Source organism: Arachnia propionica, from assembly GCF_003932785.1.
Classification (GTDB): Bacteria; Actinomycetota; Actinomycetes; order Propionibacteriales; family Propionibacteriaceae; genus Arachnia; species Arachnia propionica_B.
The window spans coordinates 1-56417 of the sequence record NZ_RQYT01000006.1 but is presented as its reverse complement, the minus strand read 5'-3'; the positions used below and the strand labels follow the sequence as shown (position 1 = coordinate 56417).

Annotated in this window: 53 protein-coding genes (1 of these 53 running past the window's edge); 34 read left to right on the top strand and 19 right to left on the bottom strand. The window is 68.5% G+C overall.

All coding sequences use genetic code 11. The annotated features are described in order from the left end of the window. The 3 genes in view from EII35_RS04595 to EII35_RS04585 are tightly spaced (at most 53 nt apart) and all read right to left on the bottom strand, a layout consistent with a single transcriptional unit that may run on beyond the window. Window positions 1-759: the start of an L-serine ammonia-lyase, iron-sulfur-dependent, subunit alpha gene (locus EII35_RS04595; RefSeq protein ID WP_125227294.1), read on the bottom strand. The gene continues 762 nt to the left of window position 1, outside the view; the window shows 759 of its 1521 coding nt (coding positions 1-759); its start codon is at window positions 757-759; its stop codon lies beyond the left edge, outside the window. 53 nt (window positions 760-812) lie between these two features. Next, window positions 813-2036 (bottom strand): MFS transporter, encoded by a 1224-nt coding sequence (locus EII35_RS04590; RefSeq protein WP_125227293.1) that lies wholly within the window; start codon window positions 2034-2036, stop codon window positions 813-815. Continuing rightward, window positions 2036-2383, bottom strand: coding sequence for an ArsR/SmtB family transcription factor (locus tag EII35_RS04585; protein ID WP_125227292.1), 348 nt, complete (start codon window positions 2381-2383; stop codon window positions 2036-2038). The genes EII35_RS04590 and EII35_RS04585 overlap by 1 nt, the downstream gene beginning before the upstream one ends. Before the next feature lie 74 nt (window positions 2384-2457). Between EII35_RS04585 and EII35_RS04580 the strand changes: the two genes are divergently transcribed. The 6 genes from EII35_RS04580 (at window position 2458) to EII35_RS04555 (ending at window position 9908) form a co-directional block, all read left to right on the top strand. After that, the gene (locus EII35_RS04580) at window positions 2458-3576 is read left to right on the top strand and encodes a metallophosphoesterase family protein (RefSeq protein ID WP_125227291.1); all 1119 of its coding nucleotides are present in this window, start codon (window positions 2458-2460) and stop codon (window positions 3574-3576) included. After that, window positions 3573-6143: an ATP-binding protein gene (locus tag EII35_RS16625; RefSeq protein ID WP_125227290.1), complete on the top strand. Its 2571-nt coding sequence runs from the start codon at window positions 3573-3575 to the stop codon at window positions 6141-6143. The genes EII35_RS04580 and EII35_RS16625 overlap by 4 nt, the downstream gene beginning before the upstream one ends. A 6-nt stretch (window positions 6144-6149) precedes the next feature. Continuing rightward, on the top strand, window positions 6150-6902 hold the full coding sequence (locus EII35_RS04570; protein WP_125227289.1) for an ABC transporter permease: 753 nt from the start codon (window positions 6150-6152) through the stop codon (window positions 6900-6902). 24 nt (window positions 6903-6926) lie between these two features. Continuing rightward, window positions 6927-7631: a M48 family metallopeptidase gene (locus EII35_RS04565; protein ID WP_125227288.1), complete on the top strand. Its 705-nt coding sequence runs from the start codon at window positions 6927-6929 to the stop codon at window positions 7629-7631. A 63-nt stretch (window positions 7632-7694) separates the two neighbouring features. Continuing rightward, window positions 7695-8837 (top strand): L,D-transpeptidase family protein, encoded by a 1143-nt coding sequence (locus EII35_RS04560; RefSeq protein ID WP_125227287.1) that lies wholly within the window; start codon window positions 7695-7697, stop codon window positions 8835-8837. 132 nt (window positions 8838-8969) lie between these two features. After that, complete coding sequence (locus tag EII35_RS04555; protein ID WP_125227286.1) at window positions 8970-9908, top strand: hypothetical protein; 939 nt, start codon at window positions 8970-8972, stop codon at window positions 9906-9908. Here EII35_RS04555 and EII35_RS04550 read toward each other — a convergent pair. Continuing rightward, window positions 9898-10491, bottom strand: coding sequence for a hypothetical protein (locus EII35_RS04550; protein WP_125227285.1), 594 nt, complete (start codon window positions 10489-10491; stop codon window positions 9898-9900). The genes EII35_RS04555 and EII35_RS04550 overlap by 11 nt on opposite strands. 95 nt (window positions 10492-10586) lie before the next feature. On the opposite strand from EII35_RS04550, the gene EII35_RS04545 reads away from it, so the two are divergent. Together EII35_RS04545 and EII35_RS04540 are read left to right on the top strand one after the other, a co-directional pair. Beyond that, complete coding sequence (locus EII35_RS04545) at window positions 10587-11492, top strand: DUF4192 family protein (protein ID WP_125227284.1); 906 nt, start codon at window positions 10587-10589, stop codon at window positions 11490-11492. A 63-nt stretch (window positions 11493-11555) separates the two neighbouring features. Further along, a complete protein-coding gene (locus EII35_RS04540; RefSeq protein WP_125227283.1) occupies window positions 11556-12488 on the top strand; it encodes a carbohydrate kinase family protein in 933 nt (310 codons plus the stop codon). A gap of 36 nt (window positions 12489-12524) precedes the next feature. On the opposite strand, the gene EII35_RS04535 is transcribed toward EII35_RS04540, so the two are convergent. Further along, window positions 12525-14600 (bottom strand): bifunctional metallophosphatase/5'-nucleotidase, encoded by a 2076-nt coding sequence (locus EII35_RS04535; RefSeq protein ID WP_125227282.1) that lies wholly within the window; start codon window positions 14598-14600, stop codon window positions 12525-12527. 187 nt (window positions 14601-14787) lie between these two features. On the opposite strand from EII35_RS04535, the gene EII35_RS04530 reads away from it, so the two are divergent. From EII35_RS04530 to holA, 3 genes are read left to right on the top strand one after another with little or no spacing between them, the layout of a single operon-like run. Beyond that, window positions 14788-15516, top strand: a complete 729-nt coding sequence (locus tag EII35_RS04530) for a ComEA family DNA-binding protein (protein ID WP_185744164.1) — start codon at window positions 14788-14790, stop codon at window positions 15514-15516. Further along, window positions 15513-17816 carry a ComEC/Rec2 family competence protein gene (locus EII35_RS04525; RefSeq protein ID WP_125227280.1) on the top strand — a complete coding sequence of 768 codons (2304 nt, stop codon included), beginning with the start codon at window positions 15513-15515 and terminating at the stop codon, window positions 17814-17816. The genes EII35_RS04530 and EII35_RS04525 overlap by 4 nt, the downstream gene beginning before the upstream one ends. A 17-nt stretch (window positions 17817-17833) precedes the next feature. Continuing rightward, the gene (holA, locus tag EII35_RS04520; RefSeq protein WP_125227279.1) at window positions 17834-18790 is read left to right on the top strand and encodes a DNA polymerase III subunit delta; all 957 of its coding nucleotides are present in this window, start codon (window positions 17834-17836) and stop codon (window positions 18788-18790) included. A gap of 4 nt (window positions 18791-18794) precedes the next feature. Here holA and EII35_RS04515 read toward each other — a convergent pair whose 3' ends face one another. Further along, a complete protein-coding gene (locus tag EII35_RS04515) occupies window positions 18795-20285 on the bottom strand; it encodes a DUF1846 domain-containing protein (RefSeq protein WP_125227278.1) in 1491 nt (496 codons plus the stop codon). A gap of 99 nt (window positions 20286-20384) precedes the next feature. After that, window positions 20385-20648 (bottom strand): 30S ribosomal protein S20, encoded by a 264-nt coding sequence (rpsT, locus tag EII35_RS04510; RefSeq protein ID WP_125227277.1) that lies wholly within the window; start codon window positions 20646-20648, stop codon window positions 20385-20387. A gap of 148 nt (window positions 20649-20796) precedes the next feature. Between rpsT and lepA the strand changes: the two genes are divergently transcribed. Both lepA and EII35_RS16620 read left to right on the top strand, forming a co-directional pair. Beyond that, window positions 20797-22620, top strand: a complete 1824-nt coding sequence (gene lepA / locus EII35_RS04505) for a translation elongation factor 4 (RefSeq protein ID WP_125227276.1) — start codon at window positions 20797-20799, stop codon at window positions 22618-22620. A gap of 14 nt (window positions 22621-22634) precedes the next feature. Next, window positions 22635-23501: a class I SAM-dependent methyltransferase gene (locus tag EII35_RS16620; protein WP_125227275.1), complete on the top strand. Its 867-nt coding sequence runs from the start codon at window positions 22635-22637 to the stop codon at window positions 23499-23501. Here EII35_RS16620 and EII35_RS04495 read toward each other — a convergent pair. From EII35_RS04495 to EII35_RS04485, 3 genes are read right to left on the bottom strand one after another with little or no spacing between them, the layout of a single operon-like run. Then, window positions 23494-24315 (bottom strand): carbohydrate ABC transporter permease, encoded by an 822-nt coding sequence (locus EII35_RS04495; RefSeq protein WP_185744163.1) that lies wholly within the window; start codon window positions 24313-24315, stop codon window positions 23494-23496. The genes EII35_RS16620 and EII35_RS04495 overlap by 8 nt on opposite strands. Continuing rightward, window positions 24315-25205: a carbohydrate ABC transporter permease gene (locus EII35_RS04490; RefSeq protein WP_125227274.1), complete on the bottom strand. Its 891-nt coding sequence runs from the start codon at window positions 25203-25205 to the stop codon at window positions 24315-24317. The genes EII35_RS04495 and EII35_RS04490 overlap by 1 nt, the downstream gene beginning before the upstream one ends. Beyond that, the gene (locus EII35_RS04485; protein ID WP_125227273.1) at window positions 25202-26488 is read right to left on the bottom strand and encodes an ABC transporter substrate-binding protein; all 1287 of its coding nucleotides are present in this window, start codon (window positions 26486-26488) and stop codon (window positions 25202-25204) included. Before EII35_RS04485 ends, EII35_RS04490 begins: the two co-directional genes overlap by 4 nt. A 70-nt stretch (window positions 26489-26558) precedes the next feature. Between EII35_RS04485 and hemW the strand changes: the two genes are divergently transcribed. Continuing rightward, a complete protein-coding gene (hemW, locus tag EII35_RS04480) occupies window positions 26559-27764 on the top strand; it encodes a radical SAM family heme chaperone HemW (protein ID WP_125227272.1) in 1206 nt (401 codons plus the stop codon). Here hemW and EII35_RS04475 read toward each other — a convergent pair. Continuing rightward, on the bottom strand, window positions 27709-28434 hold the full coding sequence (locus tag EII35_RS04475) for an NUDIX hydrolase (protein ID WP_125227271.1): 726 nt from the start codon (window positions 28432-28434) through the stop codon (window positions 27709-27711). The two genes, hemW and EII35_RS04475, sit on opposite strands and share 56 nt — an antisense overlap. A 90-nt stretch (window positions 28435-28524) precedes the next feature. Here EII35_RS04475 and EII35_RS04470 point away from each other — a divergent pair, with 90 nt between their 5' ends. The 8 genes from EII35_RS04470 to EII35_RS04435 all read left to right on the top strand — a co-directional run bounded on the left by EII35_RS04470 (window position 28525) and on the right by EII35_RS04435 (window position 34722). Next, window positions 28525-29463, top strand: coding sequence for an SPFH domain-containing protein (locus EII35_RS04470; protein ID WP_185744162.1), 939 nt, complete (start codon window positions 28525-28527; stop codon window positions 29461-29463). Then, entirely contained in the window at window positions 29460-30332 is an 873-nt protein-coding gene (locus EII35_RS04465; RefSeq protein WP_125227269.1) for an NAD(+)/NADH kinase, read from the top strand. Before EII35_RS04470 ends, EII35_RS04465 begins: the two co-directional genes overlap by 4 nt. A gap of 9 nt (window positions 30333-30341) precedes the next feature. Then, window positions 30342-31022 (top strand): SDR family oxidoreductase, encoded by a 681-nt coding sequence (locus tag EII35_RS04460; protein WP_125227268.1) that lies wholly within the window; start codon window positions 30342-30344, stop codon window positions 31020-31022. A gap of 103 nt (window positions 31023-31125) precedes the next feature. Next, window positions 31126-31485: a GntR family transcriptional regulator gene (locus tag EII35_RS04455; RefSeq protein ID WP_125227267.1), complete on the top strand. Its 360-nt coding sequence runs from the start codon at window positions 31126-31128 to the stop codon at window positions 31483-31485. Beyond that, the gene (locus tag EII35_RS04450) at window positions 31482-32189 is read left to right on the top strand and encodes an ABC transporter ATP-binding protein (protein ID WP_125227266.1); all 708 of its coding nucleotides are present in this window, start codon (window positions 31482-31484) and stop codon (window positions 32187-32189) included. Before EII35_RS04455 ends, EII35_RS04450 begins: the two co-directional genes overlap by 4 nt. After that, window positions 32174-32989 (top strand): hypothetical protein, encoded by an 816-nt coding sequence (locus EII35_RS04445; RefSeq protein WP_125227265.1) that lies wholly within the window; start codon window positions 32174-32176, stop codon window positions 32987-32989. Before EII35_RS04450 ends, EII35_RS04445 begins: the two co-directional genes overlap by 16 nt. A 66-nt stretch (window positions 32990-33055) precedes the next feature. After that, window positions 33056-33901, top strand: a complete 846-nt coding sequence (locus tag EII35_RS04440) for a DUF3097 domain-containing protein (protein ID WP_125227264.1) — start codon at window positions 33056-33058, stop codon at window positions 33899-33901. Window positions 33902-33924: 23 nt separating this feature from the next. Next, window positions 33925-34722 carry an inositol monophosphatase family protein gene (locus EII35_RS04435; RefSeq protein ID WP_125227263.1) on the top strand — a complete coding sequence of 266 codons (798 nt, stop codon included), beginning with the start codon at window positions 33925-33927 and terminating at the stop codon, window positions 34720-34722. On the opposite strand, the gene EII35_RS04430 is transcribed toward EII35_RS04435, so the two are convergent. Then, window positions 34708-35538: an MBL fold metallo-hydrolase gene (locus EII35_RS04430; protein WP_125227262.1), complete on the bottom strand. Its 831-nt coding sequence runs from the start codon at window positions 35536-35538 to the stop codon at window positions 34708-34710. The genes EII35_RS04435 and EII35_RS04430 overlap by 15 nt on opposite strands. A 97-nt stretch (window positions 35539-35635) precedes the next feature. Between EII35_RS04430 and hrcA the strand changes: the two genes are divergently transcribed. From hrcA to EII35_RS04415, 3 genes are read left to right on the top strand one after another with little or no spacing between them, the layout of a single operon-like run. Continuing rightward, window positions 35636-36643: a heat-inducible transcriptional repressor HrcA gene (gene hrcA, locus EII35_RS04425; protein ID WP_125227261.1), complete on the top strand. Its 1008-nt coding sequence runs from the start codon at window positions 35636-35638 to the stop codon at window positions 36641-36643. 1 nt (window position 36644) lies between these two features. Then, the gene (gene dnaJ / locus EII35_RS04420; protein WP_125227260.1) at window positions 36645-37808 is read left to right on the top strand and encodes a molecular chaperone DnaJ; all 1164 of its coding nucleotides are present in this window, start codon (window positions 36645-36647) and stop codon (window positions 37806-37808) included. Next, window positions 37805-38545, top strand: coding sequence for a 16S rRNA (uracil(1498)-N(3))-methyltransferase (locus tag EII35_RS04415; RefSeq protein ID WP_125227259.1), 741 nt, complete (start codon window positions 37805-37807; stop codon window positions 38543-38545). The genes dnaJ and EII35_RS04415 overlap by 4 nt, the downstream gene beginning before the upstream one ends. Here EII35_RS04415 and EII35_RS04410 read toward each other — a convergent pair. After that, complete coding sequence (locus EII35_RS04410) at window positions 38527-39390, bottom strand: diacylglycerol/lipid kinase family protein (protein ID WP_125227258.1); 864 nt, start codon at window positions 39388-39390, stop codon at window positions 38527-38529. The genes EII35_RS04415 and EII35_RS04410 overlap by 19 nt on opposite strands. 22 nt (window positions 39391-39412) lie before the next feature. Here EII35_RS04410 and tgt point away from each other — a divergent pair, with 22 nt between their 5' ends. Continuing rightward, entirely contained in the window at window positions 39413-40642 is a 1230-nt protein-coding gene (tgt, locus tag EII35_RS04405) for a tRNA guanosine(34) transglycosylase Tgt (RefSeq protein WP_221739677.1), read from the top strand. Window positions 40643-40698: 56 nt separating this feature from the next. After that, entirely contained in the window at window positions 40699-42408 is a 1710-nt protein-coding gene (locus EII35_RS04400) for an NAD-dependent malic enzyme (RefSeq protein WP_125227256.1), read from the top strand. Here the strand turns inward: EII35_RS04400 and EII35_RS04395 are convergent. Beyond that, complete coding sequence (locus tag EII35_RS04395) at window positions 42384-43058, bottom strand: queuosine precursor transporter (protein WP_260465010.1); 675 nt, start codon at window positions 43056-43058, stop codon at window positions 42384-42386. The genes EII35_RS04400 and EII35_RS04395 overlap by 25 nt on opposite strands. An 86-nt stretch (window positions 43059-43144) precedes the next feature. Between EII35_RS04395 and EII35_RS04390 the strand changes: the two genes are divergently transcribed. Then, window positions 43145-43576, top strand: coding sequence for a DUF5709 domain-containing protein (locus tag EII35_RS04390; protein ID WP_125227254.1), 432 nt, complete (start codon window positions 43145-43147; stop codon window positions 43574-43576). Window positions 43577-43584: 8 nt separating this feature from the next. On the opposite strand, the gene rpmF is transcribed toward EII35_RS04390, so the two are convergent. Further along, window positions 43585-43764, bottom strand: coding sequence for a 50S ribosomal protein L32 (gene rpmF / locus EII35_RS04385; protein ID WP_124842370.1), 180 nt, complete (start codon window positions 43762-43764; stop codon window positions 43585-43587). 374 nt (window positions 43765-44138) lie between these two features. On the opposite strand from rpmF, the gene EII35_RS04380 reads away from it, so the two are divergent. The 5 genes from EII35_RS04380 to leuA all read left to right on the top strand — a co-directional run bounded on the left by EII35_RS04380 (window position 44139) and on the right by leuA (window position 49752). Next, window positions 44139-45065, top strand: coding sequence for a PhoH family protein (locus EII35_RS04380; protein ID WP_125227326.1), 927 nt, complete (start codon window positions 44139-44141; stop codon window positions 45063-45065). Then, window positions 45062-45529 (top strand): rRNA maturation RNase YbeY, encoded by a 468-nt coding sequence (gene ybeY / locus EII35_RS04375; protein WP_125227253.1) that lies wholly within the window; start codon window positions 45062-45064, stop codon window positions 45527-45529. The genes EII35_RS04380 and ybeY overlap by 4 nt, the downstream gene beginning before the upstream one ends. 7 nt (window positions 45530-45536) lie before the next feature. Beyond that, window positions 45537-46844, top strand: coding sequence for a hemolysin family protein (locus EII35_RS04370; protein ID WP_125227252.1), 1308 nt, complete (start codon window positions 45537-45539; stop codon window positions 46842-46844). Next, the gene (gene era, locus EII35_RS04365; protein ID WP_125227251.1) at window positions 46837-47760 is read left to right on the top strand and encodes a GTPase Era; all 924 of its coding nucleotides are present in this window, start codon (window positions 46837-46839) and stop codon (window positions 47758-47760) included. Before EII35_RS04370 ends, era begins: the two co-directional genes overlap by 8 nt. 261 nt (window positions 47761-48021) lie before the next feature. Beyond that, window positions 48022-49752: a 2-isopropylmalate synthase gene (gene leuA, locus EII35_RS04360; RefSeq protein WP_125227250.1), complete on the top strand. Its 1731-nt coding sequence runs from the start codon at window positions 48022-48024 to the stop codon at window positions 49750-49752. 4 nt (window positions 49753-49756) lie between these two features. Here leuA and EII35_RS04355 read toward each other — a convergent pair whose 3' ends face one another. From EII35_RS04355 to EII35_RS04340, 4 genes are read right to left on the bottom strand one after another with little or no spacing between them, the layout of a single operon-like run. Next, window positions 49757-50512, bottom strand: coding sequence for an iron ABC transporter ATP-binding protein (locus EII35_RS04355; protein WP_125227249.1), 756 nt, complete (start codon window positions 50510-50512; stop codon window positions 49757-49759). Further along, window positions 50509-51534, bottom strand: coding sequence for an iron chelate uptake ABC transporter family permease subunit (locus EII35_RS04350; RefSeq protein ID WP_125227248.1), 1026 nt, complete (start codon window positions 51532-51534; stop codon window positions 50509-50511). The genes EII35_RS04355 and EII35_RS04350 overlap by 4 nt, the downstream gene beginning before the upstream one ends. Continuing rightward, window positions 51527-52525, bottom strand: coding sequence for an ABC transporter permease (locus EII35_RS04345; RefSeq protein WP_125227247.1), 999 nt, complete (start codon window positions 52523-52525; stop codon window positions 51527-51529). Before EII35_RS04345 ends, EII35_RS04350 begins: the two co-directional genes overlap by 8 nt. Continuing rightward, window positions 52525-53547, bottom strand: coding sequence for a siderophore ABC transporter substrate-binding protein (locus EII35_RS04340; RefSeq protein ID WP_125227246.1), 1023 nt, complete (start codon window positions 53545-53547; stop codon window positions 52525-52527). Before EII35_RS04340 ends, EII35_RS04345 begins: the two co-directional genes overlap by 1 nt. Before the next feature lie 563 nt (window positions 53548-54110). Between EII35_RS04340 and EII35_RS04335 the strand changes: the two genes are divergently transcribed. Then, the gene (locus EII35_RS04335) at window positions 54111-56198 is read left to right on the top strand and encodes a cell wall-binding repeat-containing protein (RefSeq protein ID WP_185744161.1); all 2088 of its coding nucleotides are present in this window, start codon (window positions 54111-54113) and stop codon (window positions 56196-56198) included. The last annotated feature ends 219 nt before the right edge of the window (window positions 56199-56417 follow it).

The following is a 56417-nucleotide window of genomic DNA, read 5'->3' as shown; positions in this document are numbered from 1 at the left end:
TCGTCGGGCCAGCTCCTTCGCCCGACGCCGCACCCTGAGTCCACCCGGCAGCTCGCCCTCGGCCACGAGGCCGGCATCGACGCAGTCGAGCATCGTGTTGGCGACCAGGTCGAGATGCTCCTCCAGCCGTTCGGGGCCTAGACGGTGGTGCTCGTTGACCCGGACGAGGTCGGCGACCCCGAGGCCCGTGGCATCGCAGGCGCCGACGAGTTCCGCGGCCGTCGTGTAGGGGTGGAGGGACGACGCGAGGGGCGGCCCTGTCTCCAGCGGGACCACCACGTCGGGTGCGTCGCCTACCTGCATCTCCACGAAACCACCCCCCACCGAGTAGTAGGTGCGGGTCACTGCCGACGTGGCGATCACCAGGGCGTTGGCGTGGTGGGGGAGTCGGGTGGCGGGCTCGAAGCGCAGGTCCCTCGCCGGATCGAAGGGGACCGGCCCGACGCCGGGGATGAGGAGGCGCCCCGTCCCGGCGATCTCCGCCATGATCGTCTCCACGACCTCGATCCCCACGGTCTCGGGATCGTGGCCGCTCAGGCCCAGCAGCACGGCGCGATCCGTCGCGTGGCCGCGCCCCGTCGCCCCCAGGGAGCCGAGCAGCCGCACCGTGAGGTCAAGCCCCCCGGGTTGCACACCCTCCCCGGCCAGCAGCGAGGCGAAGTGGGCCGCCGCGCGCATCGGGCCCACGGTGTGGGAGGAGGAGGGGCCGATGCCGACCTTGAACAACTCGGTCACCGAGAGCGGCTCCACCACGGCCATCAGCTGTCCCTTTCCCGCATCGAGTGGCCGGTCCGGCCACTGCGACCTCCACGTTATCGCTCGTGCGGCGAAGGACGGTGGACCCGCCCCATGAGCGGTGCCGTCGCCAGCAGGGCGATCGTGGACAGCAGGCTCAGGAGAACGGCCGTCAGGGGAAGCCCCACCGCGATGCCGAGCCAGCCCGCGGCGGGATAGGTGAGGAGGTAGCAGGCGTGGCTGAGGGAGAACTGGGCCGCGAAGACGGCCGGATGGTCGCTGGGCTCGCAGGCGCGACGGAGCAGCCGCGAGGAGGGGGTGCCCACCATGGACACGGCCGCCCCGATGAGGGCCCAGGTCAACGCCAGCCACGCCCACTGCGCCATCCCGGGTGGGGTGTGGATGGCCAGGGCCGCCAGTCCCAGTCCTCCTGCCACGACGACCGCGCCGAAGGTCATCACCTCGAGATCGGCGAAGCGACGCAGGAGGCGTGGGATCGTCAGGGCGGCCACCATCGACCCGGCGCCGTGGGCTGCGAGCAGCCAGGCCACCTGGGCCTGCCCCGCCCCGAGCTGCCCCTCCACGAGCACCACGGTGTTGACGAGGACCATGCTCACCCCGCAGGCCACCACGACGTTGAGGGCGAGGAGTCCCCGGAGCTCGCTGGAGGCGAGGAACAGCCGGGTGCCGCGGGTGAGGCGCTCCCTGAACGGCGTGGCGGGCGTGGCGACGGGGGCCGGGGGCCGGGCCGCGAGCACCAGGACGATGGAGGCCACGAAACCCATGGCGGTGCCGATGAAGAGTCTGTGGAAACCCATGACCCCGAGCAGGACGGCGGCGATGACGGGGGAGACGAGTGACTCCAGGTCGTAGGCGAGGCGGGACAGGGTCAGGGCGGCCGTGTACTCCTCCTCGTCGGGGAGCACCTGCGGGATCGTCGCCTGGAAGGTCGGGGTGAAGGTGGCCGAGGCGGCCTGGAGCAGGAAGACGAGAACGTGGACCTGCCAGATCTCGGTGACGAACGGCAGGGCGAGCGCCATGACGGCCCGCACCGCGTCGGCCGTGACGAGCACCGCCGTGCGCGGCAGCCGGGAGGCCACCGCCGTCATGACGGGGGACACCAGGACGTAGGCGAGGATCCGGATGGTGAGCGCCGTCGCGAGGACCCCGCCCGCGTCGGATCCGGCCAGTTCGAAGGCGAGCAGACCCAGGGCGACGGTCAGGAGACCCGTCCCGAGCAGGGCAACCACCTGGGCCGCGAACAGCCGGGCGTAGGTGGCGTTGCGCAGGGCGGTGATCATCAGGGGAGCCGGTGGTGTGACGGCGAGTCGTCGAGGGCGTGCTCGGCCTGCTGGAGGGAGTTGGTCACGAGCTCGATCGCGTGCTCGTTGGTCAGGCTGTAGTAGACCCGTTGCCCGTCCTGCCGGGTCGTCACGATGCGGGCCAGACGCAGCTTCGCCAGGTGCTGGGAGACCGCCGCGGGGGCCTTGCCGACGGCGTCGGCAAGCTGTCCCACCGACAGTTCGCCATGTTGCAGGGCCAGCACGATCCTGATGCGAGTCGGCTCGGCGAGCATCGAGAACACCTCCACGGCGAGATCGATGTACTCCCCGGCGTACCCGGCGCCATTGGACGTATCTGCATTCATACGCAGATATTGACATCCTTTGAATCGCGGCGCAATCCCCTCCAGGCTGTGGGGGACCTGATATACCTCGACCCATGGACGAGACGGTGTTCATCGCCACGGCCGACTGGCAGCTGGGCATGGCGGCACGGTTCCTCAACGACGATGCCCGCATCCGCTACCAGCAGGCGCGCCTCGACGTCGTGGCCCGGATCGGAGAGGTCGCGCGATCGCGGGATGCCGCCTTCGTGGTGGTGGCGGGGGACATCTTCGAGTCCAACCTCCTGGACCGCTCCGTCCTGCTGCGAACCTTCGAGGCCCTGCGTTCCATCCCGGTGCCGGTGGTGCTGGTCCCCGGCAACCACGATCCGCTCGATGCCACCGCCATCCACGACGATCCCGCCTTTCTCAGGGGATGCCCCGACCACGTGACCGTGGCCCGGTCCGAGACCCCGATCGAGGTCGTTCCCGGGGTCGAGGTCGTCGCCGTCCCATGGCGCAGCAAACGCCCCACGACCGATCTCGTCGCAGCCGCGCTCGAGACTCTCACCCCGGTGAGGGAGGGCGTACGACGCGTCCTGGTCGCCCACGGCGCGGTGACGAGTCTGAACCCGGATCGCACCGCCGTGGCGACCATCGACGAGGATGCCGTGGCGACCGCCCTGGCGGACGGGCGGATCCACTTCGCCGTCGTGGGGGACCGGCACTCAACGACCGAGATCCTGCCGCGTTTCTGGTACCCGGGGACGCCGGAGGTGACGGATCGGCACGAGACGGATCCGGGGAACGTCCTCGTCGTCGCCCTCCACGAGGGGACGGTGGAGCGGGTCCGGGTGGGGTCCTGGAGTTTCCGGGTGGTGGAGCAGGAACTGTCCTCGGACGAGGACATCGACACCCTCGTCGCCCAGTTGTCCTCTCTCCCGGCCAAGGACCGCACGGCGGTCTGGTTGGTGCTGCGCGGCACCCTCTCCGTCACCCAGGACGCCAGGCTCCGCAATGAACTCGAGGATCTGGGATCCCTGTTCGCGCGGCTCGGGACCTGGGAACGTCACACGGACCTGGCCGTCGTGGCGGACGACCACGACTTCGCCTCCCTGGAGCTGTCCGGCTTCGCCCAGGACGCCGTCGCCGAACTCGTCGCGGCCGCCCCGACGGATGAGACGGCCCGCGATGCGCTCGGACTTCTCCACCGACTGACGGAGGGCACGCGATGAGACTGCGCCGCATCACTCTCAGGAACTACCGGGGAACCCGGGAGCGAACCGTGGACTTCCCGGACGGCATCACCATCGTCCAGGGGCCCAACGAGGCCGGGAAGTCCTCGCTCATGGAGGGGCTCCGTCTCCTGCGGGCGTACAAGTCCTCCTCCAACGCCGCCCCCATTCGCCGGGTGAAACCGGTCGACAGGGATGAGGGGCCGGAGGTCGAGGTGGAGATGACCTTGGGGCCGCACACGGTGGTCCACACCAAGAGATGGCTGCGGGTCCCTCGGACCACCCTGGAGGTGCGGGGGCCCCACCCGGAATCCCTCACCGGCGACGAGGCCCACGACCGGTTCCTCGAACTGTTCGACGAGCACGTCGACGGGCAACTGTTCTCGGCGCTGGAGATGACCCAGGGGGACTCCCTGACCCAGGGCCGACTGGTCGAGCTGCCCTCGCTTCGGCGCGCCCTGGACGACGCCAGCCTCCCCGTCGCCGATCATGACACCCTCCTCGCCGCGGTGGAACGGGAGTACCAGCGCTACTTCACCGCCACGGGCAGACCCACGGGGGAGTACCAGAAGGGGGCGCAGGAACTGGCCCGGCTGCAGGAGGAGGTCGAGCGGGCCAGGAGCGTCCATGACGAGGTGGAACGGCTGTCCGCGGAGCACGAGCGCAACCGGGGTGAACGCCGGGACGTGGCGACTCGGTTCGACGAGGCGGGGGAGGAGTTGGCCGAAATCGCGAGGAGCGATGAGCGCCTCGCCGGACTGCGGACACGCCTCGCCGAACACGAGGACCTGGCGGCCCGGGCCAGCGCCGACCTCGAGCGGGGCGAGCACGCCGACCAGGAGCGCCGGGAACTCATCTCCACGGTGTCCGGCTGGGAGGACGAGCTGGCGGCAGCCGAGGAGGCCCTCGAGGAACGTCGAGGACGACGGGCCGAGGCGGAGGCCGGGACCGGGGCCGCCCTGGCCGCCAGGGACGCCGCTGAGGGACGGCTCGCCGGGATCACCCAGCGGCTCCGCGACCTCGACGAGGTGGAGCGACGACGCAGCCAGGCGGAGGAACTGACCCACCTGACGGAGCGCCTGGCCCGGATCGAGCAGGCGGAGGAGGCCGTGGCAGCCGCCGCGGCCGCCTTCGAGGCGGGGCGGGTCGACGGCGGTCTCATCCAGCGACTCGAACAGGCCGAGGTGGAGTGTCGCCTCGCCGAGAGCCGCGTCGAGGCGGTCGCCGCCCGGGTCCGGCTCGAGGTGCTCGGCGAGGTCCTCATCGACGACGAAGGCGCACCGCCCGGGGTCCGGGAGGCGAGGATCACCCGGCCGATGCGCATTGAGGTGCCCGGGCAACTCCGGCTGGAGCTCGACCCCGGGATGGACATGGAGGACCTCGAGCGCGCCCACCGTGACGCCCTCGACTCCCGTGACGCCCTCCTCGCCGAGATCGGGGCCAGCACGGTTGACGAGGCCCGTCGACGTGACTCACGCAGCCGCGAACTCGGATCCCAGCGGGATGAGGCGGAGACGGAACTGAGGCTCGCCTTGGGAGGCGACAACGCAGCCGTGCTCCGAGCCAGGGCGGAGACGATCCGGCAGCACCTCGAGGCTCAGGAGACGACCCTCACCCCCGCCGACGACCGGGAGGCCCTGGACCGGGAGCACGAGCAGGCGGCGGCCGATCTCGGGCAGGCCCGGTCGGCACTGGAGGAGGCGCGTCAGCAGGAGCGGGTGGCGCGTGAGCAGTGCATCCGGGACGAGGCCGGGGTGGAGGGGCTCCGCACGCGCATCGCGGAGGCGAGGCAACGCCTCGAGGCGGCGCGGGAGCGGTGCGCCGACCAGGCGATCACCGAACGGATCGACAGGTGTCGGCGGGAGGTCGCCGCCCACACCGAGCAGGTCGAGGCGGTCCAGGAGGAGTTGCGGCGCAGCGATGCCGCAGGAACCCGGCTGCGTCTCGACAACGCGACGGCCCTCGTGGCGCGGCTCGAGAAGGAGATCAACGAGCTCGACGGGGAGGCGGTCCGGATCGAGACCCTCCTCGCCGACCGCATGGCCTCGGGCCCCTACGACGTGCTGGCCCGGGCGCAGCAGGAGCTGGAGGCCCTGTCCGCCCGCCAGGACGGGCGCGAGAGAGCCGCCCGGGCCGTCGCCCGGCTGCGGGAGACGCTGCTCAGACACCGGGACCAGGCGCAGCTGCGTTACGTCGCCCCCTTCAAGGAGCGGATCGAGGTGTTGGGGCGCCCCGTCCTCGGCGAGGACCTCGAGGTCGAGATCAGCCCCGACCTGGCCATGGTGAGCCGAACCCTCGCCGGCGTGACCGTGCCCTTCGAGTCCCTGTCGGTCGGGGCGAGGGAACAGTTCGCGCTGCTCGGCAGGCTCGCGTGCGCTGACCTCGTCGACGCGGAGGAGGGGGCCCCGGTCATGATCGACGACGCACTCGGATACGCCGATCCCGAACGGGTCAGGGCCATCGCGACCGTGCTCAACGACGTGGGGAGCCGGGCCCAGATCATCGTCCTGACCTGCCAGCCGGAGCGTTTCGGTCACATCGGACGGGCGACGGTCGTGAGGATCTGATCCACCATGAACGGCTGGCCGGACGTGTTGCGCTTCACCGCCGCCATGGTGACGCTCGTCGCGCTGACCGTTCTGCTCCTGAGGGCCCACCGGGTGCCGCTCGGCTGGGCACCCGCCGTCGCCGTGGTCCGGGCAGCCGTGCAACTGGCCGCCATCGCGACGTTGCTCAGTGGGGTCACCGAATGGCCCTGGCTGGCCCTGGCCTTCATCGCCCTGATGTTCACCACCGCGTCATGGACAGCGGCAGGTCGGGCCGCGGACCTGCCGAGGGGACGACGCAACGCCACGATCGCCGTCCTCGTCGGTGGAGGGGTGGCCATCGGTGCGGTGATCATGCTGGGGCTCGTGCCCTTCAGGGCACAGCAGACGATCGCGATCGCCGGCATCGTCATCGGGAACGCGATGGCCACGGTGACCCTCACCGCCCGGCACCTCGTCACGGATCTGTTGGCCAATCAGGGGGAGGTCGAGGGCTGGCTGGCGCTCGGGGCCACCCCCTCCCAGGCCACGGCACGGCTTCGGCGTGAGTCGATCGTGGAGGCTCTGCTGCCCAACCTCGACCAGACCAGGAACACCGGATTGGTCACCCTGCCCGGCGCATTCATCGGTGCCCTGTTCGGGGGAGCCAGCCCACTCGAGGCGGGTCTCTTCCAGCTCACGGTGCTCGGCGCGGTCCTCCTCGGGGGCACCACCGCGGCCACCGTCCTCAGCGCTCTCGCCGGCCGGGCGGCCCAGCTGCCGCGACGACGACAGGGATGACATCCGTCGTGCGACAATCCTGGGATGCAGAGCCGAGTGCTGACCGTGGCGGATCTCCGGGTCGAGGTCACCGTGAAACGGATGAAGAACCTGCGGATGCGCGTCCCCGGGTCCGGCCCCGTCGTGGCCGTGTCAGCCCCCGTCGGCACCGCGGATGCACTGATCCGGCGCTTCGTGACGGAGCGACAGCCGTGGATCGAGAGACAGCGGACCCTGCACGTCAGGCGTGAGGCCGGGGCGGATCGCATCGTTGACGACGGGGCCGTCCGGCACTGGGGGAGATGGCTGCGTGTGGTCCGGTCCTCTGGGCTTCCCGCAATGGCCGCACTGCACGAGGACGTACTGCACCTCAGCGGTCCGGACGACGAGACGGTGGAACGCGAACTCGCGAGATTCCGTGCGGCGGAGGTGAACCTTTGGGCCTCCCGGTTCGTCTCCCAGTGTGTACCTCGAATGCAGGTACCCGAACCATCGACAATCAGATATCGCCAGATGAGGACCCGCTGGGGCTCCTGCAACCACCGGACCCGGACCATCACCCTCAACGTGATGCTGGCCCGGTACCCGGTGGAGGCCCTCGAGTACGTGGTCGTCCACGAACTCGCCCACCTCCGGCACCCGAACCATGGCCCCGACTTCTGGGACCTGGTCGCCTCGGTGCTCCCCGACCACCGGAGTCGACGTCGCCTTCTCCGGACCGACGGCGGGTCATCCCGGGACGAGGACTGAACTCCGGTTAGGCTCGCTGCGGCAATCTTCTGGCTTCTCTCCAACCGTGAGGAAGGTCGCGCCATGCGTCGTCTCGTTGTTCTGCCCATGCTGGCCATGCTGGCCGTCGCCGGGTGCGCCCGTGAGTTGCCGGCGACCCCGACCCGGGACGAGGCGGTGGCATCCGTGGCCACCGTGAACCCCGAACCGGGCGAGGGCACGACGGCCCCGGAGGCAGCCGACGAGGCGGGGAGCCCTGCCCCGGAGTTCGAGGCGACCGAGGTGGCCTCCGAGCCCCTGACGGAGACCGTGCCCACTCCCGAACCGGTGTCAGCGCTCCACTCGCCCGGTGACTCGGGTGAGGAGATTCGGGACCTCCAGCACCGACTGCTCCAACTCGACTGGTACGAGGGTCCCATCACGGGGGATTTCGACGCGGCCACGCAGCTGGCGGTCGAGGGCTTCCAGGGCAAGCGGGGCCTGCCGGTCCACGGCTTCGTCGACCGGGGCACGCTCGACGCCCTTGTCGGCATGACGCGGGAACCCACCCATGAGGAGAAGCACAACATTCTCGTCGCCGGACCGGCCCTGCTGAGCAACGGCGCCGAGGGCGACGAGGTTCGCGACCTCCAGGCCCGCCTCAAGCAGATCGGTTGGTACAACAAGCTCATCGACGGCAGGTACGGCGAGGGGACGATCGCTGCGGTGCGCGGCTTCCAGGAGAAGCGGCAGCTGCCCGTCACGGGCGAGGTGGATCAGCGGACCCTGGACCGGCTGCACGGCATGACCCGCAGGCCCACCGAGGACGAGAAGCACAACCGCGAACCGGAGAAGCGATCCCCCGCGGCGATGTCGCTCGACGACCGCTGCCTCACCGGGCGGGTGCTGTGCATCTCCAAGAAGCAGCGCAAACTCGCCTGGGTGATCGACGGTGAGATCAAGACGGTTCTCGACGTCCGATTCGGTTCGGCGGAGACCCCCACCCGGAACGGTTCGTTCTCGGTTGGTTGGAAGTCGCGCAACCATGTCTCCACCGAATACGGCTCGGAGATGCCCTACGCCATGTTCTTCTCCGGTGGGCAGGCCGTGCACTATTCCGCCGACTTCGCCTCCCGCGGTTACCAGGGAGCCTCGCACGGCTGCGTCAACGTCCGCGACAAGGGGGCCATCGCCACGCTGTTCGATGAGGTGAAGGTGGGGGACAAGGTCGTCGTCTACACCGGATGATCCGGGAAAATCGCGACCGTGGTCGTAGTTCGTCTGCCCGCCCGACGCGCTAGGGTGAGGCAGACGAACTGTGTTCGAGCGGGCCCCGCGGGAGCTGAACCCGACCATCCCGCCACATCGAAAGGCATCTGAGTGAACATTCCGTTGGCCATCGGGCTGCAGGTCCTCTCCTCCTTCCTCTTCGCGAGTGGGGCGATATTGCAGTCCCTGGGGGTGAAGTCAACCTTCGAGCCCGGCGCCACCGCGTCGTCGAACAAGCTGACGATGATGGGACTGCTGAAGCTCTTCCTCATCCCGAAGTGGCTGCTCGGGCTCGGATGCGTGCTCCTCGGGGCGCTGCTGCACCTGTGGGCGCTGACGATGGCCCCGGTGGCGGTCGTCCAGCCCGTCGGTATCCTCGCCGTGCCGTGGTCGGTGCTGCTGGCCTCCCGCATCCACGGACACGAGATCCCGATGCGGGTCTGGCGGGCCGTCAGTGTCACCGTGCTCGGGGTGGTCGGTTTCACGATCTTCTCCTCCGTGTTCGCGCGGGGTGAGAAGCAGTTCGGATTCATGCCCGTCACCTGGTCATTCATCGCGGTGTGCGTGATCTGCGCGATCCTGTCCTTCTTCGCCGCGAGGAAGGCCGCCCCGTGGGCGAAGGCCATGCTCTGGTCGTCGGTCGGGGCGATCTTCTACGGTCTGGCCTCCGGCATGATGAAGGCCGCCATGAACATGGTGCAGTCGGGACATTTCGAGCTCTTCCATCCCACCACGCTCATCGTCATCGGCTACATGATCGCCTGCTACGTCCTGGGCGTGTGGATGATCCAACAGGGCTACGCCTCCGGGCCGGCCGAGATCACCGTGGGGACCATGACCACCGTCGACCCTTTCGTCGCGGTGCTGTTCGGGCTGTTCATCCTCGGTGAGGGCAGCGGCATGGGGATCGGCCCGTCCGTGGGCATGATCCTCTCCGGCGCGATCGCCGTCTACGGGGTCGTGCTGCTGTCGAAGGACCATCCCGACGCGGTGGAGGAGCGGGAGAAGGCGGCCGCCGAGAAGACGGCCCAGGCGCCGACTACCCGCTGACCGGCAGGGCCGTGACGGGGGTCCCAGCCGAGGTCGCCAGCACGACCGTGCTGTCGGCCCGGTTGGTGAGGAACCGCCACTTGGCCGTCTTGGTCTCACCCGCGCTGACATGGATCGTCTCCGCGTCGATGACGTCGGAGTTCACCATCGTCTCGTTGTTGAACACGTAGGCGCTGTAGGTTCCCTGCCCCTCCGTGAGGGTGACCCGGACCTCCACGTCCAGGGTTCCCTCACCCCAGGTGTGGCTGACCACCTCGAAGGTTCCCTTGCCGTAGCTGTCGAACGGGATCGAGGACCCCGACCTCCCGAGGGACTCCTCGGCCGCCGAGGGGGCGGGGCGGCTCGGCGTGGCCGCCCCCGACTCCTCGCGAGGCGTGCCGAAGAACTGCAGCCCCAACAGGACGAGGCCGACGAGGGCCAGGCCACCGATGACGAGGAGCAGGGTGCGTCCCAGACTGCTCGGGGGCTCCTGGTAGTCCTCGAGCTGGGGCGGCGGATACTGTTGGGGCTGCTGGGGCGCGCCGAAGGGGACCCGGGGGTCTCGGCCATTGGGTCGGGGCGGCTGCCATTGTGGGGTGCTCATGGTGGCTCCACGATAGCGCGCAGGGTTGTCAACAGGTGGCCCCGAAATGATGATGCCGTGACCACTTCGGGGAATCCCTGCCCAGAGTGGGTTGCATGAGGACACAGCCGAGAATCCGAACCCGCAGCCATCGTGAGCTGCTCAACGTCCCCGGGGTCTGCCTCGGGTTCCACCCCCGGGAGTCATGCGTCGTGCTGGGCGTGGCCGGGAACACCGTGGAGTTCTGCGCCCGCGTCGATCTGACGGGGCTGCGTGCCGACTCCGCAGCCTTCATGGCCCAGATCGGGTGCGCCATCGGCCGGGCCGGGGTGGACTCCTTGGCCCTGCTCGCCTACACGAACATCCCGGAGGCCCACGAGGAACCGCTCCGGGAGCTGTTGGAGGAGTGGCAGCCGTGGTTCGTGGTGGCGTTGGTCGCCGACGAGAACCGGTACTGGGACCTGTTGGGAGGTCCGCTCCGGGATCAGAGCCCACGCCGTTGGGACGCGAGGTCGTCCTCGGTCATGGCCTCAGCGGTGTACCAGGGGGTGTCGGTGGCCGCGGACCGTGACGCCGCCGTCGCGATGGTCCGCAGCACCCTCGACCCGTTGGAGGCGGAGCTCCTCACCGAGCAGGCCCGGGCCCACATCGTGACGCTGGACACGGCGGGACGCATCCAGCTCCTCGACGCCCTCCTCGGCTCGGCCGAGCCGTTGCTGCCCATCGAGGGAGCGGAGTTGGCCCTCCTGCTCCGGGAACCGGCACTGGCCGGGGAGGCTCTTGACCATGTCCTGGTCCGGCGCCCCGGCAGGGTCGTGGATCGGCTGGCCGAGGCGCGTCGGGCCGTTTCGGAGGCCGAGGCGGACGATGTCCTGGCCGTGCTGGGGCTCGCCTGTTGGGCCGATGGCCGGGGACCCCAGCTGGCGGAGTGTCTGAGGCAGCTGGACACCCGGGCACCGCAGCATCCATTGCTGCCATGGCTCGCCGAACTGCACCGGACGGCCGCGCCGCCGCCCGCATGATTTCTGGTCCGTTCGTCGACACTCCCGCCGCGCAACCCCCATGCCAGGTCCTAGAGTTGGCCCATGCGATTCGTGGTCTGCGGTGAAGCACTCATCGATCTCCTTCCCGTCGAAACCGTCTCCTCGGCTGAGACCCGCTGGGCGGCCCTGTGTGGGGGTGGCCCCATGAACACCGCCATCGGTCTGGCGCGGCTGGGGGAGGAGACCCACTTCTTGGGGAGACTGGGCAACGATGCCTTCGGGGAGCAACTGTCGTCATACATCGAGGCCAACGGCGTCGCCACCGATCTGGCGGTGCGCAGTGGGGACGCCACCTCGGTGGCGGTTGTGTCCCTCGACGCCGAGGGCAAGGCCCAGTACACCTTCCACTTCCACGACACGTCGAACTTCGGGTGGCGTCGGGAGGAGTTCCCGCAGCTCACGGAGGACGACTGGGTGCACTTCGGGTCCATCGGGGCCGTGGTGCAGCCGGGGGCGGAGGCCATGGTCGAGTTCGTGCGCTCCACCCCGGCGTCGCTGAGCTATGACATCAACGTCCGGCCCACCGTGCTGCCGGACCGGGCGGAGTACTTCTCGAGGGTGGAGCCCCTCATCGAGGCGGTCGGCTCGGCTGCCGGGATCCTCAAGGCCAGCGACGAGGACATCTGCTGGCTCGTCGATGATGACGACCCTCTGCCGTACGTCCACGCGTGGTGCGCGGAGTACGGCCTCTCGCTCGCCATCGTCACTCTCGGCGCCGAGGGGGTGGTCGCGGTCAAGCCCGATGGACGCGAGTACCGCGTCCCGGGGCACGCCATCGACCTGGTGGACACCGTCGGGGCGGGGGACACCTTCATGGCCGGATTCCTGGCGCGGTTCGCCGAGCGGCCGGACGACGTGGAATCAGCGCTCAGGTGGGGGGCGGCTGCGTCCGCCATCGTGTGCAGTCGGCAGGGTGCCAACCCGCCCACGCGGGCGGAACTCATCGCGTTCCTGGGGAACCGGGCGGAGGGGTGACCCCGCCGCCGCGGCCCTCCCGGTCAGCACATCCGGTCACCTGAGCCCGGCCCCGGTGCGGGGCAGACCCGGCCTGGGGTCACCGGGCCTCGGCGGCACCGGCTTGCCCGGCTTCTCCGGCGTCGTGCAGGCGACCCCGTCGCCCTGAACCCTCACGCTGCGGTGCACGACGGTGCCGGACGGTTCGATGGTGAACGTGAGCACCGCCTCGCGGGTGTCCAGGGTGCACGACGAGGGGACCGACACCTCGACGCTGGCCTTCCCGTCGGCCACGGTGCCGGTGCCCACGACACTGCCGTCCAGCGTCACCGTGACCTTGGTGTTGGGCACGGCGGGGGTCACCTTCGCGGGGTCCTTCGGGTCGCGGCCGGTGGCCTTGCCGAGCATCATGTCCAGGCCCTCGGGGGAGACCGGCTCGGCCGCGGTGACATCGAAGGTGAACGTGGTGGCGGCACCGCCCTCCTTGAGCTCCGTGGCCGCCGCCGTCATGGAGACACCGCGCTTGCTGTGATCCGGGGACAGTGGCTGGTTCGCGGTCACCCACGCGATCCAGGCCTCGAGGTCCACGCGACCGGAGTCCTTGGTCCCGGTGCCCTTGGCGAGCTCGAAGAAGTTGTCGCCACCGGCGATGAGGAAGGAACCCGAACCAACGGTGTACAGCTTCGCGGGATCGATGGGCTTCCCGGCCACGAAGATCGACGTGATCCGGTCCCCCTCGGGACGGGACTCGTCATAGGTGTAGGACACGTTCCTGGACAGCCCCAGCCGCAGGAAGGGGCGGGAGGGAACGGTGCCGTCGGCCTTGCGCTGCCACTGCTGCTCGAGCACCGTCTTGAACTGGGCGCCGGTGATCTGCGTCGTCATGAGGGTGTTGGCGAAGGGCAGCGCGAGGGCGGCCTCACGGTAGGTGATGTCCCCCTGGTCGAACGAGTCCCGGGTGCCACCCGGGTTCTGGATGCCGATGAACTCGGGATTCCCCTTGCTCAGGGTGTCGAAGAACAGCTGGGCCACGGCATTGCTCATCGGCGACTCGACGTTGCGGACATCCGCGTTGCCGGTCGGGGTGGAGATCGCCTGGTTCGCGGTGCCGATGACCTTCTTGCCCACCTCGTTGGCCTTGTCGACGGCCTCCTTCACGATCTTCTGGATCTCCGCGACCCGGGGGTGGGAGGGGTCGACGGCCTTGGGATCGATGACGTGGTTGACGTTGCCCACCTCGCCGCTGAGTTGACCGTCCGCGGTGACGCACGCGGTCAGCTCGTTGAGCTGGGTGGCGTAGGAGGCGGCCTGGGTGAACAGCTGGCCCTTGTCGTTGGTCCACGCGTAGGACTGGTGGGTGTGGCCGTTGAGCACGACCTTCACCCGCGGGTCGATGCCGGTCCACATCGCGTTGAAGTTGGGGGACAGGGCGGCCTGGCTGGCGCCGTCGCTGCTGCCGTTGGGGGCGCCCTCGTGCACGGCTGCCATGACGAGGTCCACGTCGGCGGGCAGCGAGGCGGCGACACGGTTGATCGCCTCGACGGGATCCCCGATGGTCACCTCGGCCAGCCCGGAGGGGCTCACCAGCGACGGAAGGTCGGCCGTGACGGCACCGATGACGGCGACCCTGAGGCCCCCGACCTCGAAGATCTCGTGGGACTTCAGCGGCGGCGCCACGTCGGTGGTGCCCTTGGTGTAGACGTTCGCGCCGAGTTCCTGGAACGGCAGTGCCGCGTGGACACGACCGGCCAGGTCCGACCAGCCCTTGTCGAACTCGTGGTTGCCGACCGCCACGGCGTCGAGATCGGCGGCAGCCATGATCCGCAGCGTGGGGAAGTCGTCGTCGGCCATCGACTCGAATGTCGAGCCGCCGATGTCGTCGCCGGAGCTGACCAGACCGACGTTGGCCTGGCCCCTGGCGTCACGGATCTTCTCGATGGCCGTGAACAGGGCGGGGGCCTGGAGGATGCGACCGTGGAAATCGTTGTAGGAAAGGATGGAGACCTTGGTCGTGCCCGGGGCGCACGTCACCTCGTCGGCGGCGGCGGGCAGTGTCGGAGCCACGATCACTCCGGCGAGACCAAGGGCGGATGCGGCCAGCGCTGAGGTGAGCCGCTTGCTGTACTTCGACATGTGACACTCCACTCGGATACAGGCCGGTGAGGAGCCGACCTTCAGGGCTCAGCCTTGCCAATGCGGACCCCCACGTCAAGTGGGTGGGAGGTCCATTGCGGGGCGCCGTGCGGCGGGAACCCGCCGGGTTGTCCACAGGTGGCCCTCGCGGTGACCGATGGGGCCCGTTCGTGTCCATGGTGAGGATGTGAACACCTCGCAGAAACCGCAGCCGCTGGATCGGCTCGCGTTCCTCACCAAGGAGCGGGTTCCGGGTCCCGAGGAGGGCTACCAGCCGATCGCGGAGCCAGCCCGTGAACCGCCGCTGCGTGCCGTGGTGGCCCTCGGCCGTCAGCACCTCCCGGTGGTGCTGGCGCTCCTCCTCGGCGTGGCGCTGATCGGCTTCCATGCCCTCACGAGGAGCTCCGCGACGGAGGTCCCTGCCGCCCCCGTCCGCGAGTCGTCCCCCGCATCCGCGACGGCCTCCGCCAGCGCATCGGCGACGCCGCAGCCGCGTCAGCTGCGGGTCCACGTGCTGGGGGCCGTCGTCAACCCCGGTGTGGTGCGGCTGCCGGAGGGCAGCATCGTCGAGGACGCCATCGAGGCGGCCGGGGGGCTGCGGCCGGACGCCGCACCGGGTGAGCTCAATCTGGCAGCCGTGATCCAGGATGGTCAGCAGATCATCATCGGGGACGGCTCCGCACCCCGCGGTGAGGTCGTGGCATCGACCACGGCGGCGAGTGGCGGCGTCCTGGACCTCAACTCCGCCACCGCCGAGCAGTTGGAGTCCCTGCCCGGGGTGGGGCCGGTTCTCGCGGCCGACATCGTCGCGTGGCGGGACGAGCACGGTCCCTTCACGGATGTCGCGCAGCTGCAGGAGGTCTCGGGCGTGGGACCGCGCACCTACGAGCGGCTCGCTCCCCTGGTGCGGGTGTGACGGAACAGGACTGGCGGCTCGCCCCGGCCGGCGCGGCCGCCTGGTTGGGGGCGTGGCTGGGCACCTCCGGGTGGCGTCCCGGCCCCGGGACGGCGTTGCTGCTGCTCGGGGTGCTGACGGTGGCGGGGCTGGTGGTGGCTCGACGATGGTGGCGCACGATGCTCGTGGTCCTGGCTGTCACCGCCCTGCTGGCCGGTGCCAGGGAATGGGCGCTGAGGAGCGGACCGGTGGCGGAGCTCGCCGCTACCGGCGCCCACGTCACCTGTCGCGTCGTCGTGGACGGTGACCCGACTCGTCCTCCCGGACGAGGTGACGGGCTCACGTTGCAACGGGCGCGGCTCGTCGTGGTCACGACGGCCACGCAACGGTTCACCGGGGAGATCCCGGCGACCCTCGTCGCGGCGCGGGACCAGGGTGAACGGATGGCGGCCCTGCCTCCCGGTGGTGTCGTGGAGGTCGCCGGTGTGCTGCGCCCGGAGGACCCCGGTTCCCCGATGGCGGTGGTGCTCGCGGTCAGGCGGGTGGGCGATGTCATCCGGGAACCCGGGCCGTGGGATCGGACGGTGACCGCGATCCGGGAGGGGCTCCTCCGGGCCAGCGCCTCGCTACCACCCGACCAGGCGGGTCTGGTGCCCTCCCTCGTGCTGGGGGATCGGAGCGCGGTGACCCCGGAGGTGCAGGCGCAGTTCCAGGCCACCTCGCTGACCCATCTCATGGCGGTCTCCGGGGCGAACCTCACCCTGCTCCTGGGGGTGCTCATGGCGGCGTCCCGATGGCTGGGGGTGCGGAGCTGGGGAATCCGAGTGGTGGCCGCGATCGGGGTTCTCGCCTTCGTGCTGGTGTGTCGCGCCGAACCGTCGGTGCTGCGCGCCGCAGCGATGGGGCTCATCGCCCTGCCAGCCATCGGCATCAGCAGGGGACGGCGGAGCCTGCGCGGCCTGGCCCTGGCGGTGCTGCTGCTCACCGGGATCGACCCGTGGCTGTCCCGGTCCTGGGGGTTCGCCCTGTCGGTGAGCGCCTGCCTCGGCATCGTCTCAGTCGGCGGGACGATCGTCTCCCGGCTGTCGCGGTGGTGTCCGGACTGGGTGGCGGAGGCGGTGGCCATCCCGTTGGCCGCTCAGCTGGCGACCCTACCGTTGACGGCCGAGCTGTCGGGGCGGGTGTCGGTGAGCGGGGTCGTGGCGAACGTCATGGCCGGCCCGTTCGTCGGACCTGCCACGGTCCTGGGGTTGGCGGCCGCCCTGTTGGTGTGGTGGCCCGCAGCCGCTGCCCTCGTCGCCGGGCTGGCCGGGCTCGCCGTGCAGCCCATCCTGGCGGTGGCCGCCATGGTGTCGACATGGCCGAGCGCGTCGTTGCCGTGGCCGCGGGGACCGGCAGGCATCCTGTCGAGCCTCATCCTGCTGCTGCTCTGCCTCTGGCTGGCCCCTCGCGTCGTCGATCATCCGCGGGTGGCGTTGCTTCTGGCCGGGGTGCTGGTGGTGGTGAACTTCATCCCACGGCTCCCACCTGGGCCGTGGACGGTCGTCTTCTGCGATGTCGGCCAGGGCGACGCCACCGTCGTCCGCGCCGGGCCCACCGAGGCGGTCCTCGTGGACACGGGCCCGGAACCTGCCCTGGTGCTGGAGTGTCTGGAGGATCTGGGGGTGCGTGCGATCCCCATGGTGGTGTTCACCCATTTCCATCAGGACCACATCGGCGGGGCGGAGGAGGTGCTGCGGCGTTACCGTCCCGCGGTCGTGGTGGTGAGTCCCCTGCGTTCCCCGGCACGGGCCGCGGCGGAGGTCGTCGCCGCCGCCGAGGCGGCGGGGGCGCAGGTGGTGACGGGCGAGCCGGGGCTTCGGTATCGCATCGGCGCGGTGTCGTGGCTGGCGGTCTCGGCGTGGCTGCCGACGGCCTCCGATGCGGAGGGAGACGGTGAGAGTGTCGTCGAGAACGACTCGTCGGTGGTGTCGATCGTCGAGGTCGGGGGAGTGCGGGTGCTGCTCCCGGGCGACATCGAGCTGGACGGCCAGGCGGTGGCGCGACGGGAGCTGGAGCGGCTCGGCATCGACCCGCACGTGTCGGTGTACAAACTGCCCCACCACGGCGCGGCGAAGCAGGACCTCCAGCTGCTCGCCGGCACCGGCGCCTCGCTGGCCGTCGTCAGCGCGGGGAGGGGGAACCGCTACGGGCATCCGGCGGAGCGCACGATCCGGGCCGCCGAGGAGGCCGGGATGACTCTTGCCCGCACCGACCTCCAGGGCCATCTCCTCGTGTCGGCGAGCGCGACGGGGGTGCGTGTGACGCCGTGGGAGCCGTGAGGTGGCATGCTGGTCGCGTGAGTGTTTTCGGTACTGCCCTGCTCGTGACCGGCTCGGAGTCGTTGCTGACGTCGCGGGTTGTGGCGGATCGGCGGGCGGCCGCCCTGGCCGAGCAGCCCGACGCGGAGGTGAACCGGGTCCAGGCCGTGGAACTCGCCGATGCCATGCTGTCGGAGGTGGCCGGCGGGTCGTTGTTCGCCAGCCACATCGTGGCGGTCATCCAGGACATCGGCTCCACCCCGGGTGAGGTGTTCGACGCCCTCGTCGCGCTGGCCTCCGATCCCGGCCCGGAGCTCTGCCTGATCCTCGTGCACGAGGGCGGGAACAAGGGACGCGGGTTGGTGGACCGTCTCAAGAAGGCGAAGGTGGAGGTGGTCGCCGTCGCGGCACCGAAGCCGTGGGACCTCCCGAAGGTCTGCGTGGAGGAGGCGCGTCGGCTGGGGGTCAGGATGACCCTGGACGCCGCGTCGGCGCTGGTCGCGGCGGTGGGAACCGACCTGCGCAGTCTCGTCGCGGCGGTGTCGCAGCTGGCGGCGGACGCTGAGGGGACCCAGATCGACGTCGACCTCATCGGGCGCTACTTCGCAGGCAGGGCCGAGGTGACCTCGTTCCAGGTCGTCGATGCCGTGCTCGCGGGGAACACCTCCGAGGCCCTGGAGAAACTGCGCTGGTCGCTGGGCACCGGCACCGCGCCGGTGCTGTTCACCTCGGCCTTCGCGGGCGCGTTCCGGGCGATGGGGCAGCTCCTCGACGCCCGAGGGGCAAGCGGTGCGGACCTCGCGGCCCGCATGGGGGTGCCACCGTTCAAGGTCAAGGACTATCAGCGGCAGGCACGGCACTGGCAGCCGGCGGGGGTCGCCGCGTCGATCCAGCTCATCGCCCGCGCCGACGCGGAGGTCAAGGGCGCCTCCGTCAGCCCCGAGTACGCGCTGGAGAAACTGGTGCTCGGGGTGGTGGCGCAGCGTCGACGATGAGTCGTCAGCGTTTGCGGTAGAGCTTCTTGGTCTGGAAGACGGGTTCCGAGGTGACGTTCGTCCCCAGATTCCGAAGGATCGCCTCGTCCACGGGGCCAAGGATCACCGTCGAGTGGATCTCACAGCCACGCAGGTTCTCCAGCTGCGCCAGGGCGCGGCGGGCGAACTCGCTGTGGTTGGCGCTCACCGCAAGGGCGATGAGGACCTCGTCGGTGTGGAGCCGCGGATTCCGGCTGCCGAGATGTTGGGTCTTGAGGTTCTGGATCGGGGCGATGGTCTCCTCCTCCAGGAGCTTGACCTCCGGGTCGATCCCGGCGAGGGCCTTGAGGGCATCGAGGAGCATGGCGGAACAGGCCCCGAGCAGTGGCGAGGTCTTGCCGACGATGATCTGACCGTCGTGGAGCTGGATCGCGGCGGCGGGCGCCCTCGTGGCCTTCTCCCGCTCGAGGGCGGGGACCACGACGGGGCGATCCTCCCCGCTGACACCCAGCTGTCCCATGAGCAACGCGATCCGTTCCGACTGGGTGGGCTCCAGCTGGTCGCGCTGCTCCTGCACCCTGGCCTTGAAGTAGCGGCGGATGACCTCCTGCCGGGACGCCTCCTGGCACACCTCGTCGTCGCTGATGCACATCCCCGCCATGTTGACGCCCATGTCGGTGGGGGACTGGTAGGGGCTCTCGCCGAGCAGCTGCTCGAACAGCCGCTTGAGCACCGGGAAGATCTCGATGTCGCGGTTGTAGTTCACCGTCTGCACCCCGTAGGCGGCGAGGTGGTAGTGGTCGATCATGTTGACGTCGTCGAGGTCCGCGGTGGCGGCCTCGTAGGCGACGTTGACGGGGTGGTTGAGGGGCAGGTTCCAGATGGGGAAGGTCTCGAACTTGGCGTAGCCGGACCGGATCCCGCGCTGGTGGTCGTGGTACAGCTGGGACAGGCAGGTGGCCATTTTCCCGGAGCCGGGTCCGGGTGCGGTCACCACCACGAGATCCCGCTCCGTCTCCACGTAGTCGTTGCGGCCGTAGCCCTCCGGCGACACGATCCTCGTGACGTCGTGGGGGTAGCCGGGGATGGCGTGGTGGCGGTGGACCCTGATGCCGAGCCGCTCCAGCTTGCGCTTGAACGCCGCCGCCTGACGGTTGTCGTTGCTCCACCTCGAGATGACGACGCTGCCGACGTGCAGTCCGTAGTCGCGGAACAGATCGATGTGGCGCAGGACGTCGTCCTCGTACGAGATGCCGAGGTCGGCCCGGACCTTGTGGCGGGAGAAGTCCTCGGCGTTGACGACCACGACGATCTCCACCTCGTCGGCGAGCCCTGCGAGCATGACGATCTTGTTGTCGGGGGTGAACCCGGGCAGCACGCGGGAGGCGTGCATGTCGTCGACGAGCTTGCCCCCGAACTCCAGGTAGAGCTTGCCGCCGAACTGTCTGCGCCGGGCCTCGATGTGTTCACCCTGCAGGGCAAGGTACTTCTCCCGGTCGAATCCGACAGCGTGCATCTGGTGTTCCCCCTCGTGAAGGTCGGTTGCGTGGAGCATACGTGAAACAGCGCCCGGACCACCGAGTGGGTCAGGGCGCTGTCAGCGTTGATCGTGGGATCAGGCGAGCGTGTTGGCGGTCAGGCTGATGGCCGACTTGCGGTTGGCCGCCTGGTTGGCATGGATGACGCCCTTGGTGACGGCCTTGTCCAGGGCGCGGTTCGCGACCTTGGCGAGCTCGATGGCCTTCTCGTTGTCGCCCTCGGCGACGGCCGTGCGGAAGTTGCGCACGTGGGTGCGCAGCTGAGACTTGATCGCCTTGTTGCGCTGGCGCGCGATCTCGTTGGTCTTGATGCGCTTCTTCTGGGACTTGATGTTTGCCACTTGGGCTTGCCTCACTCAGTTCTGGGTACTCGGTACGGGCGCCGCACGGACGCGACGGTCCAGATTAGCCGAGTCGTGGGGTTCGGGCCAAATCGGGGCGATCCATGAGATGATGACTCGTCCCGCTCCCCGGAACCAAGGACCGTGAATGCCCGCTCCCGGTAAGACCGACCCGTCGATCATCCGCAACTTCTGCATCATCGCGCACATCGACCACGGCAAGTCGACCCTTGCCGATCGGATGTTGCAGTTGACCAAGGTCGTGGATGAACGCGCGATGCGGGCCCAGTACCTCGACCGGATGGACATCGAACGCGAACGCGGCATCACCATCAAGTCGCAGGCGGTGAGGATGCCGTGGACGGTCGAGGGTACCGAGCACATCCTCAACATGATCGACACCCCAGGCCACGTCGACTTCACCTACGAGGTGTCGCGTTCGCTGGCCGCGTGCGAGGGTGCGATCCTGCTCGTCGACGCCGCCCAGGGCATCGAGGCCCAGACGCTGGCCAACCTGTACCTGGCCCTGGAGGCGGATCTCCACATCATCCCGGTGCTCAACAAGATCGATCTGCCGAGCGCCAACCCGGAGAAGTACGCCGCTGAACTCGCGGGCATCATCGGGTGCGACGAGTCCGAGGTGCTGCAGGTCTCCGCCAAAACCGGTGTGGGGGTTGAGGAACTGCTCAACCAGATCGTGGCGCAGATCCCGCCGCCGGTGGGCGATCCCGACGCTCCCGCCCGGGCCCTGATCTTCGACTCGGTCTACGACACCTACCGGGGTGTGGTCACCTACGTGCGGGTGGTGGACGGCGAGCTGAGTCATCGCGAACGCATTCTCATGATGTCGACGAAGGCCGAGCACGACCTGCTGGAGGTCGGGGTCATCTCCCCGGAGCCCGTCAAGGCGGCGGCCCTCGGCGTGGGCGAGGTCGGTTACCTCATCACCGGGGTGAAGGATGTCCGCCAGTCCCGGGTGGGCGACACCATCACGGGGGCGACGCGCTCCGCCACCGAGGACCTGGGTGGCTACCGCCACCCCAACCCGATGGTCTACGCGGGGCTCTACCCGATCGACGGGGACGACTTCAACGAGCTTCGCGAGGCCCTGGAGAAGCTCCAGCTCAACGACGCCGCCCTCACCTATGAGCCGGAGACCTCCGGAGCGCTGGGTTTCGGGTTCCGGGTCGGGTTCCTCGGTCTGCTCCACATGGAGATCGTCCGGGAGCGTCTCGAGCGTGAGTTCAACCTGGACCTCATCTCAACCGCCCCCAACGTGGTGTACCGGGTGGTGATGGAGGACGGCAGCGAACACACCGTGACCAACCCGTCGGAGTACCCGACGGGCAAGATCGCGGAGGTCCACGAACCTGTGGTCAGGGGCACCATCCTCACCCCGAGCGAGTACATCGGCACCATCCTGGAGCTGTGCCAGACCAGGCGCGGCGTGCAGCGGGGACTCGACTACCTCTCGGAGGACCGCGTCGAGATCCGGTACACGCTGCCCCTGGCCGAGATCGTCTTCGACTTCTTCGACGCCCTCAAGTCACGCACCAAGGGCTACGCCTCGCTGGACTACGAGCCCGACGGTGAGCAGGTCGCCGACCTGGTCAAGGTGGACATCCTCCTCCACGGCGACCCGGTGGACGCCTTCTCCGCGATCGTCCACAAGGACAAGGCCTACTCCTACGGTCTGGCCATGGCGGGCAAGCTCAAGGAGCTCATCCCGCGGCAGCAGTTCGAGGTGCCCATCCAGGCCGCGATCGGCTCCCGGGTGATCGCCCGCGAGACCATCCGCGCCATCCGCAAGGACGTCCTCGCCAAGTGCTACGGCGGTGACATCTCCCGCAAGCGCAAGCTGCTGGAGAAGCAGAAGGAGGGCAAGAAGCGGATGAAGATGGTGGGCCGGGTCGAGGTCCCCCAGGAGGCCTTCGTCGCCGCACTGTCAACCTCGGAGCCGACCAAGAAGTAGGTGGGGGTCGGCGCATGGACCATCTGACGATCAACCGGGCCAACTGGGATGCGCGTGCCGATGTGCACGTCGGCTCCCGTGGGTATGAGGTGGATCGGGTGACGGATCCGCAGTGGATCTCCCGGGTGGTGGCCTTCGACCTGCCGCGGCTGGGGGAGGTCACCGGGCTCGAGGCAGTCCACCTCCAGTGCCATCTCGGCACGGACACGGTGAGCCTGGCTCGTCTCGGGGCCCGGATGACCGGACTCGACCTGTCGCCCCGGTCCATCCATCACGCGCGGCGGATCGCGGCCGAGGCCGGGGTCGAGGTCGACTACGTCGTGGCGGATGTCCTGGATGCGGCGGAGATGTTGGGTCGAGGTCGCTTCGATCTGGTCTACACCGGGATCGGGGCACTGTGCTGGGTACCTGACATCCGGCGCTGGGCCTCAACGGTGCGGGGCCTGCTCCGCCCCGGGGGGCGCCTGTTCGTCAGGGACTCGCACCCGGTGCTGAACTCCCTCGTGGCCCAGGAGGTGGGCCACCCCCATCCGGACCGGGAACAGCAGCCCTGGATCACCGGTCCGGGCCTGGCGACGCCGTCCCTGGAACTGCCCTACTGGGAGGAGACCGAGGCGCTGATCTGGCGTGACGAGTACTCCTACACCGGGGAGGAGGCTGTGGCCTCGCCCGTGTCGATGGAGTGGAATCATGCCCTGTCCGAGATCGTCATGGCGATCCTCGATGTGGGACTGGCGCTGGAACTGCTCGTCGAGCACGACAGTGTGCCCTGGGACGCGTTGCCCGGCCTCATGGTGGCCGACGACCGAGGGGAGTTCCGGCTCAGGGATCGCCCGGAACGGCTCCCGGCGTCCTTCACCCTCATTGCCCGACTCACCTGAGACCCGAGGTGGTCAGCCCTTGGACGAGGAAGCGTTGCAGGAACAGGAAGACCACCAGCATCGGGGCGATCGCGATGAGGGAGCCCATGAAGAGCTCCGGATAGCGGACCCCCTGGCTGGTCATGAACTGGCTGAGGGCGACCTGGACGGTCCGGGTGGCGTCGCGGCCGACGAGTGAGGGCCACAGGAACGCGTTCCACGAGCCGATGAGCACGATGGTTCCGACCGCCGCGATGGTCTCCTTGGCGTTGGGGACGACGATCCGCCAGAAGGCGGTGAAGGGGTTGCAGCCGTCGACGAGGGCGGCGTCCTCCAGCTCGACGGGGAAGTCGAGGAAGGCCTGCCGGAACAGGTAGGTCGCGAAGGCGGAGAACATGCCGGGGATGACCAGCCCCCGGAACGAGTCGATCCAGCCGAACTGGGCCGTGATGATGAACATCGGCACGAAGGTGGTGGCGGCCGGGACCATGAGCGTGAAGATGGTCATGCCCAGCAGCACCCGTGCCGCCCATCCCGTGTACCGGGCGAGCGCGTATCCGGCCATGAGGGAGACGACGACGGTGCCGCAGGTCTGGAGGGTGGCCATGATGGCCGAGTTCAGCATCGCCCTGCCGATCCCGATGGAGTCGTTGGCCAGCAGGGAATCGAGGTTGGTGAGGTTGAGCTGGTCGGGCAGCCAGTTCCAGCGCGCGGCGGTGATGTTCTGGGTGGTGGAGAACGCGTTGCGGACGATGACGTAGAACGGCAGCAGGAAGAACAGGGCCAGCGCAGTCGCCACGCCGTAACGCAGCCCCGTGCCGAGTTTCGTGGACATCAGCGATTCCCCCTGTTCAACACCCGGTTCTGCACGAGACCGAACACGACGATGATGGAGGCCAGGATCATCGTCCCGGCGCCACCCAGGCCGAGGTTCTGCTGGCCGCCGCCGAGCGCGACGAGGTAGAGGTGCACCAGCGGGGGCCGACCGTAGGGCGGGTAGGTGCCGATGGAGCCGAGCATGTTGTAGAACTCGTCGAAGGCCTGGAAGGCGTTGATGAGCAGCAGCATGATGACGGCGACCGAGGTGGCGCGCAGCTGGGGGAGCGTGATGTGACGCAGCACCTTCCAGCCGTGGGCGCCGTCGAGGGCCGCCGCCTCGTAGGTCTCGGGGGGAATCCGCTGGAGGCCCGCGATGAACAGGATCATGTAGAAGCCGGACTGGAGCCACAGCCGCACGGACACCAGCGCCACCCAGTACAGCCCGTTGGCGCCGCCCAGCCAGTTGACGGGGTCCCCGCCGAGGCTGCGGATGAGGGAGTTGACCAGCCCGAACCGGGTGCCGGAGAAGAAACCGAAGCGCCACACGAGGGCGGCGACGACGTAGGACACGGCCGTCGGGATGAAGTACACGGAGCGGAAGAACGCCTGGCCCCAGCGCAGGCCGTTGAGGAGCAGCGCGAGACCGAGTGAACAAACGTAGGTGAGCGGGACGATCCCGAGGGCGAAGATCGCGAACACGATGAGGGAGTCCCGGAACAGCGGGTCGGCCAGCAGCGTCGCGTAGTTCTCCAACCCGACGAAACGGGTCGGGGTGAGCGTGTTCCTCGCCTCGAAGAGGGACAGGCCCGCGCTCCAGAGAATCGGGACGTAGACGAAGACGAGCAGGCCGACCGCGAAGGGGGCTGTGAACAGGAGGAACCACAGCCCCCCGCGGTGCCGGGTCACCCCTTCAGCTTCTCGAGCTCAGCGGCGACGAGGTCGGCGAAGCCGTTGAACGCATCCTTCGGGTCGGTGCCCTGTTTGACGACGTTGCTGATGGCGGCCGAGTAGGTGTCACCCAGCGAGCCGGACCACATGATGTCGTTGGCGAAGCCGTGCTCCTCGACGAATCGCGCCGCATCCGCGCCGGGACCGGACTGCAGCTTGCTGGCCTTGGCGACCAGGGACTTGCGGGCCGGGATGTGGGTGCCGTAGGAGTCGGAGAAGTCGACCTGCTTGTCGGTCTGGTCGATCCACAGCCACTTGACGAAGTCCTTCGCGGCCTGGACGTTCCTGCCCTTGGCGGCCACGCACGCGCCGAAGGCGCCGAAGGGAACCGCCGGTCGGCCCGTCGCGCCGATCCTCGGGAACGGCAGCACCGCGACGTCGTCGCCGTGGGCGGCGATCATCTCGGGCAGCGTCCACAGCCCGGTCCACTGCATGGCGGTCTCGCCCTGGGCGAACGGCGCCCCCGAGTACCACTCGGCCGAGGCGGCCTGCAGCAGGCCCTTGGAGGTGGAGAACTCCCGGTAGGCGGTCAGCGCGGCGTAGAACTCGTCGGTGAGGAATGCCGCCTTGGTGCGTTCCTCGTCGAGCTGGGTGTGGCCCGAGGCCCACAGCAGCATGGTGCCGAGCACCGCGACACCCCCGTCGTTGCCGGCGTAGAAGCCGCCCATGTCCGGGGTGGCGACGGCGTTGGCCGCGGCGACGAGCTCCTCGAAGGTGGTGGGCGGGTTGACCCCCGCGGCCTGGAGTATGGACGGACGGTAGAACAGGAGCTGCATGTCGATGGTCTGTGGGATGCCGTGGACCTTGCCGTCGAAGGTGAACCGCTTCATCACGGCGTCGTTGAAGTCGTCCTTGACCGGGGAGATGAGTTCGGTGAGGTCCGCGATCTGCCCCGAGCGGATCATGTCGAGCGAGCCGCCCTGCTCGACCTCGAACACATCCGGCACGTCGTCGGTGAGGAGCTGGGCGGCGAGGATCTGCCCGTAGTCCCCGGGGGTCCACTTCACCTCCACCTTCGCGTCCGGATACTCCGCCGCGTACCGTTTCACGGCCTCCTGGACCCCCTGCTCACCGTACTCGTGGTACCACTGGCTGAGGGTGATCCCGGAGCCGTCATCCCCGGAAGAGGTCGTCGGGGCGGCGGAGGAGCCACCCAGTCCGCTGTTGTTGCCGCAGGCGGTGAGGGTGGCGGCGGTGGCGAGACCGCCGAGGCCAAGGATGCTGCGTCGCGTGAGGTTCATGTCCCAAGTCTTCCAGTTCCGCTGAGGTTTCATGACGGGTAACGCGGAAGAGGGGCGCTATTCTTCCCTGATGCCCAGCCTGCCACCCCCCGGTGACCCGGCCCCGGCCGACGGCGCCCTTCCCGGGACTGCCCTCGCCGAGGTGCCGCACCGTCCGCTGGTGGCCTACGTCCACGTGCCGTTCTGCCGGACGAGGTGCGGCTACTGTGACTTCAACACCTACACGCCCTCCGAGTTGGCGGGCATGTCCACCGGCGACTATCGGTCGGCGGTGGTGGCGGAGATGGATCTTGCGGCGAAGGTGCTCGGCGACGATCGCCCCGCCCTGACCACGGTGTTCCTCGGTGGCGGCACCCCGACCATGCTGCCCGCGGAGCACCTGGTGGGGCTGCTCGGGGAGTTGAGGGAGAGGTTCGGCCTGGCCGCGGACGCCGAGGTGACGACGGAGGCCAACCCGGAGACCGTCGATCCCGCCTACCTGGCGACGCTGCGGGAGGGCGGGTTCACCCGGATCTCCCTCGGCATGCAGTCCGTGGTGCCTCACGTCCTGGCCACCCTGGAGCGCGCCCACACGCCGGGACGCGGTCTCGAGGTCGCCCGCTGGGCGACCGAGGCGGGCTTCGACCACGTGTCCCTCGACCTGATCTTCGGGGCCCCAGGGGAGTCCGAGGCCGACTGGCGGCGCAGTCTCGACGCCGTCACCGAGGCCCCCGTCGACCACGTCTCCGCCTACTCCCTCATCGTCGAGGAGGGGACCCGGCTGGCGTTGCGGGTGCGGCGGGGCGAGGTGCCGATGCCGGATGACGACGAACTGGCGGCGAAATACCTGCTCGCGGAGGAGGTGCTCACCTCGGCGGGGTTCAGCAACTACGAGACCAGCAACTGGGCGCGCGAGGGGGGACGGTGCCGCCACAACCTCGCCTACTGGCGAGGGGCGAACTGGTGGGGGTTCGGGCCGGGCGCCCACAGCCACATCGGAGGGGTGCGGTTCTGGAATCGTCGACACCCCCGCAGCTACGCCGCCGAGTGCCTGGCGGGCAGGTCACCCGCGCAGGCCAGGGAGGTGCTCACTCCGGAGGATCGACGCATCGAACGGGTGATGCTGGAGCTGCGACTCGCCGACGGCCTGCCGCTGATGGTCCTCTCGGGCAGCGAACGGGAACGCGTCGGGGACATCGTCGCGGAGGGGCTGGCCGAGATCCGCTCGGAGCGGCTCGTCCTCACCCTGCGCGGTCGGCTGTTGGCGGATGGGGTCGTGCTTCGCCTGCTCGACTGAGGCCGTCCCGGAGCACCGCCGGGTGGAGTGATTCGGCCTCGCCCGCCCGGTACAGCGCGGCGGGCCGGCCCCGACCCCCGGAGCGGGTGCCGCACTCCACGACGAAACCGGGGGAGCCCAGGACCTTCCGGGAGAAGTTGCGCGGATCGAGCCCCTGTCCCCACGCGGTCTCGTAGACCGCCCGGAGTTCGCGCATCGTGAACTCCGGGGCGCAGAACTTCGTGGCGATGGTGGTGTACTCCAGCTTCGCCCGGGCGCGTTCGAGTCCGACGGCGAGGATCTCCGCGTGGTCGAATGCCAGCGGGGGCAGATCCGCCACGTCGAACCAGGCGGCCTCGGCGGCGTCGCTGCCCGCGACGAGCGGGCCGGGGGAGGGGGTCAGCGCGAGATGGGCGACGGAGACCACGCGCCCTCTCGGGTCGCGGTCCGGTTCCCCGAAGGTGGCGAGTTGCTCCAGGTGGGCCGACTCCACCACGAGTCCGGCCTCCTCGACCAGCTCCCGCCGTGCTGCGTCGAGCACGGACTCATCGTCGAGCACGAAGCCGCCGGGCAGGGCGAAGGCCCCCAGGAAGGGGGGAATGCCTCGGCGAACGAGGGCCACCTTGAGTTGGTCCTCATGGATGGTGAGGATGACGAGATCCACGGCGAGGGTGAGCTTCGGCAGGTCCACGCCATCACTATACCCGACATATCCTGTCAACTTGACAGTAATCTTACCGAAGAATATTGTCACTCCAACAAAAAAGAAGGGAGTGAAGCCATGGCCACCATCCGCAGGTACCCGTTCCTGTCCCACGTCACCGTCGACACCAACTCTGAACTGCTCATCGCCAGGGGTGGCCGAATCCGCTCCCTCGGAGCTGGGGCCGCCACCTGGTTCAGTCCGTTGGGTACCGCCCTGGCCGAGGTCCCGCTGGAGGACCTCAGTTTCGGCAGCATCGTCCGGGGTCTCACCTCCGACCGCCAGGAGATCACCGTCCAGATGGCACTGGTCGTCCGCCTGCTCGACGCCGACCTCGTTGCCCGACGCTTCGACTTCGCCATCGACCACGCCACCGGGTCCTGGACCGGGTCCCCGCTCCAGGCCGTCCAGACCCGAATCGTCGAGCGCATCCAGCAGATCGTGGCCGAGACCGTCGGCCGAGCCACGCTCGAGACGGTCCTCGCCACAGGATTCGAACAGGTGGGGACGGGGCTGGCTGCCGGACTCGAGAACGCAGCGGACCTCGCGGCGGTGGGCATCGCGGTGCTCGAGGCGCGCGTGCTGTCCCTGCGGGCCGACGAGGATCTGGAGCGGGCATTCCAGACCGTCACCCGGGAGGCCGCCCAGGCCGAGGCTGACCGGGCCACCTACGAGCGTCGCGCCCAGGCCGTCGAGCGGGAACGAGCCATCAAGGAGAACGAGCTGAACAACCGCACCGAACTGGCGAGACGCCAGGCGGAACTGGTGGAACTCGAGGGAGCCAACGAGCGCCGTCGCACCGAACAGACCGTGGAGCGCAACCGACTCCTCGCCGAGTCCGAACGGGAGGCACTGGCGGCCAGGCTGGAGACCCTCGGCAGCGCCGACCGGGTGGCGATCATCGCAGCCCTGCTCCCCGAACTGGCCGGGGTGCTCCCCAGGATCGACGCCCTCACCGTCACACCCGACATGCTGGGCAGCGCCATCCGAAACCTCGTCGACGGTGCCCGGGCATGAGCGCCCCGCGACTGGTGGTCGTGCACCGCCACACCGAACTCGAGGAACTCCTCGCTCGCCACGCCACCCTCGGGGCGGTGGAGTTCTTCCTCGCCTCCCGCGGCCAGGCCCTGGCCCCGCTCCAGGATGTGGATCGCGCCCAGCGGCGCACCCTCGAGGAGGTGGTGGCGCTCACGCCCAGTGATTGGCGCAACGCGGTGGTGGAACGCTCCATGCTCTCCCGCTTCCTCTTCGAGGCCGACGACCTGATCGTCGTCGTGGGGCAGGACGGGCTCGTCGCCAACGTCGCCAAATATCTCGACGGACAGCCCGTCGCGGGCATCAACCCCTCCGGGAGGGGGCCGCTGTGTGGTCACTCCCTCGGCACGCTGCGCCGTGTGCTGGAGGAGCCGGGACCCGTCGAGGAGAGGCACCTCGTGGAGGCGGTCCTCGACGACGGGCAGCAGCTCCGGGCCCTCAACGAGGTCTACATCGGCGACCGGGGACACCAGTCGTCCCGTTACGCACTCGGCGTGGCCGGGGAGTGGGAGGAGCAGTCCTCCTCGGGGGTCATCGTCGGCACCGGAACCGGTGCCTCCGGGTGGCTGGCGTCACTGTGGCTCCAGAACCGCCCGGACTTCGACCTTCCCGGCCCGACGGCGGAGGAGTTCGCGTACTTCGTGAGGGAGCCGTGGCCCCAGGGCGGCAGGGCGGCGAGCCTTGTGGGCGGCCTCCGGGCGGCAGGGGAGAGGGTCGAGCTCGTCTCCCGTGGGCGCCTCGTCGTCTTCGGCGACGGGCTCGAATCCGACTTCCTCCGACTCGAATGGGGGCAGCGAGTCACGATCGGACTCTCCGAGACCTGCCTGAGGCTTGTGGCCGGGCAGGGATAGGTTGGGGGCATGAAACCTCTTGCCCTCGTCACCGGGGCCTCTCGCGGAATCGGTCTGGCCATCGCCCGGGAACTGTCCAGCACTCATCGCATCCTCGTGGGTGGCCGCACTTCGGAGTCCGTCGCCCGGGTCGTGGCTGAGCTTCCCGACGCGGCCCCCTTCGTCGTCGACCTCGCCGACGAGGACGCCGTGGCCGCCGCCTGCGTCGGCATCGATCGTCTGGACGTGCTCGTGCACTCGGCCGGGGTTCTCGGAACCGGCCGTGTCGCCGAGCTCACCCGCTCGACGTGGCGTGAGGTGTTCGAGACCAACGTGTTCGCAGTCGCCGACCTGACCCGCATCCTGGTGCCCGCCCTCGAGGCCGCCCGGGGGCAGGTCGTGGCCATCAACTCCGGTTCCGGGTTCACCTCCTCCCCCGGAGGAGCGGTCTACGCCGGATCCAAGTTCGCACTGCGGGCCCTCACCGACGCCCTGCGTGAGGAACTGCGCGGGCGGGTACGGGTGTGCTCGATCCACCCGGGGCGCACGGACACCGACATGCAGCGCCAGCTCCGGGCCGCAGAGGGCCACGCCGACTACGACGGTTCCCGATACGTGTCCCCGGCCTCCGTGGCGGCGGCCGTGAGGCTCGCCGTCGACACGCCCCCCAGCGCTGCCGTGGAGAACCTCAGCATCCGTCCCTCCTGCTGACGACGGGACTGCCCGCGACCGTGGTTCCGCCAACGCCGTGACACGACCCGTCACTGTGCTACTGTATTAAGTACTTAATACAGCGATACGGAAGGAGGGGGATGTGGACTTCGACCCGAGCAGGCCGATCTGGCTCCAGTTGAAGCAGGAGTTCTCCCGACGCATCGCCGTCGGATACTGGCCGGCCGGGGTGCAGATCCCCGGCGTGCGCGAACTCGCACTCGACCTGGGGGTCAACCCCAACACCGTGCAGCGCACCCTCGCGGAGATGGAACGCGACGGCCTGTGCCGATCCGAACGAGCCGTCGGCCGCTTCATCACCGACGACCACACCGTCATCTCGGCACTCCGCAGGGACCTCGCCGCGTCGGCTGCGGATGACTTCATCGCTCGCTGTCAAGGCGTCGGACTCACCGGCGACGACGCCGTCCAACTCGTCACAGAAAGGTGGCACCTCACATGAACGCCCTCATCCGTGCGCACTCGCTCACCAAACGGTTCGGGTCGCTCGCGGCCCTCGACTCCTTGGATCTGGAGCTCACCGGAGGCCGGATCGTCGGTCTCCTCGGTGAGAACGGCTGTGGCAAGACCACGCTGCTCAAGATCCTCGCCGGGGTCATGCAGGACCACGAGGGTGAGGTCGAGGTGTGCGGTCACGTCCCCGGCCCCGAGTCGAAGGCCCAGGTGAGCTTCCTCCCTGATGCGAGCTTCCTCGCCCTCGGCAGCACCCTCGAACGGTGCATCCAGTTCCACGGCGACTTCTTCGGCGATTTCCAGGCCGACAGGGCCAGGGACACGGCCGAGTTCTTCGGACTCGACACCGACATGAAGCTGAAGAACATGAGCAAGGGGATGCGCGAGAAGGCCCAGGTGGCCCTCGCCATGTCCCGTCGCGCACGGGTCTTCCTTCTGGACGAACCCATCTCCGGGGTCGATCCGGCCGCTCGCGAGGTGATCCTCCAGGGGATCGTCCGCAACCTCGAGGAGGACGCCCTGGTCCTCATCTCCACCCATCTCATCCACGACCTCGAGCCCATCCTCGACTCGGTGGTCATGATGCGCAGGGGCAAGGTCCTCCTCAGCGGTGAGGTCGACGACCTGCGCGCCACCCACAACCTCAGCATCGACGCTCTCTTCCGGAAGGCATACTCATGGTCGGCACACTGATCAAGCACGAAGTACGGCGCACCCTGCCCGCCATCGCAGCCGTCTACGGCGTCGCGGCGGTGTCGATCCTCACCGCCGGGTTGCTCGCGGCGTCCAACATCCCGGTGCTGTCCCAGATGGGAATGGTGATCGTCGTGACCCTGCTGGGTGGCACGACCTTCGGACTCCAGGTGTACCTGGCCCGCGACTTCTGGTCGACCGGGTTCGGGCAGCAGGGCTACCTCACCCACAGCCTGCCCCTTCCCGGCCGGGTGATCCTCCGGGCGCGCCTCCTGTGGGCCGCCGCGGTGGCGGCATTCGCCTCCATCTGGATGGCGGTCATGGCCTTGGTGTCGATCATCTTCCTCACCCCGGCATTCATGCCCGGAGCCGACGGTCTGGCCGCGCTCCGCCAGGCACTGGAGGTCATCGCCCAGCACACCGAGCCGTGGCACCTCGTGGCCGTGTTCCTGCTCCTGTGGTTGGGGAATGCCGCCAACCAGTTCAACCTCTACTTCGCGGCATCCCTGGGTAGCTCGCCGCGGTTGGTGGGCCTGGGGGCCGCTGGGCCGGTGCTCGTCTGGATCGTCTCGGGATTCGTCTTCCAACTCCTTGGCCTCCTCTCCCTGCTGATCCCGTTGGCCTACACGGACACGGGGGCAGGACACCAGGTGCAGGTCGTGAACATCCTGGCCATGATCGGCCGGAACACCGACACGTTCTTCCTGCCCCTGGGGTGGGTGGTCACCCTCATCGCCTGCGTCGTGGTCATCCTCCTCTGGATGAGGCACGTGTGGGACCGGCAGATCTCACTGCGCTGATCCAGGACCTCAGGGGTGCCCGGTCGTGTCCCCGCACGGCCGGGCACCGCGCTGTAAGGTGATCGGGTGCAGCGATACCCCGACGACGTGCTCAAGCCGGGCTGGCAGAGGGCCCACCTCAAGCAGACCCGGGACGTCCCCGTCGAGAAGGACATGGTGGTCGAGGTCGGGGAGTTCTGCGGTGCGGTGGTCGGCTGGGAGAACGGGATCGTGGTCCTGGAGGACCGCAAGGGGCGGCGTCGCAGTTTCCCGTTCGGGCCGGGCTTTCTGCTCGAGGGTCAACCGGTCGCCCTGAGGGCGCCCATGCGGGGCGGCGTGTCCCGGCCGCGCTACACCGCCTCCGGGTCCAGGGTGGGCGAGGAGCCCGCGAGGGCGCGGGTGGCACTGCCCAGCCGGATCTACGTGGAGGGCCGTCACGACGCGGAACTCGTCGAGAAGGTGTGGGGGGACGACCTGCGCCACGTCGGCGTCGTCGTCGAGTACCTCGGTGGGATCGACGACCTCCCGGCCATCGTCGAGGAGTTCGCCCCGCAACCCGGACGGCGGCTGGGGGTGCTCGTCGACCATCTCGTCCCGGGCAGCAAGGAGTCCCGGATCGCGAAAGAGGTCTCGCGGGCCGGTTACGGCGAGGTCGTCCTCGTCACGGGTCACGAGTTCATCGACATCTGGCAGGCGATCAGACCCGAACGCATCGGGCGCAAGCAATGGCCCGTCGTGCCGATGGACCAGGACTTCAAGAAGGGCACCCTCAAGGCACTGGGGCTCCCGCACGCCGATCAGGCCGACGTCGCCCGCGCCTGGCAGGCCATGCTCGCCCGGGTGAGGACCTGGCGGGATCTGGAGCCGCAGCTCAACCAGCGGATGGAGATGCTCATCGATTTCGTGACGCAGGACCACATCGAGCGGGACTGAGCATCGGGATAGGGTGAGGGTTCATGGACACCGAAGCCATCCTCGACCTGATGAAGGAGACCGCCGAGGCGGTCATCAATCCCCGCTTCCGCGCCCTGGAAGAGGGGGACATCTCATCGAAGTCGAGCCCCGGCGACCTCGTCACCATCGCCGACAAGGAGGCGGAGGCCCACCTCACCGAGGCCCTCGCCAGGATCTACCCCGACGCGCTCATCGTCGGCGAGGAGACGGTGTTCTCCCGGCCGGAGCTGCGGTGGCGGATTCCCAATGCGGATCACGCCTTCGTCATCGACCCCATCGACGGGACCAGGAACTTCGTGCGGGGCAGGGACGAGCACGGGGTGATGCTCGCCGAGACCCGGGGCGGGGTGACCACCCGCGGCTGGATCTGGCAGCCCCGGACCGGCCGTGGCTACACGGTCGAGCGCGGTGCAGGGGTCCTGCTCAACGGTTCGCCGCTCGTCGCCGAACGCCCTGATCGGCTGCCGCTCGGGGCGTCGTCGAAGGACCGGCTGCAGGGGTTCACCGCGGACGGGGCGCTGAGCCCCGTCAGACGGACCAACTTCTCCTGCGCCTTCGACTACCCGTCAATCCTCCACGGTGAGTTCGACTTCGTCTTCTACACCTCGATGCATCCGTGGGACCATCTGGCCGGCTGCCTCATGGTGACGGAGGCCGGGGGAGTGGCGAGGACCATGGACGGCCTCGCCTACACCGTCTCGTCCCGGTCCCGCGGCCTCATGGTCGCCAACGACACCCTCACCTGGATCACGGCCCAGCAGCGTTGGCCCGCGGAACCGCGGGGGTCACACCAGGGGTAGGGTGCGACGCGCAGGCACACCCTGCCGGGTCAGTGTCGCCCACACGTGGTCGAGGGCAGCCCTCACGGTGTCGGGCCCGAAGGGCCACTCCGCGGAGCCCAGCGCCTCCTCGACCGTGCGCCCCTGCCGGTACAGGGAATCGGCGGTGCCGTGGAGCATGGCCAGCTGGGCGCGTTGCCGGAAGCAGAACTCCCGGTCCACGACGGGGCCGTGCCCGGGCACGAACCGGGTGGCCTCCCCGGAGGCCCCCAGCACCCCGTCGAGGGCGGTGGGCCAGGAGGCGAGATCCGTGGACTCGGAGATGCAGGGATCCTGATCTGACTCGATGGTGTCCCCGGTGAAGATGACATCCTGACCCGGCACGACGACGAAGAGATCGGTGCGGGTGTGGGCCGGCCCGAAGTGGAGGATCTCCAGGCGGACCCCGCCGAGGTCGACGGCACGCATGAGGGTGAGGGTGACGTCCGGTTCGGGCAGGACGGCCATCCCCACCTCATGGGCGGCCGCCACCACCTCGGTCTCCGGGGCGGCGAGCAGGTCCTCGTGGGCGATGCTGACCACCCCCGTCATCCCGGCGATGCCGAACCAGTGGTCGTGGTGGGCGTGGGTGACCACGACGTGGCTGACCTCGACCCCGGCCTGTTCCCGGGCGGACGCGAGCAGCGCCGCCCCCTGGGCGGGGCTGGATCCCGCGTCGACGAGGGCCGCGCGGTCGTCGCCGACGACGAGCCCGATGTTGACGCCGTGGGGTTCGCAGCGGGCGACGAACACGCGCTCGGCGACACGCCGCCAGGGTCCTTCTGTGAAGCCGGTCATGGGGGCAGAGCCTACCCGGGCCCGTCATGACATGACCCCCGCCCGAGGTCCACTACACTGGCACTCGCAAGGCTCGAGTGCCAAGAGGGAGGTGAGGATGCTCGACGATCGCAAGCTCGAGGTCCTGCGGGCCATCGTCACCGACTACGTGGCCAGCCGGGAGCCGGTCGGTTCCAAGGCCCTCGTGGAGCGGCATCAGCTCGGGGTCTCACCCGCCACGGTCCGCAACGACATGGCTGTGCTGGAGGAGGAGGGCTACATCGCCCAGCCGCACACCAGCGCCGGCCGGATCCCCACGGACAAGGGGTATCGGCTGTTCGTGGACCGTCTCGCCACCATCAAACCCCTGTCGCCGGCGGAACGCAGGGCCATCAACGCCTTCATGGCCGGGGCGCTCGACATCGACGATCTCGTGGCCCGCACCGTCCGGCTCCTGGCGCAGCTGACCCACCAGGTGGCGGTCGTGCAGTACCCCACCACCCAACGCACAACCATCGCGCATGCGGAACTGGTCCAGCTCGTCCCCGGCCGCTTCATGGTCATGGTGGTCAGTTCCACCGGCCGCGTCGACCAGCAGGTCGTCGAACTCCCGGGGCTGAGCAGTGAGGCGACGGCCACGGCCACCGGCAAACTGCGGGAGGCCGTCGTGGGGCGCACCGCGGCCGACGCGGCGAGTCGGCTCGCCCGGGCGCTCGACGAGGTCGAACCCTCGACGCGTGCGGAGATCACGCCGCTGTTCGCCGTCGCCCTCGAACTGCTGGGGGCTGAGCCGGTGGCCCAGGTGCTCGTCGCGGGGGTCCCCAACCTGGCCGGACACTCCTTCGCCTCAGGGCTGCGCCCGCTGCTCGAGGCGTTGGAGGAACAGGTCGTGCTGCTCAGGCTGCTCGACGAGGCCGGCACCGACGACGTGACGGTGAGGATCGGGGCCGAGAACACCGCGGAGGGATTCCAGTCCACCTCCCTCGTCGCGGCCGGCTACTCGGTCGGCCACGATCACACCGCGTCCCTGGGGGTCGTCGGCCCCACACGCATGGACTACCCATCGACCATCGCCTCCGTCCGTGCCGTCGCCCGGTACGTGAGCCGGATCCTCTCGGAAGGCTGACATGAGCAAGGACTACTACGCGATCCTCGGCGTCGATCGAGACGCCACCGGTGAGCAGATCAAGAAGGCCTACCGCAGGCAGGCCATGAAGGTGCATCCCGACGTGGCCCAGGGAGAGGACGCCGCCGAGAAGTTCAAGGAACTCTCGGAGGCATACGAGGTGCTCAGCGATCCGAACAAGCGTTCCGTCTACGACCGCGGCGGCGACCCGATGGGGCGCGGCTTCGGCGGTGGCCCCGGTTTCGGTTCGGCCGGCTTCGGGGGCGGCTTCGACTTCTCCACGATCATGGACGCCATGTTCGGGGCCCAGGCCGCCCGTGGCCCCCGTTCCCGGACCAGTCAGGGGCAGGACGCCCTGGTCCGCGCGCGCCTCGAACTCCACGAGGCCGTGTTCGGCTGCACCAAGCCGATCCGTATCGACACCGCGGTCGTGTGTCCCCGGTGTCAGGGTGGAGGAGCGGAGGCCGACTCCCAGCCGGTCACCTGCACCACCTGTCACGGCCAGGGGGAGGTGACGACCATCCAGCGGAGTTTCCTCGGCGACATCCGCACCGCCCAGCGTTGCCCCGCCTGTCAGGGATTCGGCAGCATCATCCCGCGACCCTGTACGGAGTGTTCCGGTGAGGGAAGGGTCCGCAGCTCCCGCACCATCTCGGTGCGGATCCCCGCCGGGGTCTCCACCGGTATCCGCATCCACCTGGAGGGGCAGGGCGAGGTCGGCCGGGGTGGCGGCCCCGCAGGTGATCTCTACGTGCAGCTCACCGTCAAGGAGCACGACCGGTTCCGTCGCGACGGTGACGACCTCGAACTCGTCGTGACCGTTCCCATGACCGCTGCGGCCCTCGGCACCACCATGGAGGTCACCACGCTCGAGGACGAATGGGAGGACTCTCCGGTGGAGGATCGGAAGATCCTCGTGGAGGTACCGGCGGGAACCCAGTCCGGCGCGCGGATCCCCATCAAGGGACGGGGGGTGCCGAGACTGCGGGGTGGCGGACGCGGCGATCTGGGTATCACCTTCATCGTCGAGACGCCCACGAAGCTCGACGACAAACAGCGCGAACTCCTGTCGCAGTTGGCCACGCTCCGGGACGAGACCCATGTCAAGGCCGATTCGGAGGGTCACGGAGGTTTCCTCAAGTGGCTGAAGGGGACCTTCGGGTGACCGACCCGCTCTTCCTCGGCGACGTCGACGGGGCCGCCGTCGGGGGGATCGTCGAGCTGACCGGCGACGAGGCACGACACGCTGTGACCGTGAAACGCCTCAGGGTGGGAGAGAGCACCCTCATCGCCGACGGCGACGGCCACGCCGTTCGAGGCACGGTGGTCGGGACCGACAAGGCGCTGCTTCGGATCGAGGTGACCGAACTCCTGCAGGCCCCACCGCGCAACCATCGGGTGACGGTGGTCCAAGCGCTGGCGAAGGGGGACCGCGCCGAACTGGCCGTCGAGACCATGACCGAACTCGGCGTGGACGAGATCCTCGCCTGGCAGGCGTCCCGCTCGATCGTGCGCTGGCAGGGAGAGCGGGGCAGCCGATCACTGGCGAAATGGCAGGCCACGGCCCGGGAGGCCGCCAAGCAGTCCCGCCGCTTCACGGTGCCGTCGGTGGGTTTCGCCTCGAGCACCGATGTCACACAGCGGATGAGTGCGGCTGCCGCGGTGCTCGTCCTTCACGAGGACGCGACGACGTGGCTGCGGGAGGTCCTCCTGCCCCCGGCCGGGGAGATCCTGCTGGTGGTGGGGCCGGAGGGTGGGATCAGCCCGGAGGAGATGGCTCGGTTCACGGCCGCCGGGGGCACCCCCGTTCTTCTCAGCGACGGGGTCCTGCGTACCTCGACGGCGGGGGCCGCCGCGCTGGCCCAGCTGGAGGTGCTGCTCGGTCAGGCCGTCGGGTCCTGACACCTCACCTGCAGCGCACCGGGTTCCAACCACACCTCGAGCTTCTGCGCCGGGGGGACCTCGTCGCCGTCGATGTGCACAGCCGTCGGTTCGTCGGTGGTGATGACGATGTGATCGGTCTCCCAGCGGCGCATCTTCCCGAGATCGGCCTTGGAGCGGGTCAGCCCGGCCAGTGCGACCGGGGCCCAGTCCAGCCAGCCGTTGACCCCCAGGTGCATGACGTGGAGGGTGCCGTCGTCCGGGGCGGCGTCGGGGAACATCGCGGCCATGGGGATGTCCCCGACGTTGCCGACGAGGACGGTCCAGGCCTCGACCGGCTCCCCGTTGATCTGCATCGGCAGGGCACTGCGCCCAGCAGTCCCGAGCCCCGCCCTGGCGTACGCCACCCAGCCGATCCGTTCCTTGAGGTCATCACGCACCTCACCGATGGTCTCGGCGTCCCTGCCGATGCCCGTCGCGACGAGGAAGGGCTGCGGTTCGCCGTCGTCCAACCGCACCCAGCCGAGATCCATCGGCCTGGCCGTTCCCCGCAGTGCGATCTCCTTGCCGTCGATGCCGAGGGGCAGGTTGAGGTTGCGAGCGTAGACGCAGGCGGTGCCGGTGGCGAGGATTCCCAGGGGCACACCTGAACCGGCGAGGGCGCCGGCGACGACACGTTGCGTTCCGTCCCCTCCTGCGACGAGCACGGCGGATGCGCCCTCCGCCAACGCCTGCTTCGCCTGCTCCTCGCCGGGGGATTCCGCGGTCGTCTCCCAGAGCCTGACATCGGGGAGGTCGGCGAGTTCGCGGGCCACCGTGGCGCCGTCGTCATGGGTCGGGTTGAAGATGAGCGCAGTGAACGTCATTCCCTCAAGGTACCCTTTCCCGGTGACTTTCGGCTTCGAGGTACGACACAGGGCGGGTCAGCGGGCGCGCGTGGGGGTGATCCGGACCCCCCACGGGGAGATCCACACCCCCGCCTTCATCCCCGTCGGCACGAAGGCCACCGTCAAGGCGGTGCTGCCGGAGACGATGGCCGAGCTCGGGGCCCAGGCCCTGCTCTGCAACGCCTACCACCTGTTCCTCCAACCCGGGTCGGATCTCGTCGACGAGGCGGGCGGGCTGAGCCGGTTCATGAACTGGCCCGGTCCCACCTTCACCGACTCCGGCGGATTCCAGGTGATGAGTCTCGGGGCCGGGTTCAAGAAGGTGCTGGCCATGGACACCACCGGACTCCAGAACGACGACGTCATCGCGGAGGGGAAGACCCGTCGGGCGCACGTCGACGAGGAGGGGGTGACCTTCTTCTCGCACCTCAACGGGGACCGGCTGCGGTTCACCCCCGAGGTGTCGATGCGGATCCAGCACGAGCTGGGGGCCGACGTCATGTTCGCCTTCGATGAGCTCACCACCCTCATGAACACCCGCGAGTACCAGGAGGCGAGCGTCGAGCGGACCCACCGCTGGGCCGTCCGATGCCTGCGTGCCCACGCCCAGCTCACCCGGGAGCGCGTCGACAAGCCCTACCAGGCCCTTTTCGGCGTGATCCAGGGGGCCCAGTACGAGGATCTGCGACGGCACGCGGCCCGGGGGCTCGCGGCGCTGGAGGTCGAGGGTCAACGCTTCGACGGGTTCGGGCTCGGCGGGGCGTTGGAGAAGCAGCGGCTGGGTGAGATCATCGGCTGGATGGTCGACGAGCTGCCGGAGGACCGCCCCCGGCACCTGCTCGGGATCTCGGAGCCGGAGGACCTCTTCGAGGCCGTGGCGGCGGGGGCCGACACCTTCGACTGCGTCAACCCTTCCCGGGTGGCCCGCAACGCGGCGATCTACACCGCCGACGGCCGGTACAACGTCAACACCAGCCGTCACCGACGCTCCTTCACCCCGCTGGAGGAGGGCTGCGACTGCTACACCTGCGGCCACTACACCCGCGCCTACCTCCACCACCTCTTCAAGGCGAAGGAGATGCTCGCCTCCACCCTCGCGACGATCCACAACGAGCGGTTCACGGTCCGGCTCGTCGACTCCATCCGGGAGGCCCTGGCGGCGGGGAGCTTCGAGGAGTTCCGCGACGAGTTCCTGGGACGATACCGTCGGCGAGGGATCCTTGAGCGCTGAGCCCGGGGCGCGTGCGCCGGATTCCCTCCGCCCACGTCCGCTCCTAGACTTGGGCCATGTCCTCGACCGGATATGAGTTCCTGCACACCGGGCGGGGGGAGGTGCTGCGCATCGCGGCGCGGGGCCGCGACGTGCTCAACGACCCCCTGACCAATCTCGGCACCGCCTTCACCCCTGCGCAACGGGAGGCGCTCGGGTTGAACGGGCTGCTCCCACCGGGGCACACCACCCTCGAGACCCAGGCGAGACGGGTCCTGGCGCAGTTGGAGGCCGAACCCAACGATCTCAGCAAGAACCAGTTCCTCCAGGGACTCCACAACCGGAACGAGGTGCTCTTCTACAAGGTCCTCATCGACCACATCGAGGACCTCCTGCCGGTGGTCTACACCCCGACCATCGGGGAGGCCATCAAGGCCTTCTCCAACTACTACCACCGGCCGCGCGGCATCTTCCTCAGCATCGATGACCCCGAGTCGATGGAGGACGCCCTCCAGGTCTACGGCCACGGCCGCGACGACGTCGACCTCATCGTCGTCACCGACTCCGAGGGGATCCTCGGCATCGGGGACCAAGGGGTGGGTGGCATCCAGATCGCCGTCGGGAAACTCGCCGTCTACACCGCCGCCGCGGGGATCCATCCCCGACGGGTGCTGCCGGTGGTGCTCGACGTCGGTACCGACAACCTCGATCTGCTGGCCTACGACGGCTACCTCGGCCTGCGTCATTCCCGGGTCCGTGGGGCCCGCTACGACGAGTTCATCGACCACTTCGTCCAGACCGCGTCGCGGCTGTTCCCGAAGGCGATGATCCACTGGGAGGACTTCGGAGCGGGCAACGCCCATCGCATCCTCGCCAGGTACCACGACGAGATCTGCACCTTCAACGACGACATCGAGGGCACCGCTGCCGTGGTGACGGCGGCGGCGGTGGCGGCGACCCGTCGCAGCGGCGTCCCCCTGTCCGAGCAGCGCATCGTCATCTTCGGTGCGGGTTCCGCCGGGATCGGAATCGCCCACCTGCTGTGCGAGGTGATGAAGGGGGAGGGGGTCGACCTCGCCGACGCCCGCGCCCGGTTCTGGGGGCTGGGAAGCCGGGGTCTGCTGCGGGAGGGGATCCGCATGCGCGACTTCCAGCAGCCCTTCGCCCGCCGGCGCGCGGAACTGGCTGATTGGCGGCTCGACCGGCAGGGAGAGGTCACCCTGCGGGACGTCGTCCGCAACGTCCGCCCCACGATGCTGATCGGAACCTCGGCGCAGCCGGGGGTCTTCGACGAGTCGCTGGTCAGGGAGATGGCCACGCACGTCGCCTCGCCGATCATCATGCCGTTGTCCAACCCCACGTCCCTGGCCGAGGCCCAACCCGCCGACCTCCTGGAATGGACCGCGGGGCGGGCGCTCATCGCCACCGGATCGCCCTTCCCGCCCATCACGCAGGGCGACGTCACCCACCGCATCGCCCAGGCGAACAACGCGCTGGTGTTCCCCGGACTCGGCTTGGGGGTCATCGTCTCGCGGGCCACGCGGGTCACTCCCGGGATGCTCGTGGCCGCGGCCAACGCCGTCGCCGCCCAGGTGGACATCCGCACACCGGGGGCCGGGGTGCTGCCGCCCATGGCGGCGCTGCGGTCGGTTTCCGCCCGGGTGGCACTGGCCGTCGCCCAGGCCGCGGTGCGCGACGGCGTGGCGTGCATCGAGCTCTCCGACCCGGTGCAGCAGGTCCTCGAGGCGATGTGGGAGCCGGCCTATCCCCGCGTCGAGATCGTCTGACCGGGTTCCCGTCGTTTCACCGCGGCGATCACCCGGGTGGTGAGCGGGAGCAGCAACACCTCGACGCCGACCTTGAACACGTACCCGACGACGATGTAGTTGAGCATCGTCGGGGCATCGATCATGCCGCCGAAGGCGATGAGGCAGAACAGGGTGGTGTCGGCGGCCTCGCCCACCACGGTTGATCCCAGCAGCCGCCGCCACAGTCCACCCTCACGACGCTTCAGCCGCACCAGCACCCACGCGTTGAGGAACTGACCGACGAGGTAGCCGATCATGGAGGCCGCGACGATGCGGGGCACGAAACCGAGCACCGCGACGAAGGCCTCCTGGTTGGGCCAGTCGGCGGCGGGCGGGGCGATCCCGACCAGCAGGAAGGTGGTCGACGCCAGCAGGGAGATCCCGAAACCCGCCCAGATCGCGCGGCGCGCACCCTTCATCCCGAACACCTCGGCCAGGACGTCGCCGCAGATGTAGGTGAGTGGGAACAGCAGGGCACCACCGTCGGTGATGATCGGCAGCAGGGGGATGCCGAAGGGCTGCCAGGTGGGGCCGAGAGCGATGAGCTTCGTCGCTGCCACGTTGGAGATGAGCAGCAGCGCGACGAACAGGGTCACGATGAGGTCGTAGTTGCTTCGGGACTGGATCACCCGCGGGATCCTAGACGTTGCACCCCCGATGGTGGAAAGCGAGGAATTCCTGCCCTCCGATGGGTCGGGGTGGCACTATGGAGTGCATGGAAGACATCGTCGACTTCGGAACGGATGACAATCACTCCGAGCAGCTCGACCAGCTGCAGGAGGCGGATTCCCTCATCGACCGCGGCGTGGACGATGTCCTGGACGAGGGCTACACCGCGCCCGAGCGTTGGTCGCCTGCCCAGGGCTTCGGCAACACCGCGGCGGAGATGCGTCAAGGGGAAACCATTGAGCAGCGGTTGGGGCAGGAGCAGCCGGAGGTGAGCCCGGACGACGGCCCGTGGAACCCCGAGGGGGAGCGGCGGGAGGTCGGCCGGGAGCGGGCCGGCAGACTCATGGCGGTTCAGGGTTCAGGACGTGAGGACACCTTGGGGGTCGATGTCGGATTCGCCGGTGGCGCGGCCAGCGCCGAGGAGGCGGCCATGCACATCATCTCCGACGAGGACGCCGACGAACTGGACGGTTTCTGATCCTCCGCTCAGTGGCGCAGATCGTCGACGCTGAGCGCCCCCGACGCGTAGGCGCGCACCAGGCGTCGCGGCACGTTGAAGGTCTCACCGCCCACGCGGATGGGAACGAGGTCCGTCAGAGTCGCCTTCCACTGGGCCCGACGGGAGCGGGTGTTGGAGCGGGACATCTTGCGCTTCGGAACGGCCATCAGTCAGTCTTCCTTCTCGGGGCGGACGCATAATGATAACCGTTCCCGAGGGGTGTGCCAACTCACACCCACGTTCCCGTTGCGGTGTCCTCCCGGGCGACGCCCTCCAAGAGGGCGCGCGGATAGGTGCATCTACTGCGGTCGCCCCGGTGACCCCCCGGCTGTGTTGTCCTCCTCGAACGCACGATCCAGTGCGCTCTTCGTCGTCCGCCTTGCCAAGAGGTCACCGTGACGATCCTCGTCACGATCCCCCATCCGCGCACCCTCTAGACTGAGTGTTCGACTCCCTGATCGGAACAGGGTGAGAGAGGAACACACAGGTGGCAGAACAGGCCAGGTCGGAACGAGTGGTGCAGGTTCCGGCCTCCTTGGACATGGTGTCGCTGCTCGGTCCCCACGACGCCTACCTCAAGGTGCTGGAGGAGCAACTCGCGGCCGAAATCCATGTGCGGGGGCATCAGGTCACCGTCACCGGGACGCCGACGGATGTCGCCCAGGCCGTCGAGGTCATCACCGAACTCATCACGATCGTGCGGACCGGGCAGGGGCTGGCGGAGGAGACGGTCGAGCGGGTCATCTCCCTGGCGTCCGACGAGGTGCGTCCCTCGGAGGTGCTGACGGCCGACATCATCTCGACCCGCGGCCGCACCGTCCGACCCAAGACCCTCAACCAGAAACGCTACGTCGACGCGATCGACCGGCACACCGTCGTGTTCGGGATCGGACCTGCCGGAACCGGCAAGACCTACCTGGCCATGGCCAAGGCGGTGCAGGCCCTCCAGATGAAGGAGGTGAGTCGCATCATCCTGACCCGGCCCGCCATCGAGGCGGGGGAGAAGTTGGGCTTCCTCCCCGGCACCCTCACGGACAAGATCGACCCGTACCTGCGGCCCCTCTACGACGCCCTCCACGACATGGTCGACCCGGAGGCTGTTCCGAAGCTGCTGACCTCCGGCACCATCGAGGTCGCGCCGCTGGCCTACATGCGTGGGCGCACCCTCAACGACGCCTTCATCATCCTCGACGAGGCGCAGAACACCTCCAGCGAGCAGATGAAGATGTTCCTCACCCGGCTGGGCTTCGGCTCAAAGGTCGTCGTGACGGGGGACATCACCCAGGTGGACCTGCCCGGCGGGGTGCGCAGTGGTCTGCGACAGGTCACGCAGATCCTCGACGGGGTGGAGGACATCGCCTTCTGCACCCTCACGGCCCGCGATGTCGTGCGGCACAAACTGGTGGGCCGGATCGTCGCGGCCTACGATCAGTTCGACAGCATCCAGGAGCCGAGGGGGAGGCGATGATCGACATCAACAACGAGTCCGGGGTCGAGGTCGATGAGCTGGGCCTCGTCGCCCTTGCCCGGTTCGCGCTGGAGCGGCTCCGGATCCATCCCCAGGCGGATCTGTCCATCCTACTGGTCGACGAGCGGACCATGGAGGACTACCACGTCCGGTTCATGGATCTGCCCGGACCGACCGACGTCATGAGCTTCCCCATGGATGAGCTGCGGGCGCCCGCCGAGGACGAGGACCCGCCGCTCGGCCTGCTGGGGGACATCGTGCTGTGCCCCCAGGTGACGGCCCGCCAGGCCGCGGAGAACGGACGTGAACCCGGTGCGGAGGCCGAGTACCTCCTCATCCACGGCCTGCTGCACCTGCTCGGCCACGACCACGCGGAGCCCGAGGAGAAGGCCATCATGTTCGGCCTCAACGACCGGATCATCGCGGCCTGGGAGCTGGCCCGGGCGAAGCGGCCCCAGGGCTGAGTGACCGATGACCGAGACCCACTGGATCGAACTGGCGGTGGCGCTGGGTTGCGGACTGTTCGCCTCCTACCTGGTCGCCGTCGAGACCGCCCTGACGCGTTTCTCCCGGGCACGGGCGGAGAGCATGGTGGAGGCCGGCATCCCGGGGGCCGAGCGGATCCGGCTCATCGCGGAGGATCCCGCCCCGTCGATCAACGCCGTGATGTTCGCCCGGATGTTCCTCGAGGCGACGACCATGTCGCTCGTCGCGCTCGTGGTGTTCAGCCACCTCGGTGGGGAGTTGTCGAGCCTGGCGCTGCTGGTGGGCATTCTGCTCGTGGTCTTCTTCATCCTCTGGGGGGTGGCGCCGCGGACCCTCGGGCGGCAGCACTCGGAGGGGCTGATGCGTCTCTCCGCCCGACTCGTCTCGCTGCTGACCACCATCCTGGGGCCGGTCGCCCAACTGATGATCCTGCTCGGCAATGCCATCACCCCCGGGCGAGGCTTCACCGACGGTCCCTTCGCCTCCGAGGCCGAACTGCGGGACCTGGTCAACATCGCGGAGGCACAGGAGGTCATCGAGGCCAGGGAGTCGAAGATGATCCACTCCGTCTTCGAGCTGGGGGACACCCTGGTCAAGGAGGTCATGGTTCCCCGCACCGACATGGTGTGGGTGCCCAGTGACCGCACGTTGCGGCAGCTGCTGTCCCTCGCCCTGCGCTCCGGTTTCTCCCGCATCCCCGTCGTCGGTGAGGGCGGGATCGACGATGTGCTGGGCGTGGTCTACCTCAAGGACGTGACCCGCCGCGTCTACGACTTCCCCGACGCGGAGCGCAACGAGACCGTCGGGGACCTCATGCGCCCCGCCAGTTTCGTCCCGGACTCGAAGCCCGCAACCGAACTGCTGAGGGACATGCAGCTCAACCACAGCCACCTCGTGATCGTCATCGACGAGTTCGGTGGCACGGCGGGCCTGTGCACGATGGAGGACATCGTGGAGGAGATCGTGGGGGAGATCGTCGACGAGTACGACCACGAGATCCCAGCCGTGGCCGAGGTGCCCGGGACGGGCCAGTACCGGGTGTCCTCCCGCCTGCCCCTCGACGAGCTGGGGGAACTGTTCGACCTCCGCCTCGACGACGAGGACGTCGGCACGGTCGGTGGCCTCATGGCCAAGCTGCTCAACGTCGTCCCCATCCCCGGCTCCCGCGTCGTGCACCAGGGCATCGAGATGGTGGCCGACCGTGCGGTCGGCCGACGGCACCAGGTGGGGACCGTGCTCGTGAGGCTGGTCCCCGAGGACAACGACGAGCGAAACGAGGACACCGATGACTGACACCTTCCGTTCCGGCTTCGCCTGCTTCGTCGGGCGCCCCAACGCCGGGAAGTCGACGCTGACGAACGCCCTCGTCGGGCAGAAGATCGCCATCGCGTCGTCGAAACCCCAGACGACCCGGCACGCCGTCCGCGGGATCATCACCCGCCCCGACGGACAGCTGGTCCTCATCGACACCCCCGGCCTCCACCGCCCCCGGACGCTGCTGGGGGAGCGGCTCAACGATCTCGTGCGGGAGACGTGGTCCGAGGTGGACGTGGTGGGCGTGTGTCTTCCGTGCGATCAACGCATCGGGCCCGGGGACCGCTACATCGTCACCCAGATCGCCGAGTTGGCGAACCGTCCCCAGCTGGTCGCCTTGGCCACGAAGACGGACCTCGTCACCAAGGAGCGCGTGCTGTCCCACCTGGTCGACATCTCGGCCCTCGCGGACGAGCTCGGGATCTCCTGGGCGGAGGTCGTCCCCTGCTCCGCGGTGGCGCACGACCAGGTCGACACGGTGCGAGACGTCCTGCTGCGGCTGCTCCCGGAGGGGCCCATGTACTACCCCGACGGGGAGGTCACCGATGAGCCCGAGGAGACCCTCATCGCGGAGTTGATCCGGGAGGCGGCCCTGGAGGGGGTCCGTGACGAGCTGCCCCACTCCATCGCCGTCGTCATCGACGAGATCCTGCCCCGGCCCGACCGCCCCGAGGACCGTCCCCTGCTGGACGTGTTCGCATCCATCGTCGTGGAACGGGAATCGCAGAAGGGGATCATCATCGGTCACAAGGGATCACGGCTGCGGGAGATCGGGACGGCCGCGCGCCTGCAGATCAATCGTTTGCTCGGCACGCCCGTGCACCTGCACCTGCACGTCAAGGTGCTCAAGGAATGGCAACGGGACACCAAGTACCTCAATCGGCTGGGTTTCTGAGCGAGGCGGTGTGCGGCCCGTGATCCTGCCACGTCCTCGCGCTTGGTGCGTCGTCTCCATTCGGAGGGGAAGGACGATCGGAGTCGTTGCTGGGGTGACCAGAGGGCTTGATCCCAGCCCCGCTCGCCGCTAGCCTGCTCCTCGTGGCTCCTTCACACCTGCTCCTTGGATGCCGCAGCGAGGCCCCGTCCTGATTCATCGGCCAGCCTCCTCGCTGCGGAGCCCCTGTGTGCCTGGCACCCACCCAGCAAGGAGTGACCCATGACCCGGATCCAACCCAAGCCCACCCAGTCCGCCACCAGCATGCCGGTGCACCGCTACCGTGCCTTCGAACCGGTGGTGGTGCCGGATCGCACCTGGCCCGATCAGCGCATCGTCAAGGCGCCCCGGTGGTTGTCCACCGATCTGCGCGACGGCAACCAGGCCCTCATCGATCCGATGACCCCAAGCCGCAAGATGCGGATGTTCGAGCTGCTGGTCTCGTTGGGGTACAAGGAGATCGAGGTGGGGTTCCCCTCGGCCTCCCAGACCGACTTCGACTTCGTCCGGCAGCTCATCGAGGGCGGGCATGTCCCCGACGACGTCACCATCTCGGTGCTGACCCAGGCCCGGGAGGATCTCATCTCCCGCACCGCCGAGTCCCTGGTGGGGGCGCAACGCGCGACCATTCACATGTACAACGCCACGGCGGAGCTGTTCCGTCGCGTGGTGTTCAACATCGACGAGTCCCAGTGCATCGCAATGGCCACCCGGGGCACCGAACTGGTGATGCGCTACGCGGAACGTCACCTGGGTGACGTCGAGTTCGGTTATCAGTACAGCCCTGAGATCTTCACCCAGACCCCGACGGATTTCGCCGTCGAGGTGTGCAACGCCGTCGCGGACGTGTGGCAGCCGGGGCCCGAGCGGGAGATCATCTTCAATCTTCCGGCCACCGTGGAACGTTCCACCCCCAACACCTATGCCGACCAGATCGAGTACTTCTGCCGCCACGTGAGGAACCGCGAACACGTCGCCGTCTCCCTGCACCCCCACAACGACCGGGGCACCGCGGTCGCCGCCGCGGAGCTCGGCCAGATGGCGGGGGCGGATCGGGTGGAGGGATGCCTGTTCGGTCACGGGGAACGCACCGGCAATGTCGATCTGGTGACCCTGGCCCTCAACCTGTACACCCAGGGTGTCGATCCGGAACTGGACTTCCATGACATCGACCACGTCAGGCGCACCGTCGAGTACTGCACCGGTCTGCCGGTCCACCCGCGGCACCCCTACGCTGGTGATCTGGTGTACACGGCCTTCTCCGGCTCCCACCAGGACGCCATCAAGAAGGGGCTGGAGCATCTGGAACGGGAGGCAGCCGCGGTGGGGCGCAAGGTCTCCGAGATCGAGTGGGAGGCCCCCTACCTGCCGATCGATCCCCACGACGTCGGCCGGACCTACGAGGCCGTGATCCGGGTCAACTCCCAGTCCGGCAAGGGAGGCATCGCCTACCTCATGAAGACCGAGGCGAGGATGGACCTGCCGCGTCGGTTGCAGATGGAGTTCAGCCGGGTCGTCCAGGCACACACGGATTCGCGCGGTGGGGAGGTGTCACCCAAGGAGATCGTGGATCTGTTCGCCACGGAGTACCTGGGGGAGGGCCAGTGGGGCCTCACCCATGCCGGTTCCTCCTCCACCAACGGTGAGTTCCACGTCCGGGCGACCGTCAATGAACCGAGCGGACAGGACGTCGTCATCGAGGGAGAGGGCAACGGACCGGTGTCCGCCTTCGTCGACGCCCTGGCCGAGATCGGGGCACGGGTCCGGGTGCTGGACTACTCCGAGCACGCGCTGGACTCGGGCGGGGATGCCCAGGCGGTGGCCTATGTCGAGTGCGAGATCGGGCAGGGCGACGAGGCACAGGTGCTGTGGGGTGTCGGGGTCGACGGCTCGATCACCAGCGCTTCGATGAAGGCGATCCTGTCCGCGCTCAACCGCAGTCAGCGTTCCTGAAGGGTCAGTGGTAGACGGCCACCGGCCCCTTGGGACCCTCGAGGATCTCGACCGGTGTCTCGAAGATCTCCGTCAGGAGGTCGGCGCGGATGAGTTCCTCGGGGGACCCCATCGCTGCCACGGTCCCGTTCTTCATCGCGATGATGGTGTCGGCGTAGCTCGCTGCGAAGTTGATGTCGTGGACGACGATGACGATGGTTCGTCCCAGTTCGGTCGCGGCCCGTTTGAGGTGGTGCATCATCTGGACCGAGTGCGCCATGTCCAGATTGTTCAGGGGCTCATCCAGCAGCAGGTACTGGGTGTCCTGGGCCAGAACCATGGCGACGTAGGCTCGCTGCCGCTGACCCCCGGACAACTCATCGATGAACCGCTCGGCGAGGGGTTCCAACTGGAGGAAGGAGATGGCCTTCTCGATGATCTCGACATCTGTCGGGGTGAGGCGCCCACTGCTGTGGGGGAAGCGGCCGAAACCCACCAACTGTCTGACGGTCAAGCGCATGACGAAGTGGTTCTCCTGCCTCAGGATCGACAGGACCTTGGCCAGCTCCTTCGAACGGGTGGTCGCCACGTTGAGTCCACCCACCTCGATGGTGCCGCCGTCCAGGCCGAGCAGGCGCCCGATCATGGTCAGCAGGGTGGACTTACCGGCTCCGTTCGGCCCGATGAGGGCCGTGATGCCGCCACTCGGGATCTCGAGTTCGACGGGGCCGATCGCGGTCTCGGCGCTGTAGGTCTTGACGGCTCCGCCAACCTTGATCACAGTCGTCCCTTTCGCAGCAGATGGATGAGGAAGAAGGTGCCGCCGACGGCCTCGATGATGACCCCGACGGTTCCCTGCGCGTAGAAGATGTGGCGCAGGGTGAAGTAGGCGCCGCCGAGCACGACGATCCCCAGGCACCAGGCCATCGGGAGCACGTAACGGTGCTCGTGGGTGTCGGCGAGCTGGTAGGCCCCCATGGCGATGAGGAAGCCGAGGAAGGACATCGGCCCGATGAGGGAGGTGGAGACCGCCATGAGGACAGCGGTGAGGAGCAGGATCCGCCGCGATTGCTGGGGATGATCCAGCCCCAGCGTGGTGGCAACCCCTCGACCCAGCGCGAGGACGTCCAGTCGGCGTGACATGAGCAGCAGCGCTCCTCCGGCGCCTGCGGCGAGCGGGAGGGCCAGGCCGAGCTGACTGACATCCGCATTCGAGAGGTTGCCGATGAGGCGGGCGGTGAGGAGATCGAACTCACTGGGGGTCAGCAATCTGGCCATGTACGTCGACAGGGCTCCCAGACCGGTCCCGATGATGATGCCGACGAGCAGGGTCTGGTGGATGTTGCCGCGTTCACCGGTCAGCAGCCAACCGAAGAGGATGGCGGCGAACAGGACCATGAGACCGACCTGGAGCACGTACTGCCATGGCCCATCCGTGACAGAGAGGCCAGCGACCCCGAAGAAGTAGACGCTGGCGGTCTGCACCAGCCGGTAGAGCGACTCGAAACCCATGATGGAGGGCGTGATGATGCGGTTGGCGGTGATGGTCTGGAAGGCGACGGTGGCGATTGCCTGGCACCACGTGACCACGAGGATGACGGCGATCGCATTGGCCCGCAGACCGGCGACCCGCCAGAAACCCTCCGAACCCACGGGAAGAGGGTTGGACCAGGAGAGGATGCCGAAGCAGACCGCGATGGACAAGACGATGAGCACGCCGAGCAGTACCCAGTACCGTCGCGCCTGCCGCGCGGTGCTGAAGGCACCGTGACGTGGTGCCGTCGGGATCGTCGTCTCAGCCATGGCGACGCTGCCTCAGGACGAGCAGGACGAACACGACAGCTCCCAGTATCGACAGAATCGTGCCCACAGGGACCTCGAACGGCATGATGACGAGGCGTCCGATGATGTCGCACAGGGTGACTGTCGCAGCACCCAGCAGCGCCACCCATGGCAGGTTGGACCGGAGGTGGTCGCCCCGCCACAGTGACACGATGTTGGGAACGATGAGGCCGAGGAACGGCAGGTTGCCGATGACCACTGTGATGATGCCGGTGGTGGCGGCGATCATCCCGGTGCCGAGAAGGACCACACGGTGATGATTGACCCCGACGGTGGTGGCGACGTCCTTGCCGAGACCGGCGATGGTGAAGCGATCGGCGACGATGAAGATCCCCGCCATCACGAAGGCCACCGCCCAGACCGGTTCGTACTGACCCTGGATGCTTGCCGAGAACGACCCCATGAACCAGACGCTGAGGGTCTGCAGCAGATTGGTCGCCAGGGCGATGAAGGTGGACACCGCACCCACGACAGCACCCAGCATGATGCCGATGATGGGGACGATCATGGCGGAACGGAGCTTGACTCCCTGAAGCACCAGGAAGAAGATCATCGTTCCCACGAAGCTGAAAAGAACGGCGATGATCATCTTCAGCAACAGCGGTGCGCCGGGGAGAACGACCAGGACCAGCAGCAGCCCGAGGCCAGCCCATTCCGTCGTGCCGGCGGTGGTGGGTTCGACGAAGCGGTTCTGGGTGATCTGCTGCATCACCAGGCCCGCCATCGCCATGGAGGCGCCGGCCAGGAGCAGGGAGACCGTTCTGGGGATCCGGATGATGCTGAACATCTGGGCTCCGTCCTCGGCCCCGAGGACGTCGTAGACCCCGATGAGCAGGGAACACACGGCGAGACCGATGGTCGCGAGCAGGGCCAGCAGCAGCCCGGGCGTGAAGGTGCGGGGCAGGGTTCCGCCGGGGACCCGCTGAGGGCCCCCGGCGGATGAGGTCAGCATCACGCAGACTTCTCCATGGCGTCAGCAAGGGCGTTGAAGAACTCCGTGTAGGTCTGGATGCCCTCGTTGAGGTAGGTGTCGTTCGGCATGTAGATGATCTGCTGTTTCTGGACCGCGGTCACATTCTGCAGCGCGGCGGAATCGGCGAGGACCTTCGACGCGGGGACGGCCTCGGTGCCGTCAGGCCCGCCAACGGCGGCGTCACGGTCCATGACCAGGATCCAGTCAGGGTTCGAGGCGGCGATGGCCTCGACGGAGATCTCGTCACCCTGGTGGTCGCTGGATCCCTCGGTTTCCAGGGATGGGGTGAGTCCGAGCTCCTTGAAGACCGGGCCGAGCGTGCGTCCCGAACCCGGAGCGGCGTAGTTCACCTTGCCTCCGGAGGTGATGACGGCCATGACCTTCTGGTCCTGCTTGTATGCCGCCTTGACGCGGGCGACGGCCTTGTCGTAGTCCTCGATCAGGGCCTTGGCCTCGGCGTCCTTGCCGAAGACCTGCCCCGCCAGGGTGATCTGCCGTTTGAGTTCGTCACCGAGCGGCTTCTCCGTGTCAATGTCCGAATCGATGAGAGCCGCCTCCGGTAGAAGCTGCTTGAGCTGGTCATAGTGGTTCGCGAAGCGTTGCCCGTTGAGGATGAGATCCGGGTTGGCTGCGACCGCCAGTTCGAGGTTGGGCTCTCGATGGTTGCCGAGGTCGACGATGGACTCGTCGGTGGCGTAGGGGGAGTCCGGGGACATGATGGCCTTCGGCGCGGCGCTGAGCTTCACACCCCAGTCACTGAGGGTCTCGAACAGTCGGTTGTCGGTCACGATCACGGAGTCGATCTCGGTCGGGACAGTGATCTGGTTCCCTCTGCTGTCGACCACGGTGACGGCTTCGGACCCGGCCCGGCTGGCGGAGGAGGCCGCCGGGGAGGTCGCGGCAGGGGTGGACGAGCTGGGAGTGCTGTTCGATGCCTGGCAGGCGCTGAGCGCGAGCCCGGAGGCGATGAGGGCAGCGAGCATATGGTTCGTACGACGCATGTGGTCTCCTGAGGGCGTCTTTTTTGTCAAGGAAAGCCTAACCTTAAGAGGGCGCGCGGATAGGTGCATCTACTGCGGTCGCCCCGGTGTCCCCCCTGGCTGTGTTGTCCTCCTCGAACGCACGATCCAGTGCGCTCTTCGTCGTCCGCCTTGCCATGAGGTCACCGTGACGATCCTCGTCACGATCCCCCTATCCGCGCACCCTCTAAGGCGTTGAGCGAATGGTTCGAAATTGACCTCTCGGCGTGGTGTCGGATGGTTGAGGGGGCGGTTGTGTGGTGTCCACCCCGTGGCGTGGCCGTGGATCTTGGCAGAGTGCCTTGTCCCTCGCGGGTCCCGGGGTGTGGTCGCCCGGCTGTCGGACTTGTTGCTGTGAGGAATGTGGGTGGAACCGGTAAGGATGCGGTGATCGACCGCGGCTGCCGATAGTTGTCATCCTTTTGGAGGGCAAACCTCAAGTTGTTCTTGAATCTCCGCTGACGGTGTCCGGGCCGGTGCGTGCTGAGATGGGCCCCGTGATCGACAGAGCAGGAACAATTAATCACCGAGCCGTGGCGCTGTGCATGGCCATTGCGCTCGCGGTTCTCGGGCTGGCTGCCGCAGCGCCGAGTGCCCGCGCAGAGCTGAACAGCAAGAAACCCCCGAGGGAGTTCATCTCATGGGTCGTACCGATGGCACAACGTGGAGAACGCGACTTCGGCGTCCCGACCTCCGTCGCCATCGCGCAGGCGATCCTCGAGTCCGGCTGGGGAGGATCCCGGTTGACCCGTGAGGCGAACAGCTTCTTCGGCATCAAGTGTCACAAGCGGACCAGCCCCTACCAGAACGGCTGCTACGAGATCGAGACCCGGGAGTACGACGCAGCAGGCAATCCCAGGGTCGAGGTGGCGAGGTTCCGAAGCTACGCCACCCCGGCGGATTCGTTCCTCGACCACGGTCATTTCCTGCGCAACAACAGTCGCTATCGGGCCGCCTTCGACCACCAGACGAACCCCGAGAGGTTCATCCATGAGGTGCACAAGGCCGGATACGCCACGGATCCCGGCTATGCCAGTCTCGTGATCCAGATCATGCACCAGTACGACCTGAAGCAGTACGACCTCACGAAGCACTCGACACGCCCCTTGGCGCCGTCGGTCTTCGGAAAACTCGATCGCAGCGCCAAGGTCGGGACCACGCAGAAGTTCATCGTGAGCGTCCACGGGGACCCGGATGGCCACATCAGCTGGCAGGTCTCGCGGAACGGCAACGACTGGAGCGAGGTCCAGGCAGCGAGCGTGGCGAAGGTCTACAAGAGCACCTACCAACGACGGGTCACGGCCGCCGACAACGGGCTCCGGATCCGCGCCGTGGTCTCCAGCTCCGGGGGAACGGCCTCGGCGGAGGGACGTCTCAAGGTGGCGGGTGGAACCTCCGTCATGGAGCCGATTCGCACGGCGATCGTCCGGCACGGCGGTGCGGACCGCTACGAGGTCGCGGTGAACATTTCCCGGGCCAGGCACCGCGACGGCGCCGGGGTTGCCGTGCACGTCGCCTCCGGTGAGGCGTTCCCCGATGCCCTGACGGGTGCCGCCGTTGCCGCCAAGGATGGCGGGGTGCTGCTCCTGGTGGAGAAGAACCGGATCCCCGACGTGGTCAAGAAGGAACTGCGGCGACTGGCCCCGTCGAGGATCAGCGTGCAGGGCGGATACGGCGTCGTCTCGGAGCAGGTGCTGAGGGAACTGCGGGCCATCACCGGCGCCACGGTCCATCGCAACGGTGGTGCCGACCGCTACGAGGTGGCGATCGCCACCGCGCGCCATGCCTTCCCCAAGGGGGCGGACACGGTCTTCCTGGCCAAGGGCAGCGACTTCCCGGATGCACTGTCCGCCGCCACCCTGTTCTCCCGCCACAAGGGCCCGGTCCTCCTGACCACCACCCAGCGGGGGATGGAGGCACCGACCCTTCAGGCCATGCGCGACCTTCGTGTCAAGCGGGTCTTCGTGCTCGGCGGCACCGGTGCGGTCCCCGAACGTGATGTCACCGCCCTCAGAAGGATGGGGGTCGAGGTCACCAGACTCGGTGGACCTGACCGTTACGAGGTGTCGTTGGCAGCCGCTCAGCACCAGTTCCCCAAGGGGAGCGAGACCGTCTACATCGCCACCGGGAAACAGTTCCCAGACGGCTTGGCGCTCGGTCCGCTCGTGGCCACGGAACCGGGGCCGCTGCTTCTGGTGCCCACACACTGCGTCCCGAACTCGATCGTCGAGCATCTCAGGGCCCACCCGCCCCGGCGCATCGTCATCGCGGGTGGACATGCTGCCGTGACGGCGAACGTCGAGATCCTTCGTCCCTGCTCCTCAGCCTCGCCCGGCGGCCTGCCGACTGAGCACCAGGGACATACCGATGACGGTGACCCCGATGGCGATCCACTGGCCGAGGCCGGGCCACGCCCCGAGTCCCGGCAGACCGACCTCGACGGCGACGAGTGGGCTCACGGCCAGGCCGAGGAGGGAGACGAAGGAGGCGCCCTCACGAGCCAGGAGCCGGTGCTGGAGGAGGTACACGGGGACGTAGACGACCACACCCAGGACGAACAGGGCCAGCAGGGCGGTGGGAGAGAGGATGGCACCGAGCAGGGCCTCGACCAGCGCCCAGACGAGGAGGGGTGAGACGCCGAAGGCGTAGATGGGCAGGATCACCGGGATCATGCTGCCTTGATGGTCGCGTGTGAGGGCGGCGAAACGGATGGTGTAGTAAGAGGGCGCGCGGATAGGTGCATCTACTGCGGTCGCCCCGTTGACCCCCCGGCCGTGTTGTCCTCCTCGAACGCACGATCCAGTGCGCTCTTCGTCGTCCGCCTTGCCAAGGGGCCACCGTGCCGATCCTCG

What these genes read in the sequence shown, in the direction of transcription:
- hemW (WP_125227272.1), top strand. Translation starts at nt 26,559, where the DNA reads ATGCCCAGCCTGCCACCCCCCGGTGACCCGGCCCCGGCCGACGGCGCC.
- EII35_RS04545 (WP_125227284.1), top strand. Translation starts at nt 10,587, where the DNA reads ATGAGGACACAGCCGAGAATCCGAACCCGCAGCCATCGTGAGCTGCTC.
- rpmF (WP_124842370.1), bottom strand. Translation starts at nt 43,764, where the DNA reads ATGGCCGTTCCGAAGCGCAAGATGTCCCGCTCCAACACCCGCTCCCGT.
- EII35_RS04465 (WP_125227269.1), top strand. Translation starts at nt 29,460, where the DNA reads ATGAGCGCCCCGCGACTGGTGGTCGTGCACCGCCACACCGAACTCGAG.
- dnaJ (WP_125227260.1), top strand. Translation starts at nt 36,645, where the DNA reads ATGAGCAAGGACTACTACGCGATCCTCGGCGTCGATCGAGACGCCACC.
- EII35_RS04580 (WP_125227291.1), top strand. Translation starts at nt 2,458, where the DNA reads ATGGACGAGACGGTGTTCATCGCCACGGCCGACTGGCAGCTGGGCATG.
- EII35_RS16625 (WP_125227290.1), top strand. Translation starts at nt 3,573, where the DNA reads ATGAGACTGCGCCGCATCACTCTCAGGAACTACCGGGGAACCCGGGAG.
- EII35_RS04435 (WP_125227263.1), top strand. Translation starts at nt 33,925, where the DNA reads ATGGACACCGAAGCCATCCTCGACCTGATGAAGGAGACCGCCGAGGCG.
- lepA (WP_125227276.1), top strand. Translation starts at nt 20,797, where the DNA reads ATGCCCGCTCCCGGTAAGACCGACCCGTCGATCATCCGCAACTTCTGC.
- EII35_RS04550 (WP_125227285.1), bottom strand. Translation starts at nt 10,491, where the DNA reads ATGAGCACCCCACAATGGCAGCCGCCCCGACCCAATGGCCGAGACCCC.
- EII35_RS04370 (WP_125227252.1), top strand. Translation starts at nt 45,537, where the DNA reads ATGACCGAGACCCACTGGATCGAACTGGCGGTGGCGCTGGGTTGCGGA.
- EII35_RS16620 (WP_125227275.1), top strand. Translation starts at nt 22,635, where the DNA reads ATGGACCATCTGACGATCAACCGGGCCAACTGGGATGCGCGTGCCGAT.
- EII35_RS04485 (WP_125227273.1), bottom strand. Translation starts at nt 26,488, where the DNA reads ATGAACCTCACGCGACGCAGCATCCTTGGCCTCGGCGGTCTCGCCACC.
- EII35_RS04590 (WP_125227293.1), bottom strand. Translation starts at nt 2,036, where the DNA reads ATGATCACCGCCCTGCGCAACGCCACCTACGCCCGGCTGTTCGCGGCC.
- EII35_RS04400 (WP_125227256.1), top strand. Translation starts at nt 40,699, where the DNA reads ATGTCCTCGACCGGATATGAGTTCCTGCACACCGGGCGGGGGGAGGTG.
- EII35_RS04340 (WP_125227246.1), bottom strand. Translation starts at nt 53,547, where the DNA reads ATGCGTCGTACGAACCATATGCTCGCTGCCCTCATCGCCTCCGGGCTC.
- EII35_RS04350 (WP_125227248.1), bottom strand. Translation starts at nt 51,534, where the DNA reads ATGGCTGAGACGACGATCCCGACGGCACCACGTCACGGTGCCTTCAGC.
- EII35_RS04445 (WP_125227265.1), top strand. Translation starts at nt 32,174, where the DNA reads ATGGTCGGCACACTGATCAAGCACGAAGTACGGCGCACCCTGCCCGCC.
- EII35_RS04570 (WP_125227289.1), top strand. Translation starts at nt 6,150, where the DNA reads ATGAACGGCTGGCCGGACGTGTTGCGCTTCACCGCCGCCATGGTGACG.
- EII35_RS04380 (WP_125227326.1), top strand. Translation starts at nt 44,139, where the DNA reads ATGGTGTCGCTGCTCGGTCCCCACGACGCCTACCTCAAGGTGCTGGAG.
- EII35_RS04515 (WP_125227278.1), bottom strand. Translation starts at nt 20,285, where the DNA reads ATGCACGCTGTCGGATTCGACCGGGAGAAGTACCTTGCCCTGCAGGGT.
- EII35_RS04585 (WP_125227292.1), bottom strand. Translation starts at nt 2,383, where the DNA reads ATGAATGCAGATACGTCCAATGGCGCCGGGTACGCCGGGGAGTACATC.
- EII35_RS04495 (WP_185744163.1), bottom strand. Translation starts at nt 24,315, where the DNA reads ATGTCCACGAAACTCGGCACGGGGCTGCGTTACGGCGTGGCGACTGCG.
- EII35_RS04540 (WP_125227283.1), top strand. Translation starts at nt 11,556, where the DNA reads ATGCGATTCGTGGTCTGCGGTGAAGCACTCATCGATCTCCTTCCCGTC.
- EII35_RS04410 (WP_125227258.1), bottom strand. Translation starts at nt 39,390, where the DNA reads ATGACGTTCACTGCGCTCATCTTCAACCCGACCCATGACGACGGCGCC.
- ybeY (WP_125227253.1), top strand. Translation starts at nt 45,062, where the DNA reads ATGATCGACATCAACAACGAGTCCGGGGTCGAGGTCGATGAGCTGGGC.
- EII35_RS04335 (WP_185744161.1), top strand. Translation starts at nt 54,111, where the DNA reads ATGGCCATTGCGCTCGCGGTTCTCGGGCTGGCTGCCGCAGCGCCGAGT.
- hrcA (WP_125227261.1), top strand. Translation starts at nt 35,636, where the DNA reads ATGCTCGACGATCGCAAGCTCGAGGTCCTGCGGGCCATCGTCACCGAC.
- EII35_RS04470 (WP_185744162.1), top strand. Translation starts at nt 28,525, where the DNA reads ATGGCCACCATCCGCAGGTACCCGTTCCTGTCCCACGTCACCGTCGAC.
- EII35_RS04535 (WP_125227282.1), bottom strand. Translation starts at nt 14,600, where the DNA reads ATGTCGAAGTACAGCAAGCGGCTCACCTCAGCGCTGGCCGCATCCGCC.
- EII35_RS04560 (WP_125227287.1), top strand. Translation starts at nt 7,695, where the DNA reads ATGCGTCGTCTCGTTGTTCTGCCCATGCTGGCCATGCTGGCCGTCGCC.
- leuA (WP_125227250.1), top strand. Translation starts at nt 48,022, where the DNA reads ATGACCCGGATCCAACCCAAGCCCACCCAGTCCGCCACCAGCATGCCG.
- EII35_RS04450 (WP_125227266.1), top strand. Translation starts at nt 31,482, where the DNA reads ATGAACGCCCTCATCCGTGCGCACTCGCTCACCAAACGGTTCGGGTCG.
- EII35_RS04460 (WP_125227268.1), top strand. Translation starts at nt 30,342, where the DNA reads ATGAAACCTCTTGCCCTCGTCACCGGGGCCTCTCGCGGAATCGGTCTG.
- EII35_RS04345 (WP_125227247.1), bottom strand. Translation starts at nt 52,525, where the DNA reads ATGCTGACCTCATCCGCCGGGGGCCCTCAGCGGGTCCCCGGCGGAACC.
- EII35_RS04390 (WP_125227254.1), top strand. Translation starts at nt 43,145, where the DNA reads ATGGAAGACATCGTCGACTTCGGAACGGATGACAATCACTCCGAGCAG.
- EII35_RS04430 (WP_125227262.1), bottom strand. Translation starts at nt 35,538, where the DNA reads ATGACCGGCTTCACAGAAGGACCCTGGCGGCGTGTCGCCGAGCGCGTG.
- EII35_RS04565 (WP_125227288.1), top strand. Translation starts at nt 6,927, where the DNA reads ATGCAGAGCCGAGTGCTGACCGTGGCGGATCTCCGGGTCGAGGTCACC.
- era (WP_125227251.1), top strand. Translation starts at nt 46,837, where the DNA reads ATGACTGACACCTTCCGTTCCGGCTTCGCCTGCTTCGTCGGGCGCCCC.